Origin of the sequence: Polynucleobacter sp. AP-RePozz3-80-G7 (genome assembly GCF_018882145.1) — a bacterium.
GTDB lineage: Bacteria > Pseudomonadota > Gammaproteobacteria > Burkholderiales > Burkholderiaceae > Polynucleobacter.
The window spans coordinates 57,672-115,342 of record NZ_JACVPC010000004.1 but is presented as its reverse complement, the minus strand read 5'-3'; the positions used below and the strand labels follow the sequence as shown (position 1 = coordinate 115,342).

At 46.9% G+C, this 57,671-nt stretch carries 52 protein-coding genes (2 of these 52 cut by a window edge); 32 read left to right on the top strand and 20 right to left on the bottom strand.

Translation table 11 applies throughout. The features are described from left to right. The 4 genes in view from ileS to dut are tightly spaced (at most 20 nt apart) and all read left to right on the top strand, a layout consistent with a single transcriptional unit that may run on beyond the window. Positions 1-2,642, top strand: the 3' portion of a protein-coding gene (gene ileS, locus ICE90_RS09065) for an isoleucine--tRNA ligase (protein ID WP_370624666.1). Its footprint begins 238 nt before the window's first position; the window shows 2,642 of its 2,880 coding nt (coding positions 239-2,880); its start codon lies off the left edge, out of view; its stop codon occupies positions 2,640-2,642. An 11-nt stretch (positions 2,643-2,653) separates the two neighbouring features. Further along, positions 2,654-3,145 (top strand): signal peptidase II, encoded by a 492-nt coding sequence (gene lspA / locus ICE90_RS09060; protein WP_215320881.1) that lies wholly within the window; start codon positions 2,654-2,656, stop codon positions 3,143-3,145. A 9-nt stretch (positions 3,146-3,154) separates the two neighbouring features. Beyond that, entirely contained in the window at positions 3,155-4,366 is a 1,212-nt protein-coding gene (gene coaBC, locus ICE90_RS09055) for a bifunctional phosphopantothenoylcysteine decarboxylase/phosphopantothenate--cysteine ligase CoaBC (protein ID WP_216192102.1), read from the top strand. A gap of 20 nt (positions 4,367-4,386) precedes the next feature. Continuing rightward, positions 4,387-4,836 carry a dUTP diphosphatase gene (gene dut / locus ICE90_RS09050; protein WP_216192099.1) on the top strand — a complete coding sequence of 150 codons (450 nt, stop codon included), beginning with the start codon at positions 4,387-4,389 and terminating at the stop codon, positions 4,834-4,836. Between the two features lie 10 nt (positions 4,837-4,846). On the opposite strand, the gene ICE90_RS09045 is transcribed toward dut, so the two are convergent. The 4 genes from ICE90_RS09045 to clpS all read right to left on the bottom strand — a co-directional run bounded on the left by ICE90_RS09045 (position 4,847) and on the right by clpS (position 9,299). Further along, the gene (locus ICE90_RS09045) at positions 4,847-6,226 is read right to left on the bottom strand and encodes an APC family permease (protein ID WP_255533346.1); all 1,380 of its coding nucleotides are present in this window, start codon (positions 6,224-6,226) and stop codon (positions 4,847-4,849) included. A gap of 137 nt (positions 6,227-6,363) precedes the next feature. Further along, positions 6,364-6,597, bottom strand: a complete 234-nt coding sequence (locus tag ICE90_RS09040; protein ID WP_072582836.1) for a hypothetical protein — start codon at positions 6,595-6,597, stop codon at positions 6,364-6,366. 42 nt (positions 6,598-6,639) lie between these two features. Continuing rightward, positions 6,640-8,946 (bottom strand): ATP-dependent Clp protease ATP-binding subunit ClpA, encoded by a 2,307-nt coding sequence (gene clpA / locus ICE90_RS09035; protein ID WP_215320888.1) that lies wholly within the window; start codon positions 8,944-8,946, stop codon positions 6,640-6,642. Further along, complete coding sequence (gene clpS, locus ICE90_RS09030; protein WP_072582834.1) at positions 8,943-9,299, bottom strand: ATP-dependent Clp protease adapter ClpS; 357 nt, start codon at positions 9,297-9,299, stop codon at positions 8,943-8,945. Before clpS ends, clpA begins: the two co-directional genes overlap by 4 nt. Before the next feature lie 276 nt (positions 9,300-9,575). On the opposite strand from clpS, the gene ICE90_RS09025 reads away from it, so the two are divergent. Both ICE90_RS09025 and ICE90_RS09020 read left to right on the top strand, forming a co-directional pair. Continuing rightward, positions 9,576-9,779, top strand: a complete 204-nt coding sequence (locus tag ICE90_RS09025) for a cold-shock protein (RefSeq protein ID WP_011903586.1) — start codon at positions 9,576-9,578, stop codon at positions 9,777-9,779. A gap of 84 nt (positions 9,780-9,863) precedes the next feature. Next, positions 9,864-10,328 (top strand): DUF192 domain-containing protein, encoded by a 465-nt coding sequence (locus tag ICE90_RS09020; protein ID WP_216192098.1) that lies wholly within the window; start codon positions 9,864-9,866, stop codon positions 10,326-10,328. Between the two features lie 83 nt (positions 10,329-10,411). Here ICE90_RS09020 and ICE90_RS09015 read toward each other — a convergent pair whose 3' ends face one another. The 4 genes from ICE90_RS09015 to ICE90_RS09000 form a co-directional block, all read right to left on the bottom strand. Beyond that, the gene (locus tag ICE90_RS09015; protein WP_216155113.1) at positions 10,412-10,717 is read right to left on the bottom strand and encodes a pyrimidine/purine nucleoside phosphorylase; all 306 of its coding nucleotides are present in this window, start codon (positions 10,715-10,717) and stop codon (positions 10,412-10,414) included. Between the two features lie 53 nt (positions 10,718-10,770). Then, positions 10,771-12,003, bottom strand: a complete 1,233-nt coding sequence (locus tag ICE90_RS09010; RefSeq protein ID WP_216192096.1) for an argininosuccinate synthase — start codon at positions 12,001-12,003, stop codon at positions 10,771-10,773. A gap of 79 nt (positions 12,004-12,082) precedes the next feature. Then, complete coding sequence (argF, locus tag ICE90_RS09005) at positions 12,083-13,030, bottom strand: ornithine carbamoyltransferase (protein WP_215322353.1); 948 nt, start codon at positions 13,028-13,030, stop codon at positions 12,083-12,085. Between the two features lie 41 nt (positions 13,031-13,071). Further along, on the bottom strand, positions 13,072-13,209 hold the full coding sequence (locus ICE90_RS09000; RefSeq protein ID WP_216192189.1) for a hypothetical protein: 138 nt from the start codon (positions 13,207-13,209) through the stop codon (positions 13,072-13,074). Between ICE90_RS09000 and ICE90_RS08995 the strand changes: the two genes are divergently transcribed. Continuing rightward, complete coding sequence (locus ICE90_RS08995; protein WP_215320896.1) at positions 13,183-13,497, top strand: DUF3579 domain-containing protein; 315 nt, start codon at positions 13,183-13,185, stop codon at positions 13,495-13,497. The two genes, ICE90_RS09000 and ICE90_RS08995, sit on opposite strands and share 27 nt — an antisense overlap. A gap of 73 nt (positions 13,498-13,570) precedes the next feature. Here ICE90_RS08995 and rpsT read toward each other — a convergent pair whose 3' ends face one another. Next, positions 13,571-13,837 carry a 30S ribosomal protein S20 gene (gene rpsT / locus ICE90_RS08990; protein ID WP_071466054.1) on the bottom strand — a complete coding sequence of 89 codons (267 nt, stop codon included), beginning with the start codon at positions 13,835-13,837 and terminating at the stop codon, positions 13,571-13,573. A gap of 151 nt (positions 13,838-13,988) precedes the next feature. Between rpsT and murJ the strand changes: the two genes are divergently transcribed. Beyond that, positions 13,989-15,542 (top strand): murein biosynthesis integral membrane protein MurJ, encoded by a 1,554-nt coding sequence (murJ, locus tag ICE90_RS08985; protein WP_216155115.1) that lies wholly within the window; start codon positions 13,989-13,991, stop codon positions 15,540-15,542. A gap of 5 nt (positions 15,543-15,547) precedes the next feature. Next, positions 15,548-16,390 carry a SirB1 family protein gene (locus tag ICE90_RS08980; protein ID WP_216192094.1) on the top strand — a complete coding sequence of 281 codons (843 nt, stop codon included), beginning with the start codon at positions 15,548-15,550 and terminating at the stop codon, positions 16,388-16,390. A 45-nt stretch (positions 16,391-16,435) separates the two neighbouring features. Here ICE90_RS08980 and ICE90_RS08975 read toward each other — a convergent pair whose 3' ends face one another. After that, entirely contained in the window at positions 16,436-17,080 is a 645-nt protein-coding gene (locus ICE90_RS08975) for a VTT domain-containing protein (protein WP_216192180.1), read from the bottom strand. 58 nt (positions 17,081-17,138) lie between these two features. On the opposite strand from ICE90_RS08975, the gene miaA reads away from it, so the two are divergent. Then, entirely contained in the window at positions 17,139-18,146 is a 1,008-nt protein-coding gene (miaA, locus tag ICE90_RS08970) for a tRNA (adenosine(37)-N6)-dimethylallyltransferase MiaA (protein ID WP_216192092.1), read from the top strand. A gap of 11 nt (positions 18,147-18,157) precedes the next feature. Here miaA and purM read toward each other — a convergent pair whose 3' ends face one another. After that, a complete protein-coding gene (purM, locus tag ICE90_RS08965) occupies positions 18,158-19,210 on the bottom strand; it encodes a phosphoribosylformylglycinamidine cyclo-ligase (protein WP_215320904.1) in 1,053 nt (350 codons plus the stop codon). Positions 19,211-19,282: 72 nt separating this feature from the next. On the opposite strand from purM, the gene ICE90_RS08960 reads away from it, so the two are divergent. The 6 genes from ICE90_RS08960 to panB are packed head-to-tail and all read left to right on the top strand — an operon-like array spanning position 19,283 to position 24,548. Further along, positions 19,283-20,272, top strand: a complete 990-nt coding sequence (locus tag ICE90_RS08960; RefSeq protein WP_215320906.1) for an AI-2E family transporter — start codon at positions 19,283-19,285, stop codon at positions 20,270-20,272. Positions 20,273-20,283: 11 nt separating this feature from the next. Continuing rightward, a complete protein-coding gene (gene hda, locus ICE90_RS08955; protein WP_216192090.1) occupies positions 20,284-21,039 on the top strand; it encodes a DnaA regulatory inactivator Hda in 756 nt (251 codons plus the stop codon). A gap of 18 nt (positions 21,040-21,057) precedes the next feature. Next, positions 21,058-21,738 (top strand): HAD family phosphatase, encoded by a 681-nt coding sequence (locus ICE90_RS08950; RefSeq protein ID WP_215320910.1) that lies wholly within the window; start codon positions 21,058-21,060, stop codon positions 21,736-21,738. Beyond that, positions 21,735-23,135 carry a polynucleotide adenylyltransferase PcnB gene (gene pcnB, locus ICE90_RS08945; RefSeq protein WP_216192088.1) on the top strand — a complete coding sequence of 467 codons (1,401 nt, stop codon included), beginning with the start codon at positions 21,735-21,737 and terminating at the stop codon, positions 23,133-23,135. Before ICE90_RS08950 ends, pcnB begins: the two co-directional genes overlap by 4 nt. A 52-nt stretch (positions 23,136-23,187) precedes the next feature. Then, positions 23,188-23,715 carry a 2-amino-4-hydroxy-6-hydroxymethyldihydropteridine diphosphokinase gene (gene folK / locus ICE90_RS08940; RefSeq protein WP_215320914.1) on the top strand — a complete coding sequence of 176 codons (528 nt, stop codon included), beginning with the start codon at positions 23,188-23,190 and terminating at the stop codon, positions 23,713-23,715. A 17-nt stretch (positions 23,716-23,732) separates the two neighbouring features. Further along, positions 23,733-24,548, top strand: coding sequence for a 3-methyl-2-oxobutanoate hydroxymethyltransferase (gene panB, locus ICE90_RS08935; protein ID WP_216192087.1), 816 nt, complete (start codon positions 23,733-23,735; stop codon positions 24,546-24,548). Between the two features lie 26 nt (positions 24,549-24,574). On the opposite strand, the gene dnaJ is transcribed toward panB, so the two are convergent. The 5 genes from dnaJ to hrcA form a co-directional block, all read right to left on the bottom strand. Continuing rightward, positions 24,575-25,711: a molecular chaperone DnaJ gene (gene dnaJ / locus ICE90_RS08930; protein ID WP_215320918.1), complete on the bottom strand. Its 1,137-nt coding sequence runs from the start codon at positions 25,709-25,711 to the stop codon at positions 24,575-24,577. A 100-nt stretch (positions 25,712-25,811) separates the two neighbouring features. Further along, a complete protein-coding gene (dnaK, locus tag ICE90_RS08925) occupies positions 25,812-27,749 on the bottom strand; it encodes a molecular chaperone DnaK (RefSeq protein ID WP_215320920.1) in 1,938 nt (645 codons plus the stop codon). A 165-nt stretch (positions 27,750-27,914) separates the two neighbouring features. Beyond that, positions 27,915-28,463 carry a nucleotide exchange factor GrpE gene (grpE, locus tag ICE90_RS08920; RefSeq protein ID WP_215320922.1) on the bottom strand — a complete coding sequence of 183 codons (549 nt, stop codon included), beginning with the start codon at positions 28,461-28,463 and terminating at the stop codon, positions 27,915-27,917. Positions 28,464-28,529: 66 nt separating this feature from the next. Then, the gene (gene hemH, locus ICE90_RS08915; protein WP_216192085.1) at positions 28,530-29,624 is read right to left on the bottom strand and encodes a ferrochelatase; all 1,095 of its coding nucleotides are present in this window, start codon (positions 29,622-29,624) and stop codon (positions 28,530-28,532) included. Positions 29,625-29,675: 51 nt separating this feature from the next. Beyond that, entirely contained in the window at positions 29,676-30,686 is a 1,011-nt protein-coding gene (hrcA, locus tag ICE90_RS08910; protein WP_215358563.1) for a heat-inducible transcriptional repressor HrcA, read from the bottom strand. Positions 30,687-30,723: 37 nt separating this feature from the next. On the opposite strand from hrcA, the gene ICE90_RS08905 reads away from it, so the two are divergent. Both ICE90_RS08905 and recN read left to right on the top strand, forming a co-directional pair. Next, the gene (locus ICE90_RS08905) at positions 30,724-31,629 is read left to right on the top strand and encodes an NAD kinase (RefSeq protein ID WP_215320928.1); all 906 of its coding nucleotides are present in this window, start codon (positions 30,724-30,726) and stop codon (positions 31,627-31,629) included. A 26-nt stretch (positions 31,630-31,655) separates the two neighbouring features. Then, positions 31,656-33,326, top strand: coding sequence for a DNA repair protein RecN (gene recN / locus ICE90_RS08900; protein WP_216192084.1), 1,671 nt, complete (start codon positions 31,656-31,658; stop codon positions 33,324-33,326). A gap of 13 nt (positions 33,327-33,339) precedes the next feature. Here the strand turns inward: recN and glnE are convergent, their stop codons facing one another. After that, complete coding sequence (gene glnE / locus ICE90_RS08895; RefSeq protein ID WP_216192083.1) at positions 33,340-36,153, bottom strand: bifunctional [glutamate--ammonia ligase]-adenylyl-L-tyrosine phosphorylase/[glutamate--ammonia-ligase] adenylyltransferase; 2,814 nt, start codon at positions 36,151-36,153, stop codon at positions 33,340-33,342. A gap of 77 nt (positions 36,154-36,230) precedes the next feature. Here glnE and ICE90_RS08890 point away from each other — a divergent pair, with 77 nt between their 5' ends. From ICE90_RS08890 to ICE90_RS08875, 4 genes are read left to right on the top strand one after another with little or no spacing between them, the layout of a single operon-like run. Further along, positions 36,231-40,382, top strand: coding sequence for a YhdP family protein (locus tag ICE90_RS08890; RefSeq protein WP_216863868.1), 4,152 nt, complete (start codon positions 36,231-36,233; stop codon positions 40,380-40,382). Positions 40,383-40,388: 6 nt separating this feature from the next. Beyond that, positions 40,389-41,222, top strand: a complete 834-nt coding sequence (locus ICE90_RS08885) for a carbon-nitrogen hydrolase family protein (protein ID WP_216192082.1) — start codon at positions 40,389-40,391, stop codon at positions 41,220-41,222. Between the two features lie 20 nt (positions 41,223-41,242). Beyond that, positions 41,243-42,733, top strand: coding sequence for a metalloprotease TldD (tldD, locus tag ICE90_RS08880; protein WP_251368462.1), 1,491 nt, complete (start codon positions 41,243-41,245; stop codon positions 42,731-42,733). Between the two features lie 30 nt (positions 42,734-42,763). Further along, the gene (locus ICE90_RS08875) at positions 42,764-43,888 is read left to right on the top strand and encodes a 3-deoxy-7-phosphoheptulonate synthase (protein ID WP_216155146.1); all 1,125 of its coding nucleotides are present in this window, start codon (positions 42,764-42,766) and stop codon (positions 43,886-43,888) included. A gap of 42 nt (positions 43,889-43,930) precedes the next feature. Here the strand turns inward: ICE90_RS08875 and ICE90_RS08870 are convergent, their stop codons facing one another. After that, the gene (locus ICE90_RS08870; RefSeq protein ID WP_216192081.1) at positions 43,931-44,500 is read right to left on the bottom strand and encodes a cob(I)yrinic acid a,c-diamide adenosyltransferase; all 570 of its coding nucleotides are present in this window, start codon (positions 44,498-44,500) and stop codon (positions 43,931-43,933) included. A 42-nt stretch (positions 44,501-44,542) separates the two neighbouring features. Here ICE90_RS08870 and ICE90_RS08865 point away from each other — a divergent pair, with 42 nt between their 5' ends. The 5 genes from ICE90_RS08865 to proC are packed head-to-tail and all read left to right on the top strand — an operon-like array spanning position 44,543 to position 50,052. Then, on the top strand, positions 44,543-46,033 hold the full coding sequence (locus ICE90_RS08865; protein WP_215322356.1) for an FAD-linked oxidase C-terminal domain-containing protein: 1,491 nt from the start codon (positions 44,543-44,545) through the stop codon (positions 46,031-46,033). After that, complete coding sequence (gene glcE / locus ICE90_RS08860) at positions 46,033-47,178, top strand: glycolate oxidase subunit GlcE (RefSeq protein WP_215320939.1); 1,146 nt, start codon at positions 46,033-46,035, stop codon at positions 47,176-47,178. Before ICE90_RS08865 ends, glcE begins: the two co-directional genes overlap by 1 nt. A gap of 8 nt (positions 47,179-47,186) precedes the next feature. Continuing rightward, positions 47,187-48,464 (top strand): glycolate oxidase subunit GlcF, encoded by a 1,278-nt coding sequence (glcF, locus tag ICE90_RS08855; RefSeq protein ID WP_215320941.1) that lies wholly within the window; start codon positions 47,187-47,189, stop codon positions 48,462-48,464. Further along, positions 48,461-49,186, top strand: a complete 726-nt coding sequence (locus ICE90_RS08850) for a YggS family pyridoxal phosphate-dependent enzyme (protein ID WP_216192080.1) — start codon at positions 48,461-48,463, stop codon at positions 49,184-49,186. Before glcF ends, ICE90_RS08850 begins: the two co-directional genes overlap by 4 nt. Further along, positions 49,183-50,052, top strand: a complete 870-nt coding sequence (proC, locus tag ICE90_RS08845) for a pyrroline-5-carboxylate reductase (RefSeq protein WP_216155151.1) — start codon at positions 49,183-49,185, stop codon at positions 50,050-50,052. The genes ICE90_RS08850 and proC overlap by 4 nt, the downstream gene beginning before the upstream one ends. On the opposite strand, the gene ubiA is transcribed toward proC, so the two are convergent. Beyond that, on the bottom strand, positions 50,049-50,912 hold the full coding sequence (gene ubiA, locus ICE90_RS08840) for a 4-hydroxybenzoate octaprenyltransferase (protein WP_216192078.1): 864 nt from the start codon (positions 50,910-50,912) through the stop codon (positions 50,049-50,051). The two genes, proC and ubiA, sit on opposite strands and share 4 nt — an antisense overlap. 10 nt (positions 50,913-50,922) lie before the next feature. Beyond that, complete coding sequence (gene recG / locus ICE90_RS08835) at positions 50,923-53,010, bottom strand: ATP-dependent DNA helicase RecG (RefSeq protein ID WP_215320949.1); 2,088 nt, start codon at positions 53,008-53,010, stop codon at positions 50,923-50,925. 30 nt (positions 53,011-53,040) lie between these two features. Here recG and queA point away from each other — a divergent pair, with 30 nt between their 5' ends. The 5 genes from queA to secF all read left to right on the top strand — a co-directional run. Beyond that, positions 53,041-54,087 (top strand): tRNA preQ1(34) S-adenosylmethionine ribosyltransferase-isomerase QueA, encoded by a 1,047-nt coding sequence (gene queA, locus ICE90_RS08830; protein WP_215320951.1) that lies wholly within the window; start codon positions 53,041-53,043, stop codon positions 54,085-54,087. After that, the gene (tgt, locus tag ICE90_RS08825) at positions 54,084-55,241 is read left to right on the top strand and encodes a tRNA guanosine(34) transglycosylase Tgt (RefSeq protein WP_215320953.1); all 1,158 of its coding nucleotides are present in this window, start codon (positions 54,084-54,086) and stop codon (positions 55,239-55,241) included. Before queA ends, tgt begins: the two co-directional genes overlap by 4 nt. A 134-nt stretch (positions 55,242-55,375) precedes the next feature. Further along, the gene (gene yajC, locus ICE90_RS08820) at positions 55,376-55,702 is read left to right on the top strand and encodes a preprotein translocase subunit YajC (protein ID WP_215320955.1); all 327 of its coding nucleotides are present in this window, start codon (positions 55,376-55,378) and stop codon (positions 55,700-55,702) included. A gap of 25 nt (positions 55,703-55,727) precedes the next feature. Further along, positions 55,728-57,587, top strand: a complete 1,860-nt coding sequence (gene secD / locus ICE90_RS08815; protein ID WP_215320957.1) for a protein translocase subunit SecD — start codon at positions 55,728-55,730, stop codon at positions 57,585-57,587. A 3-nt stretch (positions 57,588-57,590) separates the two neighbouring features. Further along, a protein-coding gene (gene secF, locus ICE90_RS08810) for a protein translocase subunit SecF (RefSeq protein WP_072582798.1) crosses the window boundary here: on the top strand, positions 57,591-57,671 show its 5' end (the start). The gene runs 894 nt beyond the window's last position; 81 of the gene's 975 nt are visible here — the first part of the coding sequence; its start codon is at positions 57,591-57,593; the stop codon falls past the right edge of the window.

Genomic DNA, 57,671 nt, shown 5'->3' with positions numbered 1-57,671 from the left:
AGATTTTGAAAGACATGATTGTCAAATCACGCTGGCTCATGGGCTTTGACTCTGTTTATGTACCCGGCTGGGATTGTCATGGCATGCCGATTGAAATTCAGATTGAAAAAGAATTTGGCAAGAACTTACCAACCGCTGAAGTGCAAGCTAAAGCGCGTGCCTATGCTCATGTTCAAGTTGAAAAACAGAAGAAAGATTTTGAACGCTTAGGTGTATTAGGTGATTGGAATAACCCCTACCTCACTATGAACTTCCGCAATGAGGCTGATGAAATTCGTGCCCTTGGGAAAATCTGGGAAAAAGGATATGTCTTCCGTGGCTTGAAACCAGTGAACTGGTGCTTTGATTGTGGCTCCGCACTAGCTGAAGCCGAAGTAGAGTACCAAGATAAAACCGATCCCACGGTGGATGTAGGTTTTGCCTTTGATGATGCGCAGCGCCCACAGCTGGCAAAAGTATTTGGACTTGCTGAGCTACCAAACAAACCAGGCCAAATTATCATTTGGACAACAACCCCTTGGACCATTCCTGCTAACCAGGCAATGAATGTCCATCCAGAGCTCACTTACGCATTAGTTGATGTTGGTGACAAGTTACTGATTCTGGCAAAAGACCGCGTTGAAATCTGCTTGCAAGACTATGCCCTAGAAGGCAAAGTCATTGCCACCTGTACTGGCAGCCAGCTTGCAAATATCTCCTTCTGGCATCCATTAGCCCCATTGCACGAAGGCTATAAGCGTCTCTCCCCAATTTATCCTGCTGAGTACGTTACTTTGGATACTGGTACTGGCATCGTTCACTCCGCTCCTGCATATGGCGAGGAAGACTTTAAATCTTGCAAAGCCAATAAGCTTGCTGATAAAGACATTCTGAATCCAGTCATGGGCAATGGAGTGTACGCATCATGGTTGCCGCTATTCGCCAATGAATACATCTGGAAAGCAAACCCGAAGATTGTTGAAGCAATGCGCGAAGCAGGCAGCCTTCTGCGTGATAAAACGTATACCCACTCTTATATGCATTGCTGGCGTCATAAATCCCCAATTATTTATCGCGCAACCTCACAATGGTTTGCAAGCATGGATAAGAAGCCGTCTGATGGCAAAGCCAGTTTGCGCGAGACTGCATTAGCAGGGATCGATAGCACTGAGTTCTTCCCAGCATGGGGCAAACAACGCTTAAGCAGCATGATTGCCAATCGCCCTGATTGGACTTTGTCACGTCAGCGCCAATGGGGCGTGCCAATGGCGTTCTTTGTACACAAGGAAAGTGGTGAGCCACATCCACGCACTGTTGAACTGCTCGAAGAAATCGCTAAGCGCGTGGAAAAAGAAGGTATTGAAGCCTGGCAAAAATTGGAAGTTGCCGAGCTTCTGGGCGAAGAAGCTGCACAGTATGAAAAGAACCGTGACACCCTAGATGTCTGGTTTGATTCCGGAACAACCCATTGGCATGTCATTCGTGGATCGCACCGTGATGAGTTATTAACCGCTGACGCAGAAACACCCAACGGTCGCTTGGCTGATTTATATCTCGAGGGTTCAGACCAACATCGCGGCTGGTTCCACTCCTCCTTGTTAACGGGCGCCATGCTCGATGGCAAACCACCATATAAAGCACTCCTTACGCATGGCTTTACCGTCGATGGTCAAGGCCGTAAGATGAGTAAATCGGTGGGTAATGTCATTGCACCCCAACAAGTTGCCGACAAGCTTGGTGCTGAGATTATTCGCCTCTGGGTTGCCTCTACAGACTACTCTGGCGAAATGACGATCTCAGACGAGATTCTCAAACGCGTTACCGAGAGCTATCGTCGTATTCGCAATACTTTGCGCTTCTTATTGGCTAACCTATCAGATTTTGATCCTAGCAAGCACACGATGCCTTCTGGGCAGTGGCTTGAGATTGATCGCTACGCAGTTGCTCTTGCCAATCAATTGCAGAGCGATACTGAAGCGCATTACAAAGCATATGAATTCCAACCAGCAGTAGCTCGCATACTATCCTTCTGCTCCGAGGATTTGGGCGGCTTTTATTTGGATATTCTGAAGGACCGCCTCTACACGAACGCACCCGACTCTCCTGACCGCCGCGCTGCTCAGAACGCCCTATTCCATATCACCCGCAATCTCTTAAAATGGCTATCACCATTCCTCTCCTTCACCGCAGAGGAAGCCTGGAAAGACTTCCCCCATGGTTCAGGCAGCAAGCCTGCAGAATCAATCTTTATGGAAGAGTTTGGCAAGTTCCCTGAGATTGCTCATGCTGAGGAATTGCTTGCCAAGTGGAATCGTATACGTGAAATTCGCTCCGAAGTGACTAAGGCAATTGAGCTTGAGCGCGAAGCAGGTAATGTAGGCTCATCATTGCAAGCTGAACTCACGATCAAAGTCAGTGATGTTGATTTCGCTATCCTGCACTCATTAGAGGATGATTTACGCTTTGTAACCATCACCTCTGGCGCCAATATAGAACTAAATAATGAGGGGTTAGAAGTTTTGGTACGTGGTAGCCAATATAAAAAATGTGGACGCTGCTGGCATCACACCAAAGAAGTAGGAAGCAATGCCGATCACCCAGAATTATGTGGTCGCTGCATTAGCAACTTGTTTGGTGATGGCAATCATCGCCTCTTCGCTTGAGTAGTAACTATATGAAAAGTCTTGCACTACCTCGTTATCTAGCAATTGCTGTCATCATGCTATTGCTAGATCAACTTAGCAAGTGGTCGGCGCTCATTAATTTGCAAATGGGCACTCCTGAACCGGTTCTTCCTTTTCTAAACTGGTTACTTCTCTTTAATCCTGGCGCAGCATTTTCATTTCTGGCGCAAGGCTCTGGTTGGCAGCGCTGGTTCTTCACCATTCTTGGGCTAGCGGCATCCGTTTACATTATTTGGATGCTATATAAAAACCAAAGCGATAAGCTACTCTGCATAGCCTTAAGCTTCATTCTGGGTGGCGCACTTGGTAATGTCTTAGATCGCGTGATGTATGGTGCTGTAGTCGACTTTATTGACTTACATTATGGCAATTGGCATTGGCCCGCATTTAATGTGGCCGATAGCGCCATCTGTATCGGTGCAACCCTCATTATTTGGGGTGAATTACGCAAGTCATTTGGCAAATCTGCCCAATCTCATTAAGCTGGCGCCATGCAATCACTTATTAATAAGAAGATCGTTCTCGGAATCTCTGGTGGGATAGCGGCCTATAAAGCCCCTGAGCTTGCACGTCAACTCATGCAAGAAGGCGCATCCGTACAAGTAGTGATGACCGAGGCTGCACAGCAATTTGTGACCCCTGTAACTATGCAAGCCCTCACAGGTAATCCGGTTTACTTGAGTCAATGGGATAGCACCATTCCAAACAATATGGCGCACATTGAGTTATCACGTTCTGCAGATGCCATTCTGATTGCCCCTGCAAGCGCTGATCTCATGGCCAAGCTTTCTCTGGGCTTAGCTGATGACTTATTGACCACCTTATGCCTTGCAAGAGATTGCTCTCTATTGCTCACGCCGGCCATGAACAAGCAGATGTGGGAGCATGCGGCCACCCAAAGAAGCGTCAAACGACTTGCAGACGATGGCGTTATCCTTCTTGGGCCTGCCAGCGGCTTCCAAGCTTGTGGCGAAGTGGGCATGGGCAGAATGCTTGAGCCTACAGAAATCACTGAGCAAGTCATTGCCTTCTTTCAGAAAAAAGTATTGGCCGGTAAAAAAGTATTAATTACTGCAGGCCCCACATTTGAAGCAATTGATCCAGTGCGCGGCATTACCAATCACAGCTCGGGCAAGATGGGTTTTGCTATTGCAAGAGCTGCTGTTGAGGCTGGTGCTCAAGTCCATTTAATTGCTGGACCGTGTGACATCAATACTCCGCTTGAAGCTACTGGAAAAATTACCCGTACCAATGTCGTTAGCGCCAAAGAAATGCATGCAGCCACTCTGAACGCAGCTGACTGCGATATTTTCTTTGCAGTCGCCGCCGTCGCTGACTGGGGTATTGCCAAGCCTGCCAAAGAAAAGATGAAACGCCAAGGTAACCAAGCACCTCATTTAGAGTTTTCAGCTAACCCAGACATTCTGCTTGATGTTGCTAAGACAGTGAAAACTAAAGGTGGTAAGCCATACCCCTATTGCGTAGGCTTTGCAGCAGAGTCAACGGATCTAGAAAAGCATGCCGATGAGAAGCGTCAGCGCAAAGGTATTCCGATGATTGTTGGCAACATCGGTCCCGATACATTCGGCAGCGACCTCAATCAATTGCTCGTGATTGACACCAGCGGCAGCAAAAAAATTGCTAAAGCAGAAAAGCTTCGGCTCGCACGCCAACTCATTGCGCTAGTTGCCAAGAAAATTTAAATCCCCGTTTTAGGAACATCATGCAATCTCTCCAAGTCAAAATTCTCGATGAACGTATGTGCGATCAGTTGCCAAGCTATGGCACCCCTGGCAGCGCTGGATTAGATCTGCGCGCCTGTATTGACGAAGCGATTGAAATTGCCCCTGGTCAAACAGTGCTTGTGCCTACTGGATTGGCGATCTATGTTGAAGATCCGCGCTATGCGGCCTTTATTCTGCCGCGCTCTGGCTTAGGCCATAAGCACGGCATTGTGCTCGGTAACTTAGTGGGTTTAATTGACTCAGATTATCAAGGCCAGCTAATGGTGAGCACTTGGAATCGCGGCTCCACCACATTCAAGCTCGAGCCGATGGAGCGTTTGGCTCAGTTGGTTGTCATGCCAGTACAACAAGTAGAGCTCAAGGTAGTTGAAGAGTTCACCGAGAGTAGTCGTGGCGCCGGTGGCTTTGGTAGCACAGGACGCGCCTAATTAAAATACTCTAACGAGTAGTAGCGGGCGCTCTTTTGCGACTAAGCGCTAAGGGCAGAAAACCCAGAAGCAAACCTCCAACTCCCATCATGATAGTAAATGCATCAAAAGTGGGGATGCTGTAAATTCCAACGAATACCATGAATGCGCCTGAGAACCCAGGCCATAAAACATATGCCATCGCTGACCCGAAGCCAGCGTTGAGTTTTTTCCTGTAATGCCAAGCACAAGCAAAACCAGTCAAACTCATATAAAAACAAATCTGAAATCCAATTGCCAAAATAGAGCTGGTTAAGATTGCTTTCACTGAAGGCATAAAGGATGAGGAAAAAAGCAACACCACCCCTAAAAACCAAATAACAAAAGTAGCTACCCAAGGGGTCTTATATTGGTCATGCACTTTTGCGTAGACGGGATGCAACATACCATCTCGCGCCATTGCAAACATGCTGCGACTGAACTGCAAAATTTGAGTCTCTATCGTTCCGACCGTGCTAAATATGGTGCAAAAGACTGCAAGATAACTCCAGGGTGCCAGGAATAATTTATTGGCAATTGCAAAAAGGACATTGGTACCAGAGTTGGCAATTTCACGATCAGTTAAGACCATTAAAACCACAACCATCATCAGCACAAAGAAAAGCATCATATTCAGTACCGACCAAAATGCCCCCTTACCTGCAGCCCCATCTGTGTTTTTTTGTCCACCCTTACTCTCCTCGCTTAAGTTCATAGTGACATCCCAGCCCCAGAAGAAAAAGATGGCCGTAAGCGCACCCGTAGCAAATAGTTGCGGAGAAAATGAGAGCGGAGAAATCCATACAAAGGAAGGTGGGTGCGCCGGATTTGACCAGTAACTCATCAGTCCACCAGCAATCAGGACGAATAAAATTACAGACTCAAAAAGAGTGAGCGCGATTTGCATAAAACTGGAATGCTTTATGCCCCGCCCAACTATTAATGAAACCACCGTCAACCAGACGGCAGCTATTGCGGAAATGAGTTGGGTGTTTTCAGCTTGATCGGGAGCGATGAGCAGCAAGGTCGAACTGGCCGCAGGAATGGTTGCTGAAACCATGAAAAAAATAGAGGCAATCAATAAACCCCAGCCAGCAAAGAATCCCCAAGCAGGTCCAAAAACATGGCCCACCCAAGCATAGGCAGCACCAGCATTAGGCTGAATCTTGCTCAAATGAATGAAAGCTAGGGTGATCCCAAACATGATGAGACCGCAATACAAAATGCTCCCTACAGATAAAACACCGACCGAGGCAACAATAGCGGCGCTAGTTACGGCAACACTAAAGGCAGGTGCAGTCCCCGCAATACCCATAATGATTGACTCAAATACGCCTAGTGAATTTTTTGCCAAACCATCGGATGAGCTCATATATAGAAATATTGCTTAAATTGCCTAAAGAAGAGATTCTATTCTTAAATAACCTGAGCGACGAACTTCAGCACATTGCTTGCAAACGAGCAGTAAAAAAGCCACCCGAAGGTGGCTCTTCTTAGATTACAAATTACTTACTTGCGAATATGGGCCTTACGTGCCGCATCTTGTGACATGCCTGCACCAGCGCCTTCACGAGATTCTTTTTCAGCAGTAATTTCTTTACGGCGCTCTTTGCAAGAACCAGCAATCTCCTGCAAAGCCTTACGAGCACGTGCTGCAGAAGCTTTAATACCTTTGCCTTGAAACTTTTCATTCTCAGCTTTGTAGTTTTCAAAAGCTTCTAGTAATTTATCGTGATGAGACATATCTTCCTTTTTTGGGTGGTTTTTATTTAAAAAATTAGCGAATTAAATTTCTTCAGCAGGCGCTACATCAGCCTTAGAACGTTTTCCTGGTAATACTGGAGCATCAAAGTTCAATAGGACTTTGCCATCAGCATCAATATCAACATCCACATGACCGCCTTGAGCTAACTTACCAAACAGTAGCTCATCAGCAAGTGCCTTACGCACAGTATCTTGAATGATGCGCTGCATCGGACGAGCGCCCATTAAAGGGTCGAAGCCATGCTTTGCCAAATGAGCTCGCAAGGCAGGGCTAAAGGTTGCATCCACCTTCTTCTCATGGAGTTGCTCCTCTAACTGCATCAAGAACTTATCAACCACGCGCATGATGATCGACTCATCAAGAGCTTTGAAGGAAACAATGGCATCCAAGCGATTGCGGAACTCTGGCGTAAAGAACTTCTTGATATCAGCCATCTCATCACCAGACTCACGCGCATTGGTAAAGCCAATGGTTGATTTCTGCATTGCCTCAGCGCCGGCATTAGTAGTCATGATGATGATCACGTTACGGAAATCAGTCTTACGGCCATTGTTATCCGTCAAAGTGCCATGATCCATCACCTGCAAGAGAATATTGAAAATATCTGGGTGAGCTTTTTCAATTTCATCAAGCAAGAGCACGCAATGTGGTTTCTTATTTACGGCCTCAGTGAGTAAACCGCCCTGATCAAATCCTACATAACCTGGAGGCGCGCCAATCAAACGACTCACTGCATGACGCTCCATGTACTCGGACATATCAAAACGGAGCAACTCAATGCCTAGAATGTAGGCAAGCTGTTTAGCAACTTCAGTCTTACCAACACCAGTTGGTCCGGAGAACAAGAATGAACCAATAGGACGATCGATCTTGCCTAGACCAGCACGAGTCATTTTGATAGCACTAGCCAAGGCCTCGATTGCAGGATCTTGACCGAAGACCACACTCTTAATGTCACGATCCAGTGTTTGCAACTTACTACGGTCATCGACTGTGACTGATTGTGGCGGTATGCGCGCAATCTTTGCCACAATTTCCTCAATCTCTGGGCGACCAATAGTTTTCTTCTGCTTGGACTTGGGCAAAATACGTTGAGCGGCACCGGCTTCATCGATGACGTCAATCGCCTTATCTGGCAAATGACGATCATTGATATAGCGAGCAGAAAGTTCTGCAGCAGCGACTAGAGCGCCAGCCGCATACTTCACGCTGTGATGCTCTTCAAAGCGAGACTTTAAGCCGCGTAAGATTTGTACTGTTTGATCTACGGTTGGCTCTACAACATCTACCTTCTGGAAACGACGTGATAAAGCTGCATCCTTTTCAAAGATGCCACGGTATTCCGTAAAGGTGGTTGCACCAATACATTTCAGCTGGCCATTAGACAAAGCAGGCTTCAATAAATTGCTTGCATCCAATGTGCCACCAGAAGCTGCGCCTGCTCCAATCAGCGTATGAATCTCATCAATAAATAAAACACCATGAGTGTGATCTTTGAGTGACTTGAGAACACTCTTCAAGCGTTGCTCAAAATCACCACGGTATTTAGTGCCCGCTAAAAGAGCACCCATGTCTAAAGAGTAAACAGTCGCGTTAGCCAAAATATCCGGCACGTCGCCCTTCACAATTCTCCAGGCTAAGCCCTCAGCAATTGCTGTCTTACCTACGCCAGCCTCGCCCACCAATAGCGGATTATTTTTGCGACGACGGCAGAGCACTTGAATCACGCGCTCTACCTCGCTCTCGCGCCCAATTAATGGGTCAATCTTGCCTTGACGGGCCATCACATTGAGGTTCTGGGTGTATTGCTCAAGAGGGCTTTCTTTACCAGAAGATGCAGATTCCTCAGTCTCCTGCGAAGGCTCAACGGGCTTTACATGCTCTGACTGATCTTTACGTACACCATGACTGATGAAGTTCACGACATCTAAACGGGTAACGCCCTGCTGTTGCAAGAAATAAACCGCATGCGAATCCTTTTCACCGAAGATAGCAACTAGCACATTTGCGCCGGTCACCTCTTTCTTGCCATTTGATGTTGACTGCACGTGCATGATGGCGCGTTGAATCACACGCTGAAATCCCAGCGTGGGTTGCGTATCCACCTCATCATTCCCTGGTACTACAGGTGTGTTGTCGTTAATAAAGTTTTTGAGTTGAGCGCGTAGCTCCGCGATATTGACTGCGCATGCCTTTAAGACCTCTACCGCAGTAGCGTTATCTAACAAGGCCGCAAGCAAATGCTCGACCGTAATGAACTCATGTCGCGATGCCCTTGCGTCAACAAACGCCATGTGCAAACTCACTTCTAATTCTTGGGCAATCATGCTTCCTCCATAGTGCACTGTAGTGGGTGACCCGCTTCACGGGAGAGTTCGATAACTTGATGCACTTTCGTAGCGGCAACATCGCGGGTAAATACTCCGCAAACACCCTTGCCAACTAAATGTACTTGCAACATGATGCGTGTAGCTGTTTCATGATCCTTATTAAAATACTCCTGAATCACCATCACAACAAATTCCATTGGCGTGTAATCGTCATTCATTAATAAAACTTTATACATCGAAGGCGCCTTAACTTGCTCAATTTGCTTCTCGAGCAGAAGGGTATCTTCAACGTACGGATTGCTGGGGTTGCCAGTGGTGGGATTTTTGGGAGCGCGACTCATGAGAAACATTCTAAACACAGATATCCAAACTTTAATTTACAGGGGTCATGTTGCGAAAAACACGCAAAAACCCCTCTTAAACCCATATTGGGGCATTTTTCGATAAAAAAAGGGGTAATTACTAGGGGGTAGGGGCATATAACTCCTTGACACCCCTCCAAAAAGGGCAAACAATCGGGGGGTAGGCTTCAAGAGAGGTTCTATTTAGGCGTGTTGTGGATTGAGACTGATTAAAAAGTATTTACCCTCATCACGGTTGTTTTAAGTTTATGTAATGGAGTTCGCATGGCGACCGGAATTGTTAAGTGGTTCAATGATGCAAAAGGTTTTGGCTTTATCAAACCTGATGATGGTGAAGAAGAGTTGTTCGCGCATTTCAGCGCAATTACTATGCCTGGGTTCAAAACCCTCAAGGAAAACCAAAAGGTAACGTTTGACATTACCCAAGGCCCTAAAGGCAAGCAAGCTACCAATATCCAAGCGGCTTAATAGTCCTTAGATCATTATTAAAAACCCAGGATTCGTTCCTGGGTTTTTTTTCGTCTGCAATTTGTCTCACTTAAAATACAAAGCATGTCTATATCAATCTCCAGTACCTCACAATCATTGCGCCAAGTATTTTCTACTGCGCTCTTTCTTTACTCCACCCTAACGCTCGCCCAGGTTAACGTCGGTCTACCCACCATTGAATTAAAGACGGGCATCTACCGTATTCAGGCTGAGCTTGCCGATACACCAAAGGCTAGAGAGGTTGGTCTCATGAACCGCACCAGCATGCCAAGCAATTCTGGAATGTTATTTGTATTCGAACAAAAAGCTGGTCACTGCTTTTGGATGAATAACACTAAGATTCCACTCTCGATTGCGTTCATTGCGGATGATGGCAAGATTGTGAACATTGAAGAGATGCAGGCTGAAACCACCAATAACCACTGCCCTAAAGCAGCTGTGCGCTATGCGTTGGAGATGAATAAGCAGTGGTTCTCTGAGCGTGTGATCGTCCCAGGGACAGTTGTTACGGGTTTGCCGAGAAATTAATTCAACAACACTCAAATCCATTGATGTTGGGCCAATAAAAAACGCAGACCGAGATCTGCGTTTTGCTTGTGGGCACCTTTGATTTATTCAAAATGGCAAACGTAGTGCACTGGTTGCTCAGCACGAATAATGAAGTAACCACCCTTTTCCACTTCCCAGCTTTGACCGGCCTTGAACTCTTGCTCAGGGGCACCATTGATGCTGACGAAAGCACTGCCATCAACCACTTCCATAATCTCGCTAGTGCTTAAGTCAAAACGCAAGGTGCTTGGCAGTACCACACCGACTGACTTACGCACGCCATTAGGCAAGGTCACAGTATGAGAAACACACTTGCCATCAAAAAATACATTGGCCTTCTTGCCTACGGAAACTTGATCAAATTGCATGCTGATTCTTTCTATTCTGTTAGGTTCTAATAGTTTGCTTGTTTTATTGTTTTTTATTTCTTGGCGCGCTTACGTCTAGCTGTTTCGGCAATACGCATACGTAATGCATTGAGCTTAATGAAGCCGCCAGCATCCGCTTGGTTGTATGCGCCACCATCATCATCAAAGGTTGCAATATTTTGATCAAACAAAGTATTGGCAGAGTCACGTGAAATCACAGAGACGGAACCTTTGTAGAGTTTGAGGCGAACTACGCCGTTAACAGCCTGCTGCGTATGGTCAATCAAGGTTTGGAGTGCGAGACGCTCTGGCGCCCACCACAAACCGTTGTAGATCAAGCTTGCATAACGAGGCATCAAATCATCCTTTAAGTGGGCTACTTCACGGTCCAAGGTGATACTTTCGACACCACGATGAGCCTTGAGAAGAATGGTGCCGCCAGGCGTTTCATAACAGCCACGGCTCTTCATGCCAACAAAGCGGTTTTCCACTAAGTCGAGACGGCCAATGCCATGTTTGCCGCCAAGACGATTTAATTCAGCCAATAACTCGTGTGGCTTATAGGCTTTTCCATCAATTGCTACTGGGTCGCCAGCCTTGAATTCGATTTCGATAATTTCTGGGGCATCTGGAGCCTTTTCAGGAGAAACGGTCCAACGCCACATAGACTCTTCTGCCTCTGCGTTTGGATTCTCAAGGTGACGACCTTCATAGCTAATGTGCAAGAGGTTCGCGTCCATTGAGTACGGTGAACCGCCTTGCTTATGCTTCATCTCAACCGGAATGCCATGCTTTTCTGCGTAAGCCATCAACTTCTCACGTGAAAGAAGATCCCATTCACGCCAAGGAGCAATTACCTTGATTCCCGGTTCAAGGGCGTAGTAACCTAATTCAAAGCGAACTTGGTCATTCCCTTTGCCGGTCGCGCCATGCGATACAGAGTCAGCACCAGTTAAGCGAGCAATTTCAATTTGGCGCTTAGCGATTAATGGCCGCGCAATAGAGGTGCCCAATAAATACTCGCCCTCGTAAATCGTATTCGCACGGAACATTGGGAACACAAAGTCACGAACAAACTCTTCGCGCAAGTCATCAATAAAAATGTTTTCAGGCTTGATGCCAAATTGCAAAGCCTTAGCACGTGCTGGTTCCAGCTCTTCGCCCTGACCTAAGTCAGCGGTAAAAGTCACGATCTCGCAGCCATAAGTATCTTGCAGCCACTTCAAGATCACGCTGGTATCTAGACCGCCGGAATATGCTAAGACTACTTTTTTAATATCGGACATATTTTTCTTATTTAATCAAAATTAATGAAAACGAATTACTTATTCTTTGCTAACTATTTTATTGCTGAAGTTTTATTACTTAATCTAAACGACCACAGAGTAAATACTCCATTAGGGCTTTTTGGACATGCAAACGGTTTTCGGCCTCTTCCCAAACAATACTTTGAGGCCCATCAATCACTCCTGCTGAAACTTCTTCACCGCGATGTGCTGGCAAGCAGTGCATAAATAGTGCGTCAGGCTTAGCCAAGGACATCAGCTCTTCATCCACCATCCAGTCTTGGAAAGCATTCATACGTAAAGTATTTTCGTCTTCATAACCCATACTGGTCCAGACGTCGGTACTCACTAGGTCAGCACCTTTGCAGGCTTCTTTAGGATCGGCACAAATCGTCAAATGCTTTACAGCTTGCGGCGATAAACGCGTTGCTTCTAACTGATAACCTTCTGGCGCAGAGAAGCGTAACTGAAAATCTAAACATTCAGCTGCTTGTATCCAGGTGTAGGCCATATTATTGGCATCACCTACCCAAGCTACCGTCTTTCCTTGAATCGGGCCACGGGCCTCTACAAACGTGAAGATATCGGCCAATACTTGGCAAGGGTGAAATTCGTTAGTCAGGCCATTAATTACCGGCACTCGTGAATTAGCAGCAAAGCGCTCAATAATGTCTTGACCAAAGGTGCGAATCATGATGATGTCCGTCATACGTGAAATAACCTGAGCAGCGTCCTCTACAGGCTCGCCACGACCCAACTGAGTATCTCGGGTGTTCAGGTATACCGCATGACCACCAAGCTGATGGATGCCTGCCTCGAAGGAGAGGCGAGTCCGGGTGGAATGCTTCTCAAAAATCATGGCCAAAGTGCGGTCATGCAGTGGATGCCAGGTTTCATAGCTCTTGAATTTGGCCTTAAGCCACGCCGAACGCTTGAGTAAATAGTCGTACTCCTCACGAGTCAGATCAGAAAACTGCAGGTAGTGCTTTACCTTACCGGGCACTTGAGGCTTTGCCAGCGATGTCATAGTTGAGCTTTCTACTAAAGTTTTGGCTTGCATTTTTTTCTTCAAACATTCGGCTGCACGAAAATAAACCCTAAAGCCATCTTACGGCCAACTTGGGCTGTTAAGCTAGAGGACTTAGTAATTCCATTTCTTACAACCATCATTACGCGAACTTGAACCACAAAAAGCTTTTCATTCAAGGCATTACCACTTCTGGCAAACCATTTCGGCCCAGCGATTGGGCGGAGCGTCTGTGCGGGGTGATGGCTACTTTTCGCCCCCCGGGTGACTCCGGGGACCCTCGCTTCACTTATTCGCCCTATGTCAGACCAGTGCTTATTGCAAAAGTGAAATGCGTTGTTATTGATACTCGACTGAGGGACCTAGATCCTCGAGCGCTAGACTTTGTCATGAACTTTGCCAAAGACAATAGCCTACCAATCGAAGAGGCGTGTGAGTTCAACCCAACAACCCCAACCCAGCCTTAAAAACAAAAACCCGCTCTGATGAGGAGCGGGCTTAGGTCGAAACTACTTCGACCAGCCTAAAACTAAAACTGTATTACGCTGCCATCGCCTTGATAGCTGCAGACAAACGTGACTTCTGACGAGCTGCAGTGTTTTTGTGAGCAATCTTTTTGTCAGCAATCTTGTCGATTGTTGCTTGGGTTGCCGCGAAAACTTTCGCAGCAGAAGCTTTGTCACCAGTTTCAATCGCTTTACGAACTGCCTTAATGGAAGTGCGGAGCTTTGAACGCAAACTGGAGTTATGTTCGTTTTGTTTTACTGCTTGGCGTGCACGCTTGCGCGCTTGTGCTGTATTGGCCATCTTTAAACCTTGCCTCTATAAAATGCAAAATGCGATTAGTTAAAAATCTTGCGGACTTGCCAAAATCATAAGCAAGCTCGCCAAAACCCAAGATTTTACCTTAAAGGGGCAAAAAAGCCCAGCCGACCGATAAATAGGTGAAAATCGCCTCATGAATCTGCTTTCTGCCGCTGCCAAGGTCAGCTCCCTAACCATGCTGTCCCGTATTACGGGCCTGCTCCGGGAGACCCTCATTGCCCGTAGTTTTGGGGCCTCCGAGTGGACAGATGCCTTTAATGTTGCTTTTAGGCTACCCAATTTGCTACGTCGGCTATTTGCCGAAGGGGCCTTTTCTCAAGCTTTTGTGCCGATTTTGGGCGAAATTGCCACAAACGAAGACCAAACTAAGGCCAAAATCCTCATAAATGCGGTCGCCACGCTCTTATTTTGGGCTTTGCTGCTCACGGTACTGCTAGGAGTCATTGGTGCCCCAGTGCTCATTCTGGTGATTGCTACCGGGTTTAAAGGTGGTCCAGCCTATGACGCCAGCGTCGTTATGACCCAAATCATGTTCCCCTATATTGGACTGATTTCTATGGTCTCTCTCTCAGCAGGGATCTTGAACACTTATCACCGCTTTGCAATTCCGGCATTTACGCCTGTCTTGCTCAACCTTGCTTTAATCGGTAGCGCCATCTTTTTGGCTCCCCACTTAGAGCAGCCAATTTATGCCTTAAGTATTGGTGTTTTGCTTGGCGGAATACTCCAGCTTGCCCTTCAAGTTCCAACGCTTGCTCGACTCGGCCTATTGCCTCGTATTGGCTTGTTACCTGGCGCCATTAAATCAGCCGTCACCAACCCGGAAGCTAGGCGCGTCATGAAATTAATGGGCCCAGCAGTTTTTGCAGTCTCTGTTGCGCAAATCTCTCTGATCATTAATACGAATATTGCTTCGCGTCTGCAGGCAGGAAGTGTGTCATGGTTATCTTACGCAGATCGCTTGATGGAATTTCCAACAGCATTACTGGGTGTTGCCTTGGGAACCGTTCTTTTACCAAGTCTCAGTAAGGCCAACGCCAAAAATGATTTAGTACATGCTGGTGAGTTACTCATCTGGGGATTGCAACTCACCTTCCTGCTAGCTGCACCTTGCGCAATTGCACTCTTTATCTTTGGCGAGCCTTTAGCGGCGGTCTTGTATCACTACGGCAAATTCAGTGCGCTTGATGTCTTGATGACGCAACGTGCATTAGCGGCTTATGGAGTTGGCCTCATTGGTTTGATTCTGGTGAAAATTTTGGCGCCTGGATTTTATTCACGTCAAGATATCCGCACACCCGTGAAGATTGGGCTACTCGTTTTAGTAGCCACTCAGTTAGCCAATCTAGTATTCGTACCTTGGCTTGGTCATGCTGGCCTTGCCCTTTCAGTTGGCACTGGTGCTTGTCTGAATGCCGCCTTGCTCTGGGTTGGACTGCATCGACGCGGAGCCCTGCCGAATTCAGGCTGGATCAAGTATCTCGGTCAGCTATTTCTAGCGCTCATCCCCTTCGCAGCAGTGCTTTTTTATGCTGCTGGCACACACAATTGGATTGCCCTCCAAACTGAGCCATGGCTGCGCATTGGCTTGGTGGGAACATGGCTAGGTCTTGCCGCCATTGTTTACTTCGCATCCCTGGGCTTGGTTGGAATTCGCTGGCAAAAATTCTTGCGTCATGCAAAATAGCCAGTATGCCAACACAACAACTCGACTATTTCACCTCCCTAGTTGCTGAAGACGAACATCTGCCACTAACGGAAGCAGCAATTGCTGTCGCACAGCACGCCTATCCTGATCTTGATGTTCAAGGGGTACTCGATCAAATTGATGAGATGGGTAACAAACTCAAAACTCGCATCACGCCGGATACCTCACCCGTTCAGCGCTTACAAATTTTGAAGCATTTCTTTTATACCGAGTTGGGTTTTGGCCCAAATCCAAATGATTTTTATGCTCCCGAGAATTCGTACTTGCATTACATTCTCGAAAATCGCAGAGGGATCCCCATCTCATTAGCGATTTTGATGATGGAATTAGGCAATCAAATTGGTTTGAAAATTCGGGGGGTTTCATTTCCAAATCACTTCATGATGCGCATCTCTTTGCAGCAGGGTGAAGTCATCATGGATCCCTTGACTGGTGAATCGTTATCAAAGACTCAGTTACAAGAAATGCTCGATCCCTACTTAGACGCTAAAGGCTATCGGGGTGACTTGAGTCTGCCGCTCAATATATTCCTGCGCGCCTCTAGTTCGAGAGAGATTCTGTCGCGCTTTCTAAGAAATCTCAAAATGATTTACTCGGAACATGAGCGCTGGGAGCGTTTACTAGGCATTCAAGAGCGCTTGGTGATCCTGTTACCAGACTCTATTGAAGAGATTCGGGACAGAGGTTTGATCTTTGCGCAACTAGAGTACTTGCGTCCCGCATTGGCGGATATGCATCGCTATCTCAGCGAAGTTCCAGAAGCTGAAGATGCCAGCGATATCCGTGAGCATATTGCTACGCTTGAAAGTCAAACCAAGCTGCACTAAAGCCGATTGGGCGTTAGTGTTAGTGCTTTGGTTTTTAAACCTCTGTTAGTTTTTATTGCGCTGAAAAATTTTATAGCCTGCTGCAAATAACACTGGCACAGCAGCTGCACCCACGCCAACCAGCACGATCACATTGAGGTTCTGACGGATAACGGGAATATTGCCAAAGAAATAGCCAGCAACTACCAACCCAAAGACCCACAACGCCGCACCAGTGATATTGAATAACTGGAAGCGTGAGAAGTTCATCTCGGATACGCCGGCAATAAAAGGTGCAAAGGTACGAATAATTGGCAAGAAGCGGGCAAGGATGATTGTTTTGCCACCATGCTTTTCATAAAACGCGTGGGTTTTTAATAAAGCGCCTTGATCAATCCAGCGCGATTGACTACTGAACACCCTTTTACCAATCCAACGACCAATGAAGTAGTTCACCGTATTACCCGCGACTGCAGCAATCAATAAACCCATACACAAGGTCCAGATATTGAAATGCTCGGTAGCGCAATAGGCACCTGCAATGAATAAGAGCGAGTCTCCAGGCAAGAAAGGTGCAACCACTAAGCCTGTTTCTGCAAAAACAATAGTAAATAGGAGGCCATAGGCCCAAGGACCGTATTGCTGAATCACCACATCTAGATGTTTATCAATATGCAGCAATAAATCACTGATTTGCAAAAGGGTATCCATCAACTCGCTCTCTAACTTATGGGTTGTTGCGGATATTAACAGGCTCTTATAATCAGGTATGCCAACTGAACCCTACATTCAGCCTATGCATGCTCCTGATGAAGTCTCAACGCTTTGTATTGTTGGGCCCACTGGAGCAGGCAAAACCCATCTCGCCATGTCTTTGGCTGCGTATGCTAAATCCATTGGCCTAACGATTGAACTTATCAGTATGGATTCTGCTTTGGTCTATCGGGGTCTAGATATCGGGAGTGCCAAACCAACTAAGTCAGAACAAGAAGCGGTTATTCATCATCTGATTGACATAATCGATCCTACTGAAGTGTATTCAGCGGCACGTTTTGCTAATGATGCAAAACGTCTTTGCACCGAGATTCGCGCGCGAGGCAATATTCCAGTGGTGGTTGGCGGAACGATGTTGTATTGGCGGGCGTGGGCGCATGGCCTCTCCTCGCTCCCTCCAGCAAATCCTGAAATTCGTGCTCGCTTGGATGAAGAGGGTAAAGCCATTGGCTGGCCAGCAATGCACGACAAGCTTGCCAAGATTGATCCTGAAACTGCAGCACGCTTAAAGCCAAATGATTCTCAGCGAGTGCAGCGCGCTCTAGAAGTTTATGAAATTACTGACAAACCGATGTCTATATTACTGGCCGACTCACCCAGTGAAGATGGCAGAGAAGGCTCAGCGATTCCGTCATGGATTAAGTTAGTTTCACTTGAACCAAGCGATCGTAAGCGATTACATCTGAACTTAGAAAGGCGTTTTGATGAAATGCTTGCCGCTGGATTTATGGATGAAGTCAAAACTCTGCGTACCAATACTGGATTGCATGCGGATCTTCCAGCGATACGTTCGGTTGGTTATCGCCAAGCTTGGGAGTTTCTCAATGGTGAAATTGATGCTGAAGAAATGCGCTACAAAGCATTGGCAGCCACGCGCCAACTTGGTAAGCGTCAACTGACTTGGCTGCGTGCAATAGATGGAAGAAGCACATTTGACCCCTTCAACCCGGAAGAACTGAAGGCGGCATTAGATTACTGCAAAAGCAATCTCATCCAAAAATAAAAATAGATCGTTTAGATAACGATGGTTTGTGGCGCATCTTTTGGACGCTCCACCACCTCACCAACTGTCCAAGCCTTAAGACCTTGCGCAGTTAATGATTTGATTGCTGTATCTACTTGATCAGGCGCAACAATCACAACCATACCGATGCCGCAGTTAAATACGCGCACCATTTCTGCATCAGCAACGCCGCCCTTCATTTGCAACCAGCGGAAAAGGTCTGGCATTTGCCAGCTATCGCGATGTAAAACAGCTTGAGTATTTTCTGGAAGTACACGTGGCACGTTATCCACCAAACCACCGCCAGTGATATGCGCCATTCCTTTTACATTAATTTCAGCAATCAATTTGAGAAGTGGCTTCACATAAATCTCAGTTGGCGCCATCACGACATCACCCAATGGACGACCACCTAAATCATCCGTTGGCTTTGCACCAGCACGCTCAATAATCTTACGGACTAATGAGTAGCCATTTGAATGCGCGCCACTAGAGCCAATTGCTAATACCGCATCACCAGGAACAATGGTTGCGCCAGTAATGATTTTGGATTTTTCAACTGCACCCACTGCAAATCCAGCTAAGTCATATTCACCTGGAGGGTACATGCCTGGCATTTCTGCAGTTTCGCCACCGATTAATGCGCAGCCAGATAATTCACAACCCTTGGCAATACCACCAACAACCGTAGCCGCTGTATCGACAGTCAACTTGCCGCACGCAAAGTAGTCCAAGAAGAAAAGGGGCTCTGCACCCTGAACTAGGATGTCATTAACGCTCATAGCCACTAAGTCTTGACCAATGGTTTCATGACGATTCCACTCAAAAGCAAGCCTTAGCTTGGTACCAACGCCATCGGTACCAGATACCAAAACTGGCTCTTTAAAGCGCTTAGGCACCTCAAAAAGGGCTCCAAAGCCACCAATTCCAGCCAAAACACCCTCGCGCATGGTTTTCTTGGCAAGCGGCTTAATGCGGTCAACCAAGGCATCCCCAGCATCAATATCGACACCAGCGTCACGGTAGGAAAGGCCTTTTGAGGAAGAATTAGTAGATGAGGTCATGTCAGCGCTGGAATATTAGTAAAAAATGCTACTAGGTCAGTAGAATCATTGAATTCTAGAGGATTACTCGTCATGGCTGAAATTTTTACCCCTTTTCTGGCTGCATTCATCCTTGCCTACATCCTGAGGCCTGCTTTTCTATGGCTGGAAAGAAGGCGCTTAGCCGCATCTTTGGCCGCAGCCCTCACCGTAGTTCTGGGTCTGACAGTCGTAATTGCGATTGTGAGCCTATTTATTGGCCTCCTCAAAACAGAAATTCCCCTAATAAAAGCCCAGCTACCAACATGGATAGCAAATACGCAAGCATGGCTAGGCCCAAAATTAGCTGATTTTCATATTGATGTTGATTGGGGCAGCCTAAAAAGCACCGCCTCTCAAAAAATTTCGGAACACATTAGCGACAATGCTGACTCTCTGATGAGTACTACGATAGATACCGTACTCATGTCGGGTAGCTCAGTAATTACTGGCTTTGTAAATTCCGTATTAATTCTATTTGTGATGTTTTATTTATTGATCGATTGGAATCAATTTTTTCAGTACGTCAAAAATTTAGTGCCTAAGCGCGCCCAAGAAACCGTACATCATCTTGCAATGCATACCGATGGACTGCTCTCGCAGTATCTCAATGGCATGGTGATTGTTGTCTCCATCATGTCCGCTTTTTATAGTATTAGCTTAAGTTTAATCGGCATTAGAGGTGCCGTTGCCTTGGGTGTATTTACAGCATTAATGATTGTGATTCCCTATATTGGTATCGCACTAGGATTCACGCTTGCTATAGTTTCGGCCCTTCTTCAATTTGGTCCGGGCTCAGAAATCATCGGCGTACTGGTCATCTATGGAATTGGGCAATTTTTAGAAGGCTTCTTCTTGACGCCCCGCCTAGTGGGCGAGCGTATTGGCTTGCATCCCGTTGCCGTTCTGTTTGCCTTGCTTTTTTTTGGCAAGCTATTTGGCTTCTTTGGTGTATTACTCGCCCTGCCAATTAGTGCGGTCAGCTTAGTCTTGGTCCAGTACTTATGGTCTATTTATACGCAAAGCTCTTGGTATCAAAAATAAATTTGGTAGTAATGAATACACCCCCGCTTCCAAAACAATTTGCGCTAGACATTAGCCACTCACCCATAGCTAGTTTAGAAAACTATCTTCCCGGGAAAGATCTCGCCTTAATTTCTGCTCTGCAAAATATTGAAAAATCTTGGGGCAAGGTCAGCGCTCCAAGCTCTGATAACCCACTCAATCAACGTTGGATTTATTGGTGGGGGCCAGAGGGTTCAGGTCGCACCCACCTACTCAACGCCATTGAAAATGCAGCCAAGCGTGCTGGTTTGTTATACATTACCCTCGCTCCCCTCGAGCCTACTGCTTGGGTTCGCTTAGAAGAAAAGATGAATGTAATGACTGAAAGTGATACCCCCTCAGTCATTACCGTTGATGATGTTGACCAGCTAGATGATCGTCTTGTTGGCTCCCTATTTCGGATCCTGAATGGCGTACAAGCAAGCAAAGCGATTCATATTTTTATGGCCGGAAACGCGGCTCCAGCCAATCTCAAGCTTCGAGAAGACCTGCGAACCCGTCTGGGCTGGGGCTTGATCTTTCAAACGCAGCTTTTGGATGATGATGAGAAAATACAAGCACTAGAGGAAGCAGCCAAAGAGCGAGGGCTTGTTTTATCCCCCGATGTGTTGCCTTGGCTGTTAAGTCGTTTTTATCGAGATATGCCCAGCCTGATGGCATTGATGGATGCTTTAGACGCTTACTCCCTTGAAACAAAACGTGCTGTAACCTTACCCCTTGTTCGCGAGCTCTTGCAGCCCAAATAATTTATTAAATATCAATTCGTGACTCAGCTAGCCCTTTTCGATTTAGACCACACCCTTTTGCCTTGCGACAGCGATTACGAATGGGGCCAATTTTTGGCTCGCATTGGTGCTGTAGACAGCGAATACTATGCACGACAAAACGAACGCTTTTATCAAGACTACAAAGAAGGCAAGCTAGATATTCATGAGTTTTTGCGTTTTGCCCTTAAGCCACTCTCAGAACATTCTCGCGCGCAACTCAAAGAGTGGCACGACGCGTTTATGAAAGAAGTTATTAACGGTCAACTCCGACAACAAGCAATCGATCTAGTAAAACGCCACCAGGATGCTGGCGACCTTTGCTGCGTGATTACTGCCACTAACAGCTTTGTGACACGCCCTATCGTCGAAAGCTTTGGCATCGAGCATCTGATTGCAACGGAGCCTGCTACTGCAGATAATCATCCATTGGCTAACTACACTGGTGAAGTCAAAGGCATTCCCAATTTCCGCGAAGGCAAAATTCAAAATCTACACGACTGGTTAGCATCGCAAAAACTGTCTTTAGATACTTTGCCTTATAGTTATTTTTATTCCGACTCGATGAACGATCTTCCTTTACTCGAAAAAGTCAGTCATCCAGTTGCCACCAATCCAGATGATCGTCTTCGCAACGAAGCTAAGCAGCGCAACTGGCCCATTCTTGAATTGTTTGCATGATCACTAAATTTATTAAACGTATTTTGCGGCGTGACCCGATGGTCAAGCATACACAGGCCAACAATACCGGCGCCCCAAAGCGTATCCCTAAAAAAGCACATCGAATTGATCCGCATTTGCTTTCTAAGAACGCAGTTAAGGTAACGCACACATTACAACAAGCAGGTTATGAGGCATTTATTGTCGGCGGCGCAGTCAGAGATCTTGCTCTTGGTATCAGCCCAAAAGATTTTGACGTGGCAACCAATGCAACACCAGATCAAGTGCAAAGACTTTTTCGCAAAGCGCGCCTAATTGGTCGCCGCTTTCAAATAGTGCACGTAACTTTTTTTGGTAAAGGCCATCCTGAAATCATCGAGGTATCAACCTTCAGAGCCTTATTAGATAACGCCGGAGATCACGTAGCTGAAAGCGGCCGAATTCTGCGCGATAACGTATGGGGTTCGCAAGGTGAGGATGCTGCAAGACGTGACTTCACAATCAATGCGATGTATTACGACCCTTCATCAGAAACTGTGCTCGATTATCACGGCGGGATGGCCGACATGCAAAAGAAAACTTTGCGCATGATTGGTGACCCAGCAAAGCGCTATCGCGAAGATCCGGTCCGCATGCTCCGCGCAGTTCGCTTCGCAGCCAAGACTGGCTTTACATTAGATGGTGCTACACGCGCGCCCATAGCTAAGCTAGGCAAATTATTAAACGACGTCCCCTCTGCGAGACTTTTTGATGAAATTTTGAAGCTCTTGATGTCTGGCTATTCCTGGGCAGCAATTCAAGGCCTCAAAGATGCGGGATTGCATCATGGCCTGCTCCCGCTCCTAGACCATATTCTGGATACAGGCGCAGACTCTAAGGGGGCCAATGATTTTGTAAAGCTAGCTTTGGCCAATACTGACGAACGCATTCAATCCGGTAAAAGCGTTTCTGCTGGATTTTTATTTGCCACCCTGCTCTGGCCTGATCTACTAAAGAATTGGAAAGCCAACTCTGCTAAAGGGATGGCTAATATTCCTGCCTTGCATGATGCGATGGACGACACCATTGCCACTCAAAGTAGCGGTATGACGATTCAACGACGCTTCGAAAGCGATATGCGCGAAATTTGGTCGATGCAGCCTCGCTTTGAGAGACGCGTGGGGCGCTACCCTTATCGCCTCATCGAATCCCCACGTTTTAGAGCGGGTTATGACTTTATGTTGCTCCGCTGCGCTACAGGCGAATTAAACCCAGCAATCGGGCAATGGTGGACAGACTTCATTGCAACCGACGTCACAGGGCAAGATGAGCTAATGGCTAGCGTCAAAAATGAATCCGGCAACAGTCCAAGCCCTGCCAAAAGACGACGCCGCAGAAAGCCAAAAGCGGCAGTGCCCCCAGAGAGTGCAGCAAGCTAAGCAGACTTAGAGAAATTTCAGTAAAGTAGTTTCATCTCTAGTTTGGAAACCTATGGCACGGGCATATATCGGATTTGGCGGCAACATCGGTGACACGCGTCAGCTTATTACTGATGCCATTGTTTGCTTGGCATTGCGGTCCGAACTGCAAATCTTGGCAAAAAGCTGTTTTTATCAAAGCGCGCCTGTTGAGGCTACAGGCGGTGACTACATTAATGCCGTCATTGAAGTCGAAACCGAGTTAAGCCCCTACGGCTTATTACATGTTTGCCAAACCATTGAACAAGAGTTTGGTCGTGAGCGCCCCTATGCAAATGCCCCTCGCACTCTTGACCTAGACATCCTTTCTTTTGAAGGGGTTACTCAAAGCGAAACAGAATTGATGCTGCCGCACCCTAGAATTATCGAGCGCTCATTTGTGCTCTTACCCCTTCTAGAAATCGCTCCCGATATCTTTTTACCCAACTGGGGTGAGCTGAAGACCTACTTGCCCAATGTGGCACACCAAAGAATTGAAAAACTACCCTGCAGGAACTGTAATTGCGGGGAAAAAGACGTTTATAGCCAAACAGCGCATTAATTCATTAAACTCTCGCCATGGGTTACTTACAAGGCGATAAGCCAATCACAATTACTAAGCTCCTCGCAATGCATGCTGAGGGTGAAAAAATTGCCATGCTCACAGCATACGACTCAACTATGTCAGCCCTTCTCAATCGCTGCGCTGTTGAAACGATCTTGATTGGTGACTCTCTTGGGAATGTCGTTCAAGGACACTCCAGCACTACGCCAGTGACCATTAAACAAATGGCGTATCACACCGAATGTGTAGCCCGTGCTAATACCCATGCATTTATCATTGCCGATTTACCCTTTGCTAGTTATGGCGATCCTATTCAAGCTTTAGATTCAGCGGCAACACTCATGCGTGCAGGTGCCGATATGGTGAAGTTGGAAGGCGGCGATTGGCAAGTAGACATCATTCGATATTTGGTTGAACGCAGTGTTCCTGTTTGTGCTCACTTAGGATTACTACCTCAATCAGTTCATGTCTTGGGCGGCTACAAAGTGCAGGGCAAATCTAAAGATGCGGCCAGCGTCATGCTTGAGCAAGCACTTGCCTGCCAAGAAGCTGGGGCGCAAATGGTAGTGTTGGAAGCAATTCCCTCTTCATTGGGTAAAAAGATTACTGCCGAGCTTCATATTCCCACTATCGGAATTGGTGCTGGTCCAGATTGCTCCGGTCAGGTATTGGTTCTACAGGATATGTTGGGCATCAGCCCAGGTAAGCCACCGAAGTTTGTCAAAAACTTTATGGATGGTCATCACTCCGTTGAAGCCGCCATCAAGGCTTATGTGCGCGAAGTGAAGTCCGGGAAGTTCCCCGGACCCGAGCATGGCTTCGCTGGCTAATTGCCAGCTTGCCTGCCCACTAGTTACTAGCTAAAGAAACTCTTTACACCATCAAACCAACCCTTTTGTTGGGGGCTATGTTTGTCGCCAGCAGATTTGAGACTGTCATCAAACTGCTGCAACAATTTCTTTTGCTCATCAGTGAGCTTCACCGGCGTCTCTACCAGAACGTGAACAAAAAGATCGCCCACCATGGTTGAGCGCAATCCTTTGATGCCTTTATTACGCAAGCGGAAAGTCTTACCAGTCTGAGTTCCCTCAGGAATTGGAAACTCGACGCGCCCAGAGAGTGTTGGCACTTCGATTTCACCACCGATTGTGGCTGTCGCAAAAGAGATTGGCATTTGCACGTGCAAATCACTGCCATCACGCTCAAAGACTTTATGCGGCTTAACACGTACCTCTACATAAAGATCGCCGGAGGGTCCACCATTGACACCTGGTTCACCGTTACCCACTGAGCGGACACGCATCCCATCGTCAATGCCTGCCGGTATTTTGATCTCAAGTGTTTTTTGTTCTTTGTGTTTTCCACTGCCGTGGCAAGTTTTGCATGGCTTAGGAATGTACTCGCCAGTGCCGCGGCACTTAGGGCAAGTTTGCTGCATGGAGAAGAAACCTTGTTGTACGCGTACCTGACCATGACCATTACAGGTTGTGCATGTCTCAGCCTTGGATCCCGGCTCTGCGCCGGTGCCATGACAGGGTTTGCAATTACTCCAACTAGGTACACGAATTTGAGTTGTATAACCTTCGGCAGCCTGCTCAAGCGTAATGTCCATGTTGTAGCGTAAATCTGCGCCTTTATAGACTTGAGGGCCAGAATGACGGCCGCCGCCTTGACCGAAGATATCCCCAAAGATATCCCCAAACGCATCAGAAAATCCACCGCCGCCGAAACCGCCGCCGCCAAATCCGCCACCCATAGATGGATCTACGCCAGCATGACCATATTGGTCGTAAGCTGCGCGCTTATTGGGGTCAGTTAAGGTTTCGTAAGCTTCTTTAACTTCTTTAAATTGGGCTTCAGCCGTTTTGCTATCGGGATTGCGATCAGGGTGATGTTTCATCGCCATCTTGCGATAAGCCTTTTTCAGCTCATCGTCACTGGCACCTTTAGCTACACCAAGCACTTCATAAAAATCGCGTTTACTTTTAGGCACGGCCTATTCCTCTCAACAACCTGAATGACACAAGTCGGCACGAGGCCGACTTGTTATTTAAGTACATCAAAACTACGTTAATGAATGTCTGATTACAGAATTACTTCTTGTCATCAACCTCTTTAAAGTCAGCATCAACAACATCTGCATCAGGGGCAGCGCCAGGGGCTGCGCCACCAGGAGCTGCGCCAGGTGCGGCACCACCAGCTTTAGCTTGCTCAGCCGCCATAACTTTTTCGCCTAACTTCTGACTTGCTTTACCTAAAGCCTCAGTTTTAGCTTCAATAACCTCTTTGTCGCTACCTTTAATAGCTTCGTCCAAGTCTTTTAAGGCTGCTTCAATCGCTTCTTTTTCGGAAGCCTCTAAGCTAGCACCATGCTCCTCCAAAGCCTTCTTGGTTGAGTGAGCCAAGGCATCTGCAGTATTGCGAGCAGTTACCAACTCAAGCGCTTTCTTATCTTCAGCAGCATTGGCTTCAGCATCCTTCACCATGCGTTGAATTTCTTCTTCAGTCAAACCAGAGTTTGCCTTGATGGTGATCTTGTTCTCTTTACCAGTGGTCTTGTCTTTTGCTGTTACATGCAAAATACCGTTGGCATCGATGTCAAAAGTCACTTCAATTTGTGGCATACCGCGTTGCGCAGGAGCAATACCCTCAAGGTTAAATTCCCCTAGCAACTTGTTTGCAGCAGCCATCTCGCGCTCACCTTGGAAGCACTTAATGGTTACAGCAGGCTGATTGTCTTCTGCAGTGGAGTAAACCTGTGAATGCTTGGTAGGGATCGTGGTGTTCTTAGGAATCATCTTGGTCATGACGCCACCAAGAGTTTCGATACCCAATGACAATGGGGTAACGTCCAAGAGCAATACGTCCTTACGATCGCCAGACAATACAGAACCCTGAATTGCAGCGCCAACAGCAACGGCTTCATCTGGGTTAACGTCTTTGCGGGGTTCTTTACCAAAGATTTCTTTTACTTTGTCTTGAACCGCAGGCATACGGGTTTGACCGCCGACTAAAATCACGTCGTCAATGTCAGCCACGTTTACACCAGCGTCTTTAATGGCAGTTAAGCAAGGACCAGCTGTACGGCTGATCAACTCTTCAACCAAAGACTCCAACTTGGCACGAGTCAACTTCAAGTTCAAGTGCTTAGGACCGCTAGCGTCAGCTGTTACGTATGGCAAATTGATTTCAGTTTGCTGTGCAGATGACAATTCGATCTTAGCTTTTTCAGCGGCGTCTTTCAAGCGTTGCAATGCCAATACGTCTTTGCTCAAATCAACGCCTTGTTCTTTCTTGAACTCAGCAATGATCCAATCAATGATGCGTTGGTCAAAGTCTTCGCCACCCAAGAAGGTGTCGCCGTTAGTGGAGAGCACTTCAAACTGCTTCTCACCGTCAACGTTAGCAATCTCAATAATGGATACGTCGAATGTACCGCCGCCCAAGTCATACACAGCGATCTTGCGATCCACTTTATCTTGCTTGTCCAAGCCAAATGCTAATGCAGCAGCAGTTGGCTCGTTAATGATGCGCTTCACATCTAAACCAGCAATACGGCCAGCATCTTTAGTTGCCTGACGTTGACTATCATTAAAGTAAGCAGGAACAGTAATCACCGCTTCAGTCACTTCTTCACCGAGGTAGTCTTCTGCAGTTTTCTTCATCTTGCGCAAGATTTCAGCAGACACTTGTTGTGGCGCCATTTTCTTGTCGCGTGCTGATACCCAGGCATCGCCGTTATCAGCGGCAATAATTGAATAAGGCATCAAGCCGATGTCTTTTTGCACTTCAGGATCGGTAAATTTACGGCCCATCAAACGCTTCACTGCGTAGATGGTATTTTTAGGATTTGTCACTGACTGACGTTTTGCTGGTGCACCAACCAATACTTCGCCATCTTCAACGTAAGCGATGATGGATGGAGTTGTGCGACCGCCTTCAGCGTTCTCAACAACTTTAGGTGCATTGTTTTCAACGACTGAAACGCATGAATTCGTGGTTCCTAAGTCGATTCCGATAATCTTTCCCATAATTGCTCCAAAAAATTAAATTGTTTGTTGTACTGATAAATATTTCGATACCCAGTAAATGGGGTCTAAAAAAGGGATTTCAAGGGGATAAAGAGCAAAAAAGGCAGAAATCTGCCTTTTTCTACCTTTTTTATGCCTTTTTTAGGGTTTTAGCCCTTATTTAGCTTATTTTGGGGCGCTGACCATCACTAAAGCAGGTCTGAGAACCCTATCAGCAACGGTATAGCCCCGTTGCAATACAGAAACCACCGTATTGGACTCCTGCTCGGAGGGTACCGAAGCAATTGCCTGATGGTGATGCGGGTCAAACTTGTCCCCAACCGCAGGATTAATTTCTGTCATGCGGCCTTTTTCAAAGGCAGATAGTAGCTGCTTAAGAGTAATTTCCAACCCCTCTTTGAAGGCCTTGGCATCACCAGCATCAGTACCTAATGCAGCATAAAGACTGTCAGTCACGGGCACCAAATGCTCTGCAAAACTTTCAATCGCAAATTTATGTGCCTTCGCAATATCTTCCACAGCACGACGACGAATATTTTCTCCTTCCGCCTTAGCGCGCAAGAAGTTGTCTTGCAACTCACTAATCTTTTGATTGAGTTCGGCAATTTCCTGTTCAGGCGTTTTTACAGACGGAATTTCAGCTGCAGTTTCGCTAACTGGCTCTGTTGCAGGATTCTCTTGCTCTGGGGATGGGTGTTGGTTTTCTTGTGTCATGGACGCTATTTTACTTTTCTATAGAGATGGTTCTTACTTTGCAATATGGGGCTGATTGTTGCAATTTCAAGACTTCATTCTTTCAGCCAGCTCAGCCCTTTCATTGCGCTTCGCTAATTCAGCATCAGACTCCACGCCTAAAGACCAGCCTTGAAGATGATGATGGGCAATATCGCTCAGAGCCTCTATCCACTTGGGGCTACTGTTCAGACAGGGAATGTAGCGATAGTCTTTACCGCCATGCTCTAGGAAGATTTCGCGGGCCTCCATGGCGATCTCTTCTAGTGTTTCTAGGCAATCTGCCGGAAATCCAGGGCAAAAAATATCGATGCGCTGACAACCTTCTTTAGCCAACTTTTCAATTGTTGGAGCTGTATAGGGCTTTAACCATTCCGCCTTACCAAAGCGCGACTGGAAGGTCACAATATATTGTCCAGGCTCTAAACCCAGAGACTCGCCCAGCAAGCGACCTGTTTTCAGACACTCGCAATGATAGGGGTCACCCTTCATTAAATTACGCTTTGGCAAACCATGGAAAGACATTACAAAACGATCGCCTTTTGCAAAATCTGGACGGCCATCTTTATCCCAGCTCGATAACACTTGATCACGCAATGCGGCAATATAAGCAGGGTTGTCGTGATAGTGTTTGACCAAACGCAACTCTGGTTGGTCGCGCCAAGTACTCAGAATACGAAAGACTTCATCGAAGCTAGATGCTGTTGTTGTGGCGGAGTATTGGGGATACAAAGGCAAAAGCAATAAGCGCTCCATGCCTTGTGCCTTGAGGCCCTCCAGGACGACCTGTGTCGAAGGCTGGCCATAGCGCATTGCCAAATCCACTAAAACTGCATGGCCCTCATTGGCAAATTTCTCGCCCAATTCTTTCGCCTGCAAGCGTGAGTAGTGCATTAAGGGAGAGCCTAACTTTGACAACCAAATAGAGGCATATTTTTTCGCAGAAGCACTACTACGAATTGGCAAAATAATGCCATTCAAAATGCACCACCAAATAATGCGCGGAATTTCTACTACGCGAGGATCGGAAAGAAATTCTGTTAAATAGGCGCGCACTGCTTTAGATGTTGGGGCGGATGGTGTCCCCAAGTTCAAAAGCAACACTGCGGTTTTGGAAGCACGTAGATGCGGATTCGGATTCAAGATGTTCTGTCTCTGGTAATGAGTTTTAAAAATAAAAAGTTAGGCCTGCACTCAGGAGCTTAAGGCGCCTGATAGTAATTTTGAGGTGATATCCACAATCGGAATCACTCGGTCATATGCCATCCGTGTTGGCCCAATCACCCCCAGCGTTCCCACTATTTGACCGTCCACGCTATATGGGGCACTGATCACAGCGAGGTCCTCATAAGGCAATAGATCACTTTCACCGCCAATAAATATTTGAATACCGTCCGCATGACTTGATACGTCGAGCAATTGCATGAGTACCGATTTTTGCTCCAACATGTCAAACATCTTGCGTAATTTATCGAGGTTGGAACTTAAATCCCCAACATTCAGTAAGCGACGCTCACCAGACAAAACCATGTCGCCTCGCCCCATGTCGTAATCAGCAACACCGGTTTGCAAGGCCAAAGCCATTAACCCAGCAATATCTGTACGTAAATTATCTAAGTCGGATTTCAGATGCATCCGCACCTGATCAAAACTTTTGCCGGCAAACTGGGCGTTAATAAAGTTACCCGCTTCAATAAGTTGGCTCGGCGTGTAATCCTGAGTAGTTGGCAATATGCGATTTTGCACATCTCCCTCTGGCGTAACCATGATAAGTAATATCTTGCCTTCACCCAAGCGCAAGAACTCAATATGTTTAAAAACCTGGGCTCGCTTGGGCGTCATGACCACCCCAGCAAAATGAGTCAAATTCGACAAAATCTGCGCTGCTGAGTTCAGGACCCTTTGTGGAGAATCCGGTAGAAGGCCTTTTTCAACCTCTCTAGCAGCCATCGCCTCCAAAGGGCGCACCGTCACCATGGTGTCTACAAACAGGCGATAACCCCGGGGGGTTGGAATGCGGCCAGCTGAAGTATGGGGGCTGGTAACAAGTCCCATTTCCTCTAAATCCGCCATCACGTTACGAATAGTGGCAGCAGAGAGGTCCAAACCCGAAAATCTAGACAGTGTGCGCGAGCCAATAGGCTGTCCCTCCTCGATATAGCGCTCGATGAGAGTTTTTAGTAAGGCGCGGGAACGTTCATCCATGGTGGAAGGGATTTTATGCCTATGGTTTAATCGTTATATGTTAAGCCCATCCCCAAATTCCAGCAAAAAGGCATTTAGCCGGGTTGCGCTTGTCGGCAAATTTCATGCTGATGGCATTGAAGAGCACCTAAAAGACCTAGCCAAAGTGGTCTCAGGATTGGGTTGTGAGGTCTTTATTGAGTCTGAGACAGCCAATCACCTTGGCTTGAAAAGCTACCCCACAAAAACTGCGCAAGCCTTTGCAGGAGCAATTGACCTTGTTGTCGTTTTGGGAGGCGATGGCACCATGCTGGGCATTGCACGTCAATTAGCGGGCAGCAATGTTCCGCTCGTTGGAATCAATATGGGTCGTCTTGGTTATATGACTGATATTCCAATTCAGTCGGTTCAGACAACGCTACCCAAAATTATTTCCGGGGAATACGAAGCCGATACGCGCACATTGCTCGATGCCGTAGTTCTTCGTAATGGCAAAGAAATTAATCGCGCATTAGCGCTCAATGATGTTGTCGTGAATCGCTCTGGCATTTCAGGAATGGTCGAATTGGCAGTTCACGTCAATGGCTCATTTATGTATAACCAACGATCTGATGGCTTGATTGTGTCCACCCCTACTGGCTCAACCGCTTATGCGCTCTCAGCAGGCGGACCTATTTTGCATCCACATGTGGCGGGTATATTGCTTGTCCCGATTGCGCCACACTCACTTTCTAATCGGCCAATTGTTTTGCCACAAGATAGTGTCACGGTGATTGAGGTGGTCAATGGACTTGAAGTCATTGTCAATTTCGACATGCAATCACAAACCAATCTACAAAGCGGCGACAAGATTGAAGTGCGTCAGTCCGATAAAACTATTGATCTATTACACCCCAGCAATCACAGCGACTACAAGACTTTGCGTGAGAAATTGCACTGGAATGAATACCCATCGACTTTCTGATGTCGAGTTTTTTGCTACGCTAATACATGCTTCAAACCATCTCACTCCGTGACTTTGTCATCGTTGATCAGCTAGAGCTAGATTTCTCAAGCGGGTTTACTGTGCTCACCGGCGAGACCGGTGCAGGCAAATCAATACTGCTAGACGCCCTTGGCTTAGTGCTGGGTGAGCGTGCTGATAGCAGCCAAATACGTGAAGGCAGTAACCGCGCAGAAATCTCATCCCTCTTTCGGATTGAGCCAGAGTTAGTGCAATCGTTTAGTCAGTGGCTTGATGAGCAAGGATTCCCCATTGAGGATGAGGGCCAAAGCTTATTACTCAAAAGAACCGTAGAAAGTAATGGCCGCAGTCGTGCCTTTATTAATGGCAGCGTTGCGACGCTAGCGCAATTGCGTGAAGCCGGTGATCAGCTAGTGGACATTCACGGGCAACATGCCCACCAACTCTTATTAAAGGGTGGCGCTCAACGCGAACTTCTCGATCGCCACGCTGGCTTGTTGCCACTCTCTGCAGAAGTAGCCCAAACCTTCAAAACACTGGCCAATTCTCGTCGCCGTCTTGAGCAAGCAGAAAACGCAGGCCAAGACGTTGAACGCGAACGTGAGCGCCTTGAGTGGCAACTGGAAGAACTCACCGAACTCTCCCCGCAAGAAGGTGAATGGGTCAATATTCAAAGTGAGCACGCCCGCTTAGCAAATGGTGCAAAGTTAATTGGTGGTTGCCAAGAAGCAATTGAAGTATTGAGTGATGCCGATAATCCTCTGGAATCCACCTTGTCGAAGGTATGCGCCAATGTAGGCGCCCTCGCGGAGCATGACCCAGCCTTAGGCGAGATCAATCAAGCACTAGAGTCAGCCAGCATTCAGCTAGATGAAGCCATTCATGGTCTCAATCGTTACCTGCAAAAGATTGATTTAGATCCCGCTCGACTTTCCGAAGTTGAGGAACGCATGCAGGCATTGCATAGTACGGCTCGCAAATACCGCGCAGAGGTTGACGAACTACCAAAACTTCTTTTGGAGACATCAGAGCGACTTGATGCCTTAACCGCATCCCAAAATATTGAAGCACTCCGAGAGCAAGTTCAACAAGAAGAAGTTGTTTACTTAAAGCTAGCAAAACAGCTTTCACAAAAACGCAGCAAGGCCGCCAAAGAGCTAGGCGATTTAGTGACTAATGCCATGCAAGATTTATCAATGGCAGGAGGGCGCCTAGAGATCGCCTTGGCACCCCTTAGCGAAGGCGGATCCCATGGTCTTGAGCAAATTGAATTTTTAGTAGCCGGTCATGCTGGTAGCACTCCCCGCTCACTTGCTAAGGTAGCCTCAGGTGGAGAGCTGGCCCGAATTAGCCTAGCAATTAGCGTTATTACAAGTAAAGCTTCATTCACCCCCACACTCATCTTTGATGAGGTAGATGCAGGTATTGGTGGCGCAGTTGCTGAAACAGTGGGCAAACTATTGCATCAATTGGGTCAATCTCACCAGATCTTATGTGTAACCCATTTGCCACAGGTAGCGGCTCAAGGCAACCATCACCTCAAAGTAAGTAAATCTCAAAACGGTGAGAAGACGGTATCGCAAGTACAGATTTTGGGTAGGGCTGAACGGGTTGAAGAAGTGGCCCGCATGCTTGGTGGCGCTACTATTACCGATACCACTCGCCGTCATGCCCGTGAGTTACTAGAGCAAAACTAAAGCTGTATTGCCTCTAGCCAATACTTGAAGGTGCTTTAAAAATCTCCAGCCAAAGTGCTTGAACTGCATCTCTTGCCGCAATGAGCTCAAGCTCGTTTTCTAGATTGATCTGGGTCTTTTCGGCCCCATCCAAACGCAAGCGATGTTGACGGGCCCTCAACAATCGATACGCATTGCCCACAGTAAGTGCAGCCTTTTGGGTAATTAAGCCCACATCACCAGCAATTCGCAACAAAGCAATGTTACCTAGATTACCAATGAGTTGAGCATGCTGATGGGCATAAGCCAAGACCAAGAACTGCACAATAAATTCAATATCCACCATACCGCCAGAATCATGCTTTAAGTCAAAATCGGCCTTGGTATTGGGATGACCTGCGTGAACCTTGCGGCGCATTTCTAAAATTTCTGTCCTGAGCTGCTCAATATTTCGTTTCTGACTTAACACCTCGGAACGAACTGAGTCAAAAAATTTGCCCACGCCCGGATTACCAGCCGAACAACGAGCTCGCGTAAGGGCCTGATGCTCCCACACCCAAGCCGCATTATCACCTTCTCGAAGTTGGTATTTTTTAAAGGCATCCGCGTTCGTTACTAAAAATCCAGCAGAGCCATTAGGACGAAGACGTGTATCGATTTCAAATAAGCTGCCAGTAGAAGTAAATGCAGTTAACCAATTAATCATGCGCTTTGCTAGCAAGGCATAAATTTCTTGAGCCGCATAGTCTGAGTCTTCAGCTTGATACAAAAAAATAATGTCTAAATCAGAGGCATAGCCTAATTCTTTGCCACCCAATTTGCCATAAGAAATAATTGCAAATGGAGGGCTAGCCTCAAGAGGTAAATCAAACTTTTGAGCCACACTAGGCCAAACCCGCTCAAATGTCGTCTGCAAAATTAAATCCGCTAAAGCAGATAGGTGGTCACTAACCCGCTCCACCGGCAGCGCTTTTTGCACGCCAATACCTAGATCAGTCAATAGCGTGATGAAGGTTTCGTTGTGATGGGTGACTCGCAGGATATCCATCGCCTGCTCAGAGCCATCACCATCGACCATAACATCATCGAGCCGCATATTGAGATTGGCTCGCACCTCGCTCCAATATCTTTCTGGATCCTCGATTAAAGCCCTCTCGGTTTGTGAGTTCAATAAGTGATCCAGCAAATGTGGGTGACGCGTTAGATATTGCGCACCCCATTGCGACGCCTTGAGCAAGTCAAGCACATTAGATAATGCCCTAGGATACTCAGCCAAAATAGAAAGATAGGCACTACGCCTTGCAATTGCCTCAAGCAAATCGAACAAACGCAATAGTGTTTGGTCGGCATGTGCCGAGGTGGCAGCTTCAATCTGCAAACTCTCGGCCGCCTTGCACATCAAGTTATCGAAAATTAAACGACTTTTTTTCGGTAATAATTTTTGTTTTGGGCTATCAATCCACGACTGCCAACGAATATAGGAATCAGGGAAAAATATTGGGTCAGGCGCCCAGTCCTGGGCTAAGGGCGCAATCTCAAGACGCGAGCCATCATCCAGTAAAAATGCTTTTTCAAAAAGCTGGGCAACCTTATTTTGATGCCGCTCCAGTTCAGCCATAAAAGCGCTTACTTCTGCTTCTTGACCTTGCATTGAAATCGCCAAACGTGACCGTACTTCAGCATCATCAGGCAGATAGTGGGTTTGCTGGTCATCCCATACCTGAATACGATGTTCCAAGCGTCTCAAGAAAACATAGGCCGCCTGTAACGCATCTACCTCATCGGCGGGGAGGATGCCGCATTGTTTAATGAGATCTAAGGCCTCCAAGCTTGGGCGGAGTCTAAAGCGAGGATCTGTACCGCCCCGCATGAGTTGAAACATTTGCGCTAAAAACTCAATCTCTCGAATACCGCCGCGCCCCAACTTAATATCGCGTGAACGCCCTTGATGACCCGAAGAGCGCTTTTCTGCTTCTGCCTGAATTTGTGCATGCAAATCCCGAATGGAGGCAATCACACCGTAATCCAAATGTCGACGATATACAAAGGGCCGAATCAGCTGGTCAAGCTCTCTTTGGCAGCGAGAGAAATCAGGGGTTCCTGGTAGAGGCGCAATTAACCTACCTTTAATCCAGGCGTAGCGCTCCCACTCTCGCCCCTGAACCAATAGATATTCTTCTAACATATCCAAACTACACACCAGAGGTCCTGAGTCTCCATTGGGACGAAGACGCATGTCTACCCTAAAAACAAACCCATTAGCGTCGTGCTCAGCAAGCAGCTTAATTAAGCGTTTGCCCAATCTCGTGAACCATTCCTGGTTGGATAAATTCTTAGGCCCACCAGTAGTTTCACCCTCATGCTCGTAGAGAAAAATCAAATCGATATCTGATGACAGATTGAGTTCAAGGCCGCCCAATTTACCCATGCCGACAACCATGAGCGGCATCTCTGATTGCGTTGCATTACTCCAAGGCAAGCCGAAACGGGCTTTGAGGTCCTCCCTAATAAAGGCAATCGATGCGGAAACTGCTAATTCAGCAAAATGGCTCAGCGCCTGAGTCACCTCTTGCAAGGCGGCCATGCCATTTAAATCTCGAAATGCAACCCAGAGCATCAAACGCTGCCTGGCCAAGCGCAAATTGGTCATCCATAGGGCCTCGTCTTGCGCATCAGCCCGCTCATCGACACCACAGTCTTTTAGCAAGGCCTTGATGCCCTGCATATCGACTTTTTTCTGCCCTTGAATACGGAGCCACTCAAGCCATTCAGGGTGAGCAGTTAGCCAACGTCGCGCATAAGTCGAGTGTTGCTCTAAAAAATCGATTTGCCGGGAAAAATCATCCATTCCCCCATCTTAATCCGACCCCAAGGCCCAAGCCAGAAGCTTGTCGATCAGGCTGGGGCTGAAGGATAATGGAGATCATGCTGCAAAACATCATCCCGCCTCGCCTCAAGAGCGTGCTTGCTAAACGTCCTCAAGGTTCGAACGGGGCTTGGCGTAAGCGTGCCCTCATCTTAACGGGCGTTGTTTTGGCTCTTTGTGTACTGGTGCATGTGGGCGTGCGGTTTGTTCTGTGGCCGCAAATTGAGAAATCTAAAGCCTCGGTTGAGAGGCTCATTAGCGCTCGCATTGGTGCAGATGTATCTATGGACTCTCTACAAGTTTCATGGACGGGCATGAGACCTAATTTTGAAATTGAAGGTTTGCGCTTCAACGCGCCCGATAAAGCGAAACCGCTCTTATTCATTCAGAAAATTGATGGGCAACTCAGTTGGGCAACTTTTTATCACCTAGCCCCATTCTTTCATGAGCTCAATATCGAGGGTGCTGAAATTTATGGGCAACGTAATGGCAAAGGCGTCATTACAGTTGCCGGCATCCCCATAGACGGAAAATCCAATGATTACTCCGCTGAGAATTGGCTCTTTGCTCAAAATGAGATTCGTGTCAGCGATGTCAAATTATTTTGGGATGATCAACTCAAAAAGAAAGCCATTACTTCAATAGATATTCAAAACCTTTCTCTTAGCAACGGCATTCGTAGCCATCAAGGCTCGCTGAGCGTCATTACCCCCTGGACCAAAGGACCAGTCTCGCTTGATATTGATCTTGTGCACCATATCGGTGGCCAAGCGGGCAATTGGCGCGATTGGATCGGGACTATCTCTTGGAATTTAAATGAACTCCAGCTCACTCAAATAGCAAATGAATTTGCCCTCCCTCTAAATACGCTTGAGGGAGTGGTGAACTCCAATGGAAAATTAAAAATTGACAACGGCAAACCTGATGGTGGAGAAATTTATCTTGCCGCCGATCGTTTAACTATTCAACTATCTAAAGGTGAAGATGCCATTGCTCTTGGAAGGCTAGAAACCAACCTGGTTCAAGAAACTGATAATGGCTTGATATCCGTTACTACCAAGACATTTTCCTGGCGAGATATTGAGAGTCCAGCATCTACCCCCCTCGAGAATTTAAGCCCAATGACTTTCCGCTGGAGACCACCAGCGGGAGACGGGGAAATTAAAGAATTTGGTTTTTCATCGCCAAAGATTTCGGTTGAGGATGTTGCCTTATTTGCCCTCAACCTGCCTTTATCTAAAAAAGTTCATCAGTGGATTAAAGCCTCACAAGCTGATGGTGAGTTACAAGATCTCGATATCAATTGGTCTGAAAGTAAATCACCCTTATCTGCCCTCAATATTCCTGGCGGATGGTTTAAGTCGAACAAAGTAGACTTTACTGTGAGTGGAAAACTGATCGACCTCAGCTTTGTTGGCATCAATAAAGCGATGCCTTCAGTATCCAAACTGTCCGGCTTCCTCTCGGCCGACCAAAACAAGGGCAGCCTCTCGATTAAATCAAGCGATCTAGAGCTTGAGGTTAACGATCTATTGGTTGATCCAAAAATCAAGCTTGATCAAGCCAATGGTCAAATTTCTTGGGCAAAACAAAAAGGGAATTGGGTCATTAATGCAAAGCAGTTAGCACTTAGTAATTCTGAGATTTCAACCACGCTCAATCTCAATTACATCATTGGTGAAGGTAAAAATCCTGACTTTATGAACCTGGACATAAATTTTGCTCAGGCTGATCTCAAAACCGCCTATCGTTATTTGCCTGTTGGCATGGGTAGCGATGCCAAATCCTATCTAAGCAAAGCCTTTGACGCAGGCATCATCAAAAATGGTAGCTTGCATATCAAAGGTGATCCCAATGAAGTGCCCTTCCCTAAAGTAGGCTCAGGAGAATTCACACTCAAGCTACCGATTAATGGCGCCACTTTCAGCCCAGTGCCAAGCTCATCAATCGCACAAGGTGTTTGGCCCCCATTTAATAGGGTAAACGGCTTGATCAATATGCAGAATGCTAACTTCACGGTAGATATTGATCAAGCAAGCTACAAACAAGTTGCACTGAGTAAATTTCACGCAGAAATTCCTAGTGTGAGCGCAAAGCTATTACTTCTGACGGTGAATGGTGAGGCTGAAGGTGATGCCCCACAACTACTCGAATATCTATTTGCCTCACCTGTTGGTAAAAAGCAAATTGCACTTGAGCGCAATCTAAAGGTTACAGGACCAACCAAGCTCAGCTTGGCCCTTAGCGTTCCCCTATCCGGTAACGGGGACACCAAAACTGACATTCAACTCAATTTTCCTGGCAACAGGGTCCAGTGGGACGACTTGCCGCCTCTGGATAACCTCAAAGGAAAGATTCGTATAACTGAGATCAATCCTGAATTCGAAGATATCACCGCTAATTTCCTTGGTGGCGCTATTAAGATTTCAAGTAAAACGCCAAATCAAGGGGGCCCGAGCTACAACATCTCAGGCGATATTAGCGCTAGCTTTATTAAAAACTACTTTGCAAAAGATTCATCGGTTCAGGTACTTCCGATTTTGCAAGCAATAAGCGGCGTTGCGAGATATGAGGGCGCCATTCATTTCAATAAAGGCAATAGCGAAACCAATCTCAAGATCGATATGCGTGATTGGGCTAGTTCAGCACCAGCCCCCGCGAAAAAGCAGATGGGGACACCCATGTCAGGCCAATTAACCCTGAAATCCTTTGCGAAATCACCCTCCACATCCAGTCGATTTACATGGGATGGAAAAATTGGTGACACCTACTTTATTCAAGGTGAGCTTGGCAGTGATGACGCTCTTCGTCATGCGGTAGGAATCGGCACTGGCGCAGCACTCCCGAACCAAGGCTTTCAGCTTAATCTTGCCACTTCAGAGCTGAATCTCGATGTATGGCAAGATTTTTTAGAAAGCCAAAAGAAGAAAGGTTCTTCTAAAGCGGAAGAAAATAATCCAAGCAATATTCAAATTGCTGCCCAAGTAAAAAAAGTCATTTTGTTTGAGCGCAATTGGCAGGATATGAATTTTTCAGCAAGCAATAAAAATGCCGCTTGGCAAATGCGCATTAATTCACCCTCCATCGCCGGTCAACTGCAATATACAGAACCCAATAAGTCACAACTAAGCGGTTTGATTAGTGGGCGCTTAGCGCGACTCAAGTTTCCCGAGAAAGTCAGCACTCCAATTGAGGTCAAAAAGCCAGCCTCAAAAAATCTTCCTGCCAAAACTGCGATTAATCCTGACTCCATTCCTAGTATTGATTTAGCTATTGATGACTTCAGCTGGGGTAAGGCTCAGCTTGGTCAGATGAAAATTAAAACCAGGACAAATAACAACGTCCTCAATGTGGATTCCATCCAATTTAATAATCCCCAAGGCAGCTCTGCTTTGACTGGGCGCTGGGTTGGTGCCACCCAGAATCAAGCTGAACACACAACGGTGAATGTTGATTTAGACATTAAGGATGCTGGTCAAATTATTGGGCATTGGACCAGCCAAAAATCAGTGGAAGGCGGCCAAGGCAAATTGACCAGTAACGTGGAGTGGGATGGCACTCCTTTCGTACCTCAATTCGATACCCTAGCCGGTAAGGTAACCTTGAATCTTGAAAAAGGTCGATTGTTAGAGGTGAATACCAGCGGCGCCAAGCTGCTTGACGTACTCAGCCTACAAAGTTTATTTAGATTTGCTACTCTGGACCTCCAGGGAAGCTTGGGCAATATTGTGACCAAGGGAACGCCATTTAATTCCATTGATGCTTCTTTTGATATTAGCTCCGGAGTTGCTCAAACGAAGCAATTCACAATGGGTTTAGACCAAGCACGGGTTGCCATGAATGGGCAAATCAATATCCCCAAACAAACGCAAGATTTACGTGTCACCATATTTCCAACAATTGATGCAACAGCCGGCTCATTGGCTGCCTTCGCCATTAATCCTATCGTAGGTCTGGGCGCATTGGTTGGGCAGTATTTAATTACCAGTCAAATCAATCGTAATCTCCAATCAGACTATCTGGTCCAAGGCTCTTGGGATGATCCAGAAGTGATCCCCCTTGACCAAAAGGGTCAGCCAATTGACTCGAAAACTTTAGATACTATTCGCAGTAAAGAGTTGTTGAAAGAGCAAAGCAAGCCGAATAATAGTAACTCTGGGCCACAAAGCACTCCGAGTAATTTAGGTAGCCCCAATAAAATTGCTAACTAAATCATCATGAACTCATCAGTAAATAGCGCAGACCTCAAGATTGCCTCCATTCAGATGGTCTCCACACCTGATTTGCGGGAGAACTTATCTACAGCAAGCAGACTCGTCGTCGCAGCTGCAGCCGAAGGCGCACAACTTGCTGTCTTACCAGAGTATTTTTGCTTAATGGGCCTCAAGGACACCGATAAAGTTCGGGCCCGCGAAAGCATTGGTAGTGGGCCCATCCAAGAGCAACTTTCGGATATTGCACAACAAAATAATATTTACCTAGTGGCAGGTACTATTCCACTGGAAGCAAAAGATTCTAATAAAGTACTTAATACAAGCCTTGTTTTTAATCCTGCTGGCGAGCAAATTTCTCGTTACGACAAAATTCATTTATTTGGTTTTCAAACAGCAACTGAGCGTTATCAAGAATCCGAAACAATTGAGGCTGGCAATGCGCCGGGCCTCTTAAAAATTTCATTTGGCGGAAATGATTGGACCTTTGGTTTGAGTATTTGCTATGACCTGCGCTTCCCAGAGCTCTATCGCGCCCTTGGACAGGTAGATTGCCATATCATCCCAGCCGCCTTTACCTATACAACTGGCAAGGATCATTGGGAAATTCTCTTACGCGCTCGCGCTATCGAAAACCAATGTTACGTGTTAGCCTCCGCCCAAGGCGGCATTCATCAAAATCAACGACGTACTTGGGGCAATAGTATGTTGATTGATCCTTGGGGCAGCATCTTGGCCAACCTCCCCGAGGGTGAAGGCTTTATTTCTGGGGTTTTGTGCAAAGATAAATTAAACGAGGTACGCTCTAAGTTACCCGCACTTGCGCATCGCAAGCTTTAAAGAAAGATTTGCTGAATCACATGAATGCACCAGAAGCACTATTCCCTGCCAATTGGACGAAAGCCAAAAAGCAAGCAGACCTTATCAAGTTAGCCAAATCTATTTTGCTCGAACCAACCGGCTTATCCGAGCAAGACTTACATGGTACCTTTGGCAATCTATTTGCCCATCGCCTTGATGATGCAGATCTCTACTTCCAACATACTCGGAGTGAGAGCTGGAGTCTTGAAGAAGGCATTGTTAAGTCCGGCAGCTTTAATATTGATCAAGGCGTTGGTGTGCGCGCTATTTATGGCGATAAGACAGCTTTCGCTTATTCAGATGAAATTAATTTAGAAGCTTTAAATAAAGCAGCCAAAGCTACTCGAGTGATTGGGCCCGAGGGTGGTAAGCAGGCGGTTGCCAGCAAACTTTTTAATCCCATATCCAATAAGCTCTACTCGGATGTCAATCCTTTAGATTCTCTTCAGCCCAAAGAAAAAATTGCCCTTCTGGAAAGCATAGAACGTCGCGCTAAAGCACGTGACCCACGGATCATCCAGGTTATGGCCAGTCTGGCCGGGGAGTTTGATGTTGTATTGGTTGTGCGTGCGGATGGCTTGTTGGCGGCAGATGTACGCCCGTTAGTGCGCGTTTCGGTACACGTTATTGCAGAACAGAATGGTCGGCGTGAATCAGGCTCCTCTGGCGGCGGCGCACGTCATGACTACCTCTACTTCAATACTGATTTGATTAATCGCTATGTTGATGAAGCTGTTGACGGAGCCCTATTAAATCTCGAATCGCGCCCAGCACCTGCTGGCCCAATGACAGTGGTCATGGGGCCGGGCTGGCCAGGCGTTCTATTACATGAGGCAGTTGGTCATGGTCTCGAGGGCGACTTTAATCGCAAAGGATCCTCTGCTTTTGCTGGTCGCATTGGACAGCGCGTTGCAGCTAAAGGTGTCACCGTTGTGGATGATGGAACCTTATCTGGACGTAGAGGCTCTTTAAATATTGATGACGAAGGAACTCCCACTCAATGCACCACCTTAATTGAAGACGGCATTTTGAAGGGCTATATTCAGGATAGCCTGAATGCCCGACTCATGAATATGCCCCTCACTGGCAATGGTCGGCGTGAAAGTTTTGCCTCACTACCAATGCCGCGCATGACAAATACCTACATGTTGGCCGGTAAAGATGATCCTCAAGAAATTGTCGCCAGCATCAAGCGCGGTTTATACGCAGTGAACTTTGGCGGCGGTCAGGTTGACATCACTAGCGGCAAATTTGTATTTTCTGCTTCAGAGGCCTATTGGGTTGAGAACGGCAAAATTCAATACCCCGTCAAAGGCGCGACCATTATTGGTAGCGGGCCAGAATCCCTAAAACAGGTTTCTATGATCGGAAATGACCTAAAACTAGACGGTGGGGTTGGGGTTTGTGGCAAGGAAGGGCAAAGTGTTCCAGTCGGGGTTGGGCAGCCTACCCTGAGGATTGATAGCCTGACTGTGGGTGGGACTGCCTAATATTGGCTAATTACGGCTTAAAATAGCCAGATGAGCCAACAAAATACGAATCCCGCTAATTGGTACTCTGCTGTCGACAAGACCTCAGATACTGACGATCAACGCATTGACAACATTTCTGTTCTGCCTCCGCCAGAGCATTTAATTCGCTTCTTTCCGATTTCTGGAACGCCTACTGAAGCTTTGATCAGCAACACTCGCAAAAAGATCCGCGACATTATTCATGGCAAGGATGACCGCTTACTCGTGATCATCGGACCATGCTCCATTCATGACCCAAAAGCAGCGTTGGAATATTGCCAACGCCTCTTAGTTGAGCGCGAGCGTTTTGCTGGTGAATTAGAAATTGTGATGCGCGTATATTTTGAAAAGCCACGCACTACTGTTGGCTGGAAGGGTTTGATTAACGACCCGTATCTGGATGAAAGCTATCGCATCGAAGAAGGTCTACGCCTTGCGCGCCAAGTACTGATGGAAATCAATCGCCTTGGCATGCCAGCTGGTAGCGAATTCTTGGATGTGATTTCTCCGCAATATATTGCGGATCTGATTTCATGGGGTGCTATTGGTGCGCGGACTACTGAAAGCCAAGTTCACCGCGAACTTGCATCTGGCTTGTCTGCACCTATCGGATTTAAGAACGGTACTGATGGCAACATCAAAATTGCTACCGATGCGATTCAAGCAGCAGGTCGCCCACATCATTTCTTATCCGTTCATAAAAATGGTCAAGTATCGGTTGTGGAAACTAAAGGTAATAAAGATTGCCATGTGATTTTGCGTGGCGGCAAAGAGCCAAATTACGAGGCTCAATTTGTGCAAGCAGCCTGCTCTGAGCTTGAAGCGGCCAAGCTTCCAGCCAGTTTGATGGTTGATTTATCCCATGCCAATTCAAGCAAAAAGCATGAGCGTCAGATTGTGGTTGCCGACGATGTAGCTCAGCAAATTGAGTCTGGCTCACACCAGATTTTTGGCGTGATGGTTGAGAGTCATTTAAATGATGGCGCCCAGAAATTTACACCCGGAAAAGATGACCCAAGTAAATTGGAATACGGCAAGAGTATTACTGATGCCTGCATCAACTGGGATGACTCTGTGAAGGTACTAGAGCGTCTAGCTACAGCCGTTAAGAAACGCAGAAGCAAGAAGAAGTAATACTGCAGTATTTTTTAAGCGCTGGTGATAAAAGAGACTAATTTATTTAGTCTCTTTTTTTTCATGCTTCCACAATACATCTGCGCCACCAGCCGCACGATTCAAAATACGCGCAAGCACAAAGAGTAAATCAGATAGGCGGTTGACATATTGACGAGGGGAGTCATATAAAGGCTCTTCCCAACCCAAGCGAACAATCGAACGTTCGGCCCTGCGACATACAGTGCGACAAACATGGGCTTGCGCAGCAGCGCGAGTACCACCCGGCAAAATGAATTCAGTCAAAGGGGGTAATTGTTTGTTGTATTTTTCGAGCCAAACATCTAGCTGCACTACATGCTCAGGATTGAGTAGTTTGTAATTAGGGATGCAAAGTTCACCCCCTAAATCGAATAAATCATGCTGCACCTGCAGAAAAAGCTCCTGTAATTCAGCAGAAATGCTTGCTGGGATGTCCTCGGTCATTAAAACCCCGATTTCAGAGTTCAACTCATCGATATCGCCCATGGCGCAGACCCGTAGGTGATCCTTCTCTACGCGACTTCCGTCACCCAAGCCCGTCATTCCTGCGTCACCGGTTTTAGTGGCGATTTTTGATAGTCGATTTCCCATAAGCTTAATTATAGGTAAATGGCTAAAATGATTCTTATGAATATGGTGACCCCACCCCCCGAATTAGCCGCTATTAGCGCCCTTCAGTCCAAATTGGTTGCGGCCTTGCGCCCAATCCTGCCGGAACATGCCCTTCTATGGGAGCCAGAAGACACTATTCCCTATGAATGTGATGGTCTGGCCGCCTACCGTCGGATGCCTTTGGCAGTAGCTCTGCCAGAAACAGAAGAGCAAGTTGCCCAAATTCTGAAGATTTGCTACGCGATGCAAATCCCCGTAGTGCCTCGCGGATCAGGAACCGGCCTCTCGGGTGGCGCAATGCCTCTTTCTCAGGGATTGGTGCTGTCCCTAGCCAAGCTCAAGAAAATTATTAGCATCGATCCATTTACCCGCACTGCAGTCGTTCAGCCTGGTGTTCGCAATCTTGCTATTTCTGAAGCAGTTGCCCACCTCGGTTTGTATTACGCTCCGGACCCCTCCTCTCAGATTGCCTGTTCGATTGGCGGCAACGTCAACGAAAACTCTGGTGGCGTGCACTGTCTTAAATACGGCCTCACTCTGCACAACGTTCTGCGTGTGCGCGGAATACTCATGAATGGTGAGATCATTGAATTTGGCGGCTTAGCACCAGATGCACCTGGACTCGATCTTCTCGCCATCATGATGGGTAGCGAAGGCATGCTCGCAGTGGTTACTGAAGTTACAGTCAAGTTAGTGGCGAAACCAAAATTGGCTCGCGTGATTATGGCAAGTTTTGATGATATTGAAAAAGGTGGTAACGCAGTTGCTGCCATCATTGCAGCCGGCATTATTCCTGCTGGTTTGGAGATGATGGATAAAGCTACCACTCGCGCTGTAGAAGAATTTGTGCACGCAGGCTATGACTTAGACGCTGCAGCTATTTTGCTCTGCGAGTCTGATGGCACTCCAGAAGAAGTTGCCGAAGAAATTGAGCGCATGACCAAAGTACTTGAAGAAGCTGGTGCAAGCGGAATACAGATTTCTAAAGATGAAGGTGAACGCTTGAAGTTTTGGAGTGGTCGTAAGAACGCTTTCCCAGCCGCGGGTCGCTTGGCCCCAGACTACTATTGCATGGATGGTACTATCCCCCGTCGCCATATTGCTACGCTCCTCAAGCGCATTCAGGGCATGGAAGAAAAGTATGGTCTTGGCTGCCTAAACGTTTTCCATGCGGGTGATGGCAATATGCATCCCCTGATTTTATTTAATGGTGCCGACCAAGAAGAATGGCATCGTGCAGAAGAGTTCGGCACTGAAATATTAGAAGCCTGCGTAGAACTCGGTGGCACGATCACTGGTGAGCATGGTGTTGGTATCGAAAAAATTAATTCGATGTGTGTTCAGTTTGGTGAAGGTGAGCGCGAATCTTTCTGGGGTGTGAAAAGCGCCTTTGATCCAGAAAAATTACTCAACCCAGATAAAGCCATCCCAACTTTAAGTCGCTGCGCAGAATATGGTCGTATGCGCATTAGCGGCGGTCAATTGCCTCACCCAGAATTGGAGCGCTTCTAATGAGCCACTCCCATCCGCAAATCAATGCATTCCGCGAGCAAATTCTCAATGCAGCTAAAAATAAAACCCCGCTCTCGTTTGAAGGCGGTGGCACCAAATCTTGGTACGGCAATCCGAATAGCTATACCAAACTAGATACACGTACTTACTCCGGTATTTTGGAGTACCAGCCAGAAGAATTAGTCATCACCGCTTGTGCTGGCACTCCACTAAAAGAAATTGAAGCAGCTCTCAAAGAAAAGAATCAGGTGCTTGCTTTTGAACCACCACACTTTGGTGAGAATGCAACTTTTGGCGGCGCTATTGCTGCTGGGCTTGCTGGTCCAGGGCGTATTACCGTTGGTAACTTTCGTGACTTTGTATTAGGCGCTCGCATTATCGATGGCAAAGGCCAAGATCTTTCCTTTGGCGGGAAGGTAATGAAGAACGTAGCGGGATATGACGTCTCTCGTTTGCTGCCTGGCTCTTTAGGAACGCTTGCTCTTTTGTTAGAAGCCTCAGTCAAGGTCTTACCTAAACCTGCGGCGACCGCAACCTTACGTTGCCAAATCTCCCAAGAGAAAGCGCTCAAAATATTGAATGAATGGGCTGGACAGCCACTACCTTTATCTGCAAGCTGCTGGATTGGTTCCACTACGGGTGGTGATGGAGAGCTAACTTTCCGTCTCGCTGGTGCGGCAGCGGCTGTAAAGGCTGCAATTCCTCTCATGAGCTCTTTGGTTATGGCCACTGAGGTTAATCCTGAAACTGCAGAACATTTCTGGAATGATTTACGTGAGCAATATCTTTCTGCATTTGCTAATCTAGGTGCTGATCAAACACTTTATCGTTTAGCGCTACCTGCAGCCTGTGGGCCACTTACTATCACTGGCGCCTCAGATGAAATTGTTCTGGAGTGGCACGGTCAACAACGTTGGATTACAGCGCCTGGCGATGAAGCTACCTTTAAAGCCATCAAGGCCATTGCCAATTCCCATGGCGGACATGCAACTCGCTTTAGACAAGGTGCCAATGTAGACCCTAGCAATCAGCGCTTTACTTTGTTATCAGAGCAAGCCCACTCCTTTGCCCTTGAGGCAGTGCAAGAACGCCTGAGATCAGCTTTTGATCCCGCAGGTGTTTTCGCCACTAAACGTCTTCCATAAGTCTTTCTATGCAAACTCAACTCGCCCCTCAATTTGTCAACACTCCGGAAGGAATCGAGGCAGCCCGCATTCTGGGTAAATGTGTTCACTGCGGCTTTTGTACAGCCACCTGCCCTACCTATCAAATACTGGGTGATGAGTTAGATGGTCCTCGCGGACGTATCTATCTCATTAAGCAGATCGCCGAAGGTCAAGCGCCCACCGAAAAGACTCGCCTGCATTTGGATCGCTGCTTAACTTGTCGTAATTGTGAGAGCACCTGTCCGAGTGGTGTGCAATACGGCAACCTAATAGACATTGGTCGCAAGTGGGCAGAAGAAAATACGCCTGAGCGCCCAATCGGCCAACGCCTGACTCGTTGGGCCCTAAAAGAAGGTTTAACTAAGCCCGCTTTATTTAATACAGCAATGACTCTGGGTCGTTTAATTCGCCCATTGATGCCAAGCGGTATCAAACGCAAGATTCCACTGACTGTAAATAAGGCATTGGCCAATACCACTAATGCTTATGCAAGACCTACTGCAGCTCATCAGCGCAAAATGGTTTTGCTAGAGGGTTGCGTACAACCTGGAATGCTCCCAAATATCAATTCAGCAACAGCGCGCGTTCTTAATGCGTTAAAGATACAAATGATTAGCGCGCCCAATGCCACTTGTTGCGGAGCGCTACGCTATCACCTCAATGATCAAGCTGGAGGCTTGGGTAATGCCAAGCAAAATATTGATGCGTGGTGGCCTTTAGTTGAAAGTGGCGTGGAAGCTATTGTCATGACCGCATCTGGTTGCGGTGTGATGGTGAAGGACTATGGCCACCTGTTTGCCAATGATCCTGTCTATGCAACCAAAGCGAAGAAGATTTCAGATCTGACTAAAGATATCTCTGAAATACTACCTTCCCTACAAAATGAGCTGATGCAGCTGGTAGGCACCGATCCAAAGCCAGGCGTCGTATATCACCCACCTTGCACCTTGCAACACGGCCAACAAATTCGTGGCAAGGTTGAGGGATTGCTTTCTAGTATTGGTATTGGTGTGCGTTTATGTGCCGACAGCCATCTTTGCTGCGGCTCTGCAGGCACTTACTCCGTTACTCAACCAGAACTCTCTGAGCAACTTCGTAAAAACAAGTTAACTCACCTAAATACTGCCTGCGAGGAATCAGGCGCAGAGGTCATTGTGTCTGGAAACATTGGCTGCATTACCCACCTGCAGCAAGAAGACACTCCAGTAGTGCATTGGATTGAAATCGTAGACCAATTACTTAGCAAATCTTCTAAGGTCTCATGAACTCCATTGTTGTCAATTTGATGCAAGTCAGAACAAGAATTGAGCTTGCTGCCCTAGCAGCAAAGCGTGAGCCCGAAGAAATTGAACTTCTGGCGGTTAGCAAAACCTTTCCGGCCTCAGCAGTTGAAGAAGCTATGCACGCTGGACAATCTGCCTTTGGTGAAAACTACGTGCAAGAGGCCGTTGAAAAAATTGAGAAGCTAGCCAAATTACGCCCTTGGTTGACCTGGCATTTTATTGGCCCTTTACAGAGCAATAAAACCAGAGAAGTAGCGCAACACTTCGATTGGGTTCACAGTGTGGACCGCCTCAAAATTGCAGAACGCCTATCCGCTCAACGCGGCGAGTTTCCAGATTTACCGCCATTGATGGTTTGCGTACAAATCAATGTTAGCGAGGAGGAGAGCAAAAGCGGCATTTCCCTGGTTGAAGTTGAAGAGCTTTGCAATGCCATCACCTCCATGCCAAACTTAGTTCTGAGGGGTTTGATGGCTATTCCAGCGCCTAATTCAGACCCCATCTTGCAACGCCAAGCGTTTGCAGCAGTGCAAGATTGCTTCAAAAGAATACAGGCCAGCCATTTCACTGAGCTCGGCTACCAGTTCTTTGATACCCTTTCGATGGGCATGTCCGATGATTTAGAGGCTGCTATTGCTAAGGGCAGCACTATAGTTCGTGTTGGTACAGCCATTTTCGGGAAGCGCGATAAGATTAGCAAATGAGCACAAACAAAATCGCACAAAACAATAGCAACGCGCACATCACCTTTGTTGGCGGTGGCAATATGGGGCGTGCCCTTATCAGCGGCCTTCTTGCTAGTGGATTCGAACCTAATCAAATCTCTGTTGTAGAAGCAAATGCTGCAACTGCCCTAAAGTTACATGAAGATTTTGGTGTTCAGGGCATTGGCGCTCTGGAGCACATCGCTTTTGATTTCTCTAGAAATAATGTGCTTGTCATGGCGATCAAACCACAAGACTTTAATGTCGTTGCCAAAGGTTTAGCGTCTAAGTTAAAGCATGCGAGCGCGCCCGGTCCACTCATTCTGAGTATCGCTGCGGGTATTCGCCTAAAAGATATGAGTCGCTGGCTTGATCACACACGCTGTGTACGCGCTATGCCAAATACTCCAGCCTTAATTGGTAAAGGGATTACCGGTCTTTTTGCAGATACCGCTGTAGATCAATCTGATCGTGCCTTAGCTGAAACCATTTGTAATGCGGTAGGTCAAACCGTTTGGGTAAAAGAAGAAAAATTGATGGATGCAGTAACTGCTGTTTCTGGTAGTGGTCCAGCCTATGTCTTTGCATTTTTAGAGGCAATGCAATCTGCTGGAGAGAAGCTCGGTCTTGATTCAGAGACAGCGCGCAAGCTGGCTTATGCCACTCTTGAGGGCGCTACACAGCTTGCCCATGACTCTGATGAACACGCTGGCGTTCTCCGCGCGAGAGTCACTTCAAAGGGTGGAACCACTGCTGCTGCTCTAGATGTCATGAAACAACAAGGTTGGCATGAAATTTTAGAAAAAGCGATTGATGCAGCCAGTCAGCGCGGTAAAACGATGGGCGATGAACTCGGCCAGAGTTAGTTAATACCTATACCCAGCACAATTCCCAGAAATAAAAATCCGCCTAACCAGTTGTTATGGCGGAATGCTTTAAAACAATTTTCTCTATTGCGTGTTGAAACCAACTTTAAGTGATATATCGCACAAGCCAATGCTGCGAACCAACCCACTAAAAAATAATTGCTTAAGTTAGCCAATTGCGCCACCCATAACTGACTCAGAAAAAGCATCCCATAGCTTATTGCTATAGCGACGACATCGTACTGACCAAAAGCAATGGCCGATGTTCTCAACCCTAGGCGCAGATCATCATCGCGATCAACCATGGCATAGGCTGTGTCATAAGCGATCGCCCAAAAAATGTTTCCAATAAATAAGAACCAGGCCTCTAGGGGGATAGAATCCAAAATAGCCGCATACGCCATCGGAATGCCAAAGCCAAAGGCAATGCCTAAGACAGCTTGGGGCATGGCAAAAAAGCGTTTGGTAAAGGGATAGAGGAAGGCTACTAGCAAAGCAAGCACGGATAGTTGTTTTGTAAATACATTCAGGGGCTGAATGAGTAAAAACGCAATCAAGGCCAATACTCCAGCCACAGCTATGGCCTCTTTGCCCGAGATTTTTCCACTTGTGACTGGGCGATCTTGGGTACGGTTAACATGACGATCAAAATCACGATCAGCATAGTCGTTGATTGCACAACCCGCACTACGCATTAAAAATGTGCCGACAGTAAAGATCAACAAAATAGATAAATCAGGCACACCACTGCTTGCCAACCAAAGAGCCCAGAGCGTAGGCCATAACAGTAATAGCGTACCAATCGGCTTATCTAGCCTGATTAGATGGCCATAAGAAATAAAACGATCTTTTACATTCATAAGGTAATTATCAAGCCTTTAGAAATTCCGCTCGAGATCCGAGCCAGCGCTCTAAATGACGCTCCACCAGATCTGCATGCTCAGCGAGCAAGCGCTCGGCCGCCTGTTGGGCTAACTCAATTAACCAGGCATCGCGTTGCAAATCGACAAAGCGCAACATAGCATCTCCTGATTGCTTCGCGCCTAGCAACTCACCCGGACCACGCAGCGATAAATCTCGCTCAGCAATCACAAAACCATCTGAGGTCTCACGTAAAGTTTGTAGACGTTCCTTGGCAGCCATTGAAAGCGGCTCGGCGTACATCAAAATACAGACCGAATCCGCAGAACCTCTGCCCACGCGCCCGCGCAATTGATGGATCTGGGCATAACCAAAGCGCTCAGCATGCTCAATCACCATTAACGCCGCATTAGGTACGTCTACCCCAACCTCAATTACCGTAGTCGCAACTAAAAGCTGAACCTCATTTGCCTTAAAGGCCGCCATGACTGCTGCTTTTTCTTCTGCTTTTAATCTGCCATGCACTAAGCCAACCTTAAAGTCAGGTAAAGCCTGAGTCAGTTGCTCGAAGCTCTCAACTGCTGTTTGCAATTGCAGTACTTCAGATTCTTCAATCAGAGGGCAAACCCAGTACGCTTGCAAGTCCTTGGATAACCAACTTTGCAAACCACCGATCACCTCATCACGGCGGCCGGCTTTAACTACCTTGGTAGCAATCGGTTTTCGACCAGGAGGCAATTCATCGATGACAGAGACATCTAAGTCAGCATAGTAGGTCATCGCTAAAGTGCGTGGTATTGGTGTCGCAGACATCATTAATTGATGGCAGTAAAACAATTCCGACCCAACGCGCTGCTGAATCTCTAAACGCTGCCTCACTCCGAAGCGATGTTGCTCATCAATCACTGCGAGGCCAAGTTTGGCAAAGCTCACGTTTTCTTGAATAAGAGCATGCGTACCAATAATGAGTTGGGCTTGCCCATTTTCGATTACCTCTTGTGCCAATCTTTTTTCTTTGGCTTTCAGACTCCCTGACAGCCAAGCGATTCGTACCCCTAAAGGCTCAAACCATTCCTTCATTTTGAGATAGTGTTGCTCAGCCAATATTTCCGTAGGCGCCATGATGGCAGCTTGATAGCCATGATCCATTGCCCGCGCTGCAGCCAAGGCCGCTACTACAGTCTTGCCGCTACCTACGTCCCCTTGTAAAAGGCGATTCATCGGGAATGATTGAGAAAGGTCATGACTCATTTCAGACCAAACACGATCTTGAGCATTAGTTAATTTAAAAGGCAATACTTTCAGCAAGCCCGCTTCAAAGCTTTGCCGCTCTTTCTTGCCCTTACTCTCATCTTTATTTTTTACAAAACTAGGTGCATGCCGCTCCCGACGAATCGCATGCGCACGCTTTAACGAAATTTGCTGAGCAAGGAGTTCCTCAAACTGCACTCGACGCCAAGCAGGATGAGTACGCTCTAGCAATGCCTGAGTATTGGCATCGGCAGGCGGTTGATGTAAATAGATAATCGCCTCTTGCAAGTTTGGCCAATCATGACTAGGCAGTAGCTCTGCCATCAGCTCTTTGGGCAAGAACTCAGCCAGACTATCTTGCAGGCTTGGGTCACGTAAGGCTTGTGACACTGCTTTACGAATAATGGTTTGCGAGACTCCAACACTTGCTGGATAAACTGGAGTCAAACTAGCAGGTAAAGGTGTATCTGGAGCGACAGCTCTCACCGTAGGGTGCACCATCTCTGGACCCTGAAAACCTTCACGCACTTCACCGCGGACTCGAATATTGACCCCGACAGCCATTTGTTTTTGCTGGCTAGGGTAGAAGTTCAGGAAGCGTAGATTTAAGGTTTCAGTCTCATCCTCGATGGTCACCACCATCTGCCTTCTGGGCCTAAATAAGACCTGATTGCGAATAACTACACCCTGGGTCTGGGCTGAGTTAAATCGACCCTGATGTATGGCCTCCTCGATCGTGAGCAGCTCGGTCTCATCCTCATAACGGGATGGCAAGTGCAAAGCAAGGGCCATAGGGCTGTCTAAACCCATCTTTTGGAGTGTACTTGGCGCTTGTTTAGTAGTCATCGTTAAAATCTAATACCTGATGGTAATGCTATGCAACTCTCCGACTTTAATTACGAACTCCCACCCGAACTAATCGCCCAACATCCTTTGGCGAATAGAACCGATAGCCGCCTCTTAGAGGTCAAGGCTGATGGGCCAAATCACGTCCAATTGGTAGATCGACAGTTTAAGGACATTCTGAGCATTGTTCAGCCCGGGGACTTATTAGTCTTTAATGACACCAAGGTTATTCCTGCGCGCTTACACGGCAAAAAGGAGACTGGCGGGAACGTGGAGCTGCTCATTGAACGCATTAGCGGCGAAAAGCAGGCCTGGGTTCAAATTAGAGCCTCCAAGGTACCTAAGACTGGAACCACTGTTCATATTCACAATCAGGCTGGCGAAACCTTTCCTGTAGAGATGATTGGGTATGACGGACGTTTTTATGAGGTTCGCTTTCCGGAAAATGTATTTTCCTTGCTTGAACGTTTTGGTGAGCTCCCATTACCGCCCTACATTGAGCATCAACCTGATGGAGAAGACGCGCAACGTTATCAAACAGTCGTCGCCAAAAATCCAGGGGCGGTAGCTGCCCCAACAGCAGGCCTACATTTTGATGAATCTATCTTGCAAGAACTTAAGAAATTAGGCATTCAACAAGCAGCTGTCACACTACATGTGGGGGCAGGAACATTTACGCCCGTGCGCGAAGAAGATCTTTCAAAACATAAGATGCACTACGAATGGTTCTCCATTCCCAATGAGACATTAGAAGCTATTGAGGCCACCAAGAAAAATGGTGGCAGAGTTGTTGCGGTAGGCACTACCAGTCTGCGCGCACTCGAGAGCCAGGCTGCTAGCGGGCAAAGTAGCGGCGAGACCAATCTCTTTATTACCCCAGGCTACCAATTTAAAACTGTAGATTGTTTGCTTACCAACTTTCATCTGCCAAAATCTACCTTATTAATGTTGGTCAGTGCTTTTGCGGGAATGGAAAACATTCGCGCCGCTTATCAACATGCCATTCATCAGAAGTATCGTTTCTTCAGCTATGGAGATGCGATGTTTCTTTGTCGACTCGAGAATCCACAGTTATGACCAAACCTGTTCACTTCAACATATTGGCGCGCGACTCGCAAAGCCCAGCTCGTCTTGGTCAACTCGACCTTCCGCATGGTAGCGTGCAAACGCCCATCTTTATGCCTGTGGGAACGTATGGCACCGTCAAAGCAATGACGCCGCGTGACTTGAATGAGGCCAAAGCCCAAATTATTTTAGGTAACACTTTTCATCTCTGGTTAAGGCCAGGATTAGATGTCATTAAAAAACATGGTGGCTTGCATCGTTTTATGGGTTGGGACAAACCGATCCTCACTGACTCTGGCGGCTTTCAGGTATTTAGTTTGGGCGCGCTGCGCAAGATCTCTGAAGAGGGCGTGACCTTTGCATCTCCAATCAATGGCGACAAATTATTTATGTCTCCAGAAGTGTCAATGGAAATTCAGGCGGTGCTCAATAGCGATATCGCGATGCAGTTTGATGAATGCACCCCATATGAAATCAAGGGTCAACCTACCTCGGAAAAAACAGCCCGTGCATCGCTAGAAATGTCTTTGCGCTGGGGTGATCGCTCCATTAAGCGTTTTCGCGAACTAAATACAGGCAACGGACTCTTTGGCATCGTTCAAGGCGGCATGTTCGAGAATCTTCGTGAATTTTCTTTGGATGCCGTAAGTCAGCAAGGTTTTGATGGGATTGCTATTGGCGGCTTATCAGTGGGAGAGCCTAAACCCGAGTTTGAGCGGATTCTGAATTTCACTGCCCCTAAATTGCCAGAACATATGCCTCATTACCTAATGGGCGTTGGTACTCCAGAAGATCTAATGTTGGGCGTTAGCCTAGGTATTGATATGTTTGATTGCGTGATGCCAACCCGTAACGCCCGCAATGGCTGGCTTTTCACTCGCTTTGGCGACCTTAAACTACGAAATTCTGGGTATAAGGACGATGATCGCCCAGTAGACCCAACCTGTGCCTGCTATACCTGCCAAAACTTCACTAGATCCTACTTAAATCACCTTCAAAAGGCGAATGAGATCCTAGGGTCTCAGCTAAACACCATCCATAACCTGTCCTACTACCTCCAGCTGATGACAGAGGTCCGTGAGGCTCTCAGCAAAGACCGCTTTAGCGCATATCGTGAGGAATTTCACAGCAATCGCCAGCGTGGTGTTGAGCCTGGACAGGACTAATAGCCCTACAGGGGGCAAAACCCCCTGTAAATCACCTCCAAAGCCCCACACAGTTTAGAATTGCGGGTTACGGCCACCGGTTTAAAGGTCGAAAAATATCGCAGTTTTTAATTGGTAATTAACGGAGGTTTTGTATGTGGATTAGTAACGCTTTTGCCCAAGCTCCTGCAGCGGGCGCAGATTCCAGTGGCTTGATGAGCTTTCTCCCTTTAATTTTGATGTTTGCAGTTTTGTACTTCATCATGATTCGCCCACAAATGAAGCGTCAAAAAGAAACTAAGGCAATGCTCGAGTCATTAGGCGTTGGTGATGAGGTTGTTACTGTTGGCGGCATCATGGGCAAAGTAACAGCATTGAAAGACCAAGTGGTTACCGTTGAAATTTCTGCTGGTACTGAAGTGCACATGCAAAAAGGTGCTATCACTACAGTATTGCCAAAAGGCACCCTAAAGTCTGCTTAATTTATTTGTTTAAAAGTATCTCAATATGAATCGCTACCCTCTCTGGAAATATCTAGTCATTGCCGTTGCATTACTAATCGGCGGACTATATTCATTACCCAATTTCTATGGTGAGGCTCCAGCGGTTCAAGTCTCGTCTGCCAAGCCAACCATCAAGGTTGACTTGGCAACGCAGGCTCGTGTCGAAAAAATTCTGACGGAAGCCAACATTAGTAATACCGGTCTCTTCTTCGAAGTCGCTGGCAATGTAGGCTCTATCAAAGTTCGCTTCAATAACACTGACATTCAGTTGCGCGCACGTGATCTCTTGCAACAGAAATTAAATGTTGATCAAAATGATCCCAACTACACCGTTGCCTTAAACCTGCTATCCAATACACCGGGCTGGTTAAGTGCAATCAACGCATTACCAATGCCACTAGGTCTTGATTTGCGTGGCGGCGTCTATTTCCTCTTGCAAGTGGATATGAAGGGCGCAGTCCAGAAAAAAGTGACTTCCTTGGCAGGCGATATTCGCAGTCAATTACGTGACAAGAGCATTCGCCATCAAGGTATTGAGCGTGGCGCTGATTCCATATCGATCAATTTCGCCAATGTCGAAGATGCTGAACAAGCACGCTCATTGCTAACAACGGCACAACCTGAACTAATTTGGCTTATTAAATCAAATGGCTCGTTACCTAAGCTAGTAGGTGAATTTAAACCATCCGCCCTTAAAGCCATTCAAGATAACGCCGTTAAGCAAAATATCATTACCCTGAATAAGCGTGTGAACGAATTGGCGGTTAAAGAACCAGTGATTCAACAACAAGGTGCTGAGCGCATTGTGGTGCAGTTACCTGGCGTACAGGATACCGCTCGTGCCAAAGACATCATCGGTCGTACAGCAACTCTAGAGTCTCGCTTAGCTGACCCCTTGGCGTCTACCATCGGCTTAGGCGAAACTCCTCCTCCAGGCATGGATACTTTCCGCTTTGGTGAAAATCGCTTGGGTGTATTTAAAAAATCAGTGATCTTCAGTGGAGATCGTATTACGGATGCTAGCGCTGGCTTTGACCAAAACCAACGTCCTGCTGTAAACATCTCCCTAGATGCTGCTGGTGGTCGCGTTATGCAGGAAGTGACTCGCGAAAATATCGGTAAGCCGATGGGCATGATCTTGTTTGAAAAAGGTAAAGGTGAAGTACTCACAATCGCTACCATTCAAAGTGAGTTTGGCTCTAAGTTCCAAATCACTGGTCAACCAACTACCGAGAGCGCTAATGACTTAGCGCTGCTCTTGCGCGCTGGATCATTAGCAGCACCAATGGAAATCATTGAAGAACGTACTATTGGACCAAGCCTTGGAGCAGAAAATATTGAGAAGGGCTTTAAGTCGCTCTTGATCGGGTTTACTGCGATCGCGATTTTTATGATGGTCTACTACTTGCTGTTTGGCACTTTCTCCGTTGTCGCTTTAGCGGTGAACTTGTTCTTACTCATCTCAGTGCTATCGATGCTGCAAGCCACACTCACTTTGCCGGGCATCGCTGCAATGGCCTTAGCTCTGGGTATGGCGATTGACTCCAACGTGTTAATTAACGAGCGTATTCGTGAAGAGTTACGTAACGGAGCTTCACCACAAACAGCCATTTCTGTCGGCTTCGACAAAGCCTGGGCAACGATTCTGGACTCTAACGTAACGACTTTGATTGCTGGTCTAGCCTTATTGGCATTTGGATCAGGCCCCATCAAAGGCTTCGCAGTAGTTCACTGTTTAGGTATTCTGACTTCAATGTTCTCGGCTGTCTTCTTCTCACGTGGCCTTGTTAACCTCTGGTATGGCAGACATAAGAAGATTCAAAAACTCGCTATTGGCCAAGTTTGGCGTCCACAGGAGAAATAAGCCATGGAATTTTTCCGAATCAAAAAAGATATTCCCTTTATGCGCCATGCATTGGTGCTTAATGCGATTTCTTTAGTTACTTTT

Bases quoted from the DNA above. Each gene is read 5' to 3' on its own strand.
- lspA (WP_215320881.1), top strand. From the start codon at position 2,654: ATGAAAAGTCTTGCACTACCTCGTTATCTAGCAATTGCTGTCATCATG.
- coaBC (WP_216192102.1), top strand. From the start codon at position 3,155: ATGCAATCACTTATTAATAAGAAGATCGTTCTCGGAATCTCTGGTGGG.
- dut (WP_216192099.1), top strand. From the start codon at position 4,387: ATGCAATCTCTCCAAGTCAAAATTCTCGATGAACGTATGTGCGATCAG.
- ICE90_RS09045 (WP_255533346.1), bottom strand. From the start codon at position 6,226: ATGAGCTCATCCGATGGTTTGGCAAAAAATTCACTAGGCGTATTTGAG.
- ICE90_RS09040 (WP_072582836.1), bottom strand. From the start codon at position 6,597: ATGTCTCATCACGATAAATTACTAGAAGCTTTTGAAAACTACAAAGCT.
- clpA (WP_215320888.1), bottom strand. From the start codon at position 8,946: ATGATTGCCCAAGAATTAGAAGTGAGTTTGCACATGGCGTTTGTTGAC.
- clpS (WP_072582834.1), bottom strand. From the start codon at position 9,299: ATGTTTCTCATGAGTCGCGCTCCCAAAAATCCCACCACTGGCAACCCC.
- ICE90_RS09025 (WP_011903586.1), top strand. From the start codon at position 9,576: ATGGCGACCGGAATTGTTAAGTGGTTCAATGATGCAAAAGGTTTTGGC.
- ICE90_RS09020 (WP_216192098.1), top strand. From the start codon at position 9,864: ATGTCTATATCAATCTCCAGTACCTCACAATCATTGCGCCAAGTATTT.
- ICE90_RS09015 (WP_216155113.1), bottom strand. From the start codon at position 10,717: ATGCAATTTGATCAAGTTTCCGTAGGCAAGAAGGCCAATGTATTTTTT.
- ICE90_RS09010 (WP_216192096.1), bottom strand. From the start codon at position 12,003: ATGTCCGATATTAAAAAAGTAGTCTTAGCATATTCCGGCGGTCTAGAT.
- argF (WP_215322353.1), bottom strand. From the start codon at position 13,030: ATGACATCGCTGGCAAAGCCTCAAGTGCCCGGTAAGGTAAAGCACTAC.
- rpsT (WP_071466054.1), bottom strand. From the start codon at position 13,837: ATGGCCAATACAGCACAAGCGCGCAAGCGTGCACGCCAAGCAGTAAAA.
- murJ (WP_216155115.1), top strand. From the start codon at position 13,989: ATGAATCTGCTTTCTGCCGCTGCCAAGGTCAGCTCCCTAACCATGCTG.
- ICE90_RS08980 (WP_216192094.1), top strand. From the start codon at position 15,548: ATGCCAACACAACAACTCGACTATTTCACCTCCCTAGTTGCTGAAGAC.
- ICE90_RS08975 (WP_216192180.1), bottom strand. From the start codon at position 17,080: ATGGATACCCTTTTGCAAATCAGTGATTTATTGCTGCATATTGATAAA.
- miaA (WP_216192092.1), top strand. From the start codon at position 17,139: ATGCCAACTGAACCCTACATTCAGCCTATGCATGCTCCTGATGAAGTC.
- purM (WP_215320904.1), bottom strand. From the start codon at position 19,210: ATGACCTCATCTACTAATTCTTCCTCAAAAGGCCTTTCCTACCGTGAC.
- ICE90_RS08960 (WP_215320906.1), top strand. From the start codon at position 19,283: ATGGCTGAAATTTTTACCCCTTTTCTGGCTGCATTCATCCTTGCCTAC.
- hda (WP_216192090.1), top strand. From the start codon at position 20,284: ATGAATACACCCCCGCTTCCAAAACAATTTGCGCTAGACATTAGCCAC.
- pcnB (WP_216192088.1), top strand. From the start codon at position 21,735: ATGATCACTAAATTTATTAAACGTATTTTGCGGCGTGACCCGATGGTC.
- folK (WP_215320914.1), top strand. From the start codon at position 23,188: ATGGCACGGGCATATATCGGATTTGGCGGCAACATCGGTGACACGCGT.
- panB (WP_216192087.1), top strand. From the start codon at position 23,733: ATGGGTTACTTACAAGGCGATAAGCCAATCACAATTACTAAGCTCCTC.
- dnaK (WP_215320920.1), bottom strand. From the start codon at position 27,749: ATGGGAAAGATTATCGGAATCGACTTAGGAACCACGAATTCATGCGTT.
- grpE (WP_215320922.1), bottom strand. From the start codon at position 28,463: ATGACACAAGAAAACCAACACCCATCCCCAGAGCAAGAGAATCCTGCA.
- hrcA (WP_215358563.1), bottom strand. From the start codon at position 30,686: ATGGATGAACGTTCCCGCGCCTTACTAAAAACTCTCATCGAGCGCTAT.
- ICE90_RS08905 (WP_215320928.1), top strand. From the start codon at position 30,724: ATGTTAAGCCCATCCCCAAATTCCAGCAAAAAGGCATTTAGCCGGGTT.
- recN (WP_216192084.1), top strand. From the start codon at position 31,656: ATGCTTCAAACCATCTCACTCCGTGACTTTGTCATCGTTGATCAGCTA.
- glnE (WP_216192083.1), bottom strand. From the start codon at position 36,153: ATGGATGATTTTTCCCGGCAAATCGATTTTTTAGAGCAACACTCGACT.
- ICE90_RS08890 (WP_216863868.1), top strand. From the start codon at position 36,231: ATGCTGCAAAACATCATCCCGCCTCGCCTCAAGAGCGTGCTTGCTAAA.
- ICE90_RS08885 (WP_216192082.1), top strand. From the start codon at position 40,389: ATGAACTCATCAGTAAATAGCGCAGACCTCAAGATTGCCTCCATTCAG.
- tldD (WP_251368462.1), top strand. From the start codon at position 41,243: ATGAATGCACCAGAAGCACTATTCCCTGCCAATTGGACGAAAGCCAAA.
- ICE90_RS08875 (WP_216155146.1), top strand. From the start codon at position 42,764: ATGAGCCAACAAAATACGAATCCCGCTAATTGGTACTCTGCTGTCGAC.
- ICE90_RS08870 (WP_216192081.1), bottom strand. From the start codon at position 44,500: ATGGGAAATCGACTATCAAAAATCGCCACTAAAACCGGTGACGCAGGA.
- ICE90_RS08865 (WP_215322356.1), top strand. From the start codon at position 44,543: ATGGTGACCCCACCCCCCGAATTAGCCGCTATTAGCGCCCTTCAGTCC.
- glcE (WP_215320939.1), top strand. From the start codon at position 46,033: ATGAGCCACTCCCATCCGCAAATCAATGCATTCCGCGAGCAAATTCTC.
- glcF (WP_215320941.1), top strand. From the start codon at position 47,187: ATGCAAACTCAACTCGCCCCTCAATTTGTCAACACTCCGGAAGGAATC.
- ICE90_RS08850 (WP_216192080.1), top strand. From the start codon at position 48,461: ATGAACTCCATTGTTGTCAATTTGATGCAAGTCAGAACAAGAATTGAG.
- proC (WP_216155151.1), top strand. From the start codon at position 49,183: ATGAGCACAAACAAAATCGCACAAAACAATAGCAACGCGCACATCACC.
- ubiA (WP_216192078.1), bottom strand. From the start codon at position 50,912: ATGAATGTAAAAGATCGTTTTATTTCTTATGGCCATCTAATCAGGCTA.
- recG (WP_215320949.1), bottom strand. From the start codon at position 53,010: ATGACTACTAAACAAGCGCCAAGTACACTCCAAAAGATGGGTTTAGAC.
- queA (WP_215320951.1), top strand. From the start codon at position 53,041: ATGCAACTCTCCGACTTTAATTACGAACTCCCACCCGAACTAATCGCC.
- tgt (WP_215320953.1), top strand. From the start codon at position 54,084: ATGACCAAACCTGTTCACTTCAACATATTGGCGCGCGACTCGCAAAGC.
- yajC (WP_215320955.1), top strand. From the start codon at position 55,376: ATGTGGATTAGTAACGCTTTTGCCCAAGCTCCTGCAGCGGGCGCAGAT.
- secD (WP_215320957.1), top strand. From the start codon at position 55,728: ATGAATCGCTACCCTCTCTGGAAATATCTAGTCATTGCCGTTGCATTA.